The 40,674-nt window shown below is 50.1% G+C and carries 38 protein-coding genes and 1 tRNA gene; 35 read left to right on the top strand and 4 right to left on the bottom strand.

Annotated elements, in window-relative coordinates:
* Positions 1–23 precede the first annotated feature (23 nt).
* A tRNA-Leu gene (locus AB1756_00450) sits at positions 24–112 on the bottom strand.
* Positions 113–197: 85 nt separating this feature from the next.
* On the bottom strand, positions 198–2,888 hold the full coding sequence (locus AB1756_00445; GenBank protein ID MEW5805821.1) for a GAF domain-containing protein: 2,691 nt from the start codon (positions 2,886–2,888) through the stop codon (positions 198–200).
* A 258-nt stretch (positions 2,889–3,146) separates the two neighbouring features.
* On the opposite strand from AB1756_00445, the gene AB1756_00440 reads away from it, so the two are divergent.
* From AB1756_00440 to AB1756_00430, 3 genes are all read left to right on the top strand, one after another.
* Positions 3,147–3,707, top strand: coding sequence for a CarD family transcriptional regulator (locus AB1756_00440; GenBank protein ID MEW5805820.1), 561 nt, complete (start codon positions 3,147–3,149; stop codon positions 3,705–3,707).
* Between the two features lie 63 nt (positions 3,708–3,770).
* The gene (locus AB1756_00435; protein MEW5805819.1) at positions 3,771–5,051 is read left to right on the top strand and encodes a hemolysin family protein; all 1,281 of its coding nucleotides are present in this window, start codon (positions 3,771–3,773) and stop codon (positions 5,049–5,051) included.
* Entirely contained in the window at positions 5,044–6,780 is a 1,737-nt protein-coding gene (locus AB1756_00430) for an NFACT family protein (GenBank protein MEW5805818.1), read from the top strand. The genes AB1756_00435 and AB1756_00430 overlap by 8 nt, the downstream gene beginning before the upstream one ends.
* 23 nt (positions 6,781–6,803) lie before the next feature.
* On the opposite strand, the gene AB1756_00425 is transcribed toward AB1756_00430, so the two are convergent.
* Positions 6,804–7,940: a DUF4097 family beta strand repeat-containing protein gene (locus AB1756_00425; protein ID MEW5805817.1), complete on the bottom strand. Its 1,137-nt coding sequence runs from the start codon at positions 7,938–7,940 to the stop codon at positions 6,804–6,806.
* Between the two features lie 2 nt (positions 7,941–7,942).
* Positions 7,943–8,143, bottom strand: a complete 201-nt coding sequence (locus tag AB1756_00420) for a DUF5668 domain-containing protein (protein MEW5805816.1) — start codon at positions 8,141–8,143, stop codon at positions 7,943–7,945.
* Positions 8,144–8,404: 261 nt separating this feature from the next.
* Here AB1756_00420 and AB1756_00415 point away from each other — a divergent pair, with 261 nt between their 5' ends.
* The 32 genes from AB1756_00415 (at position 8,405) to tyrS (ending at position 40,582) form a co-directional block, all read left to right on the top strand.
* Complete coding sequence (locus AB1756_00415) at positions 8,405–9,439, top strand: lysylphosphatidylglycerol synthase transmembrane domain-containing protein (protein MEW5805815.1); 1,035 nt, start codon at positions 8,405–8,407, stop codon at positions 9,437–9,439.
* The gene (nrdR, locus tag AB1756_00410) at positions 9,436–9,894 is read left to right on the top strand and encodes a transcriptional regulator NrdR (protein MEW5805814.1); all 459 of its coding nucleotides are present in this window, start codon (positions 9,436–9,438) and stop codon (positions 9,892–9,894) included. Before AB1756_00415 ends, nrdR begins: the two co-directional genes overlap by 4 nt.
* 17 nt (positions 9,895–9,911) lie before the next feature.
* Positions 9,912–10,361 carry an Hsp20/alpha crystallin family protein gene (locus AB1756_00405; GenBank protein ID MEW5805813.1) on the top strand — a complete coding sequence of 150 codons (450 nt, stop codon included), beginning with the start codon at positions 9,912–9,914 and terminating at the stop codon, positions 10,359–10,361.
* A gap of 15 nt (positions 10,362–10,376) precedes the next feature.
* Complete coding sequence (gene lon, locus AB1756_00400; protein ID MEW5805812.1) at positions 10,377–12,806, top strand: endopeptidase La; 2,430 nt, start codon at positions 10,377–10,379, stop codon at positions 12,804–12,806.
* A 21-nt stretch (positions 12,807–12,827) separates the two neighbouring features.
* On the top strand, positions 12,828–13,928 hold the full coding sequence (thiL, locus tag AB1756_00395; protein ID MEW5805811.1) for a thiamine-phosphate kinase: 1,101 nt from the start codon (positions 12,828–12,830) through the stop codon (positions 13,926–13,928).
* A 100-nt stretch (positions 13,929–14,028) separates the two neighbouring features.
* Positions 14,029–14,613, top strand: coding sequence for an RNA polymerase sigma factor (locus tag AB1756_00390; protein ID MEW5805810.1), 585 nt, complete (start codon positions 14,029–14,031; stop codon positions 14,611–14,613).
* Positions 14,610–15,134, top strand: coding sequence for a hypothetical protein (locus AB1756_00385; protein ID MEW5805809.1), 525 nt, complete (start codon positions 14,610–14,612; stop codon positions 15,132–15,134). Before AB1756_00390 ends, AB1756_00385 begins: the two co-directional genes overlap by 4 nt.
* Positions 15,131–15,841, top strand: coding sequence for a hypothetical protein (locus AB1756_00380; GenBank protein MEW5805808.1), 711 nt, complete (start codon positions 15,131–15,133; stop codon positions 15,839–15,841). Before AB1756_00385 ends, AB1756_00380 begins: the two co-directional genes overlap by 4 nt.
* 17 nt (positions 15,842–15,858) lie before the next feature.
* Entirely contained in the window at positions 15,859–17,076 is a 1,218-nt protein-coding gene (locus AB1756_00375) for a type II secretion system F family protein (GenBank protein MEW5805807.1), read from the top strand.
* 12 nt (positions 17,077–17,088) lie between these two features.
* Entirely contained in the window at positions 17,089–18,771 is a 1,683-nt protein-coding gene (locus AB1756_00370; GenBank protein MEW5805806.1) for a GspE/PulE family protein, read from the top strand.
* A gap of 7 nt (positions 18,772–18,778) precedes the next feature.
* Entirely contained in the window at positions 18,779–19,786 is a 1,008-nt protein-coding gene (gene pilM / locus AB1756_00365) for a pilus assembly protein PilM (protein MEW5805805.1), read from the top strand.
* Positions 19,783–20,496, top strand: a complete 714-nt coding sequence (locus AB1756_00360; GenBank protein MEW5805804.1) for a hypothetical protein — start codon at positions 19,783–19,785, stop codon at positions 20,494–20,496. Before pilM ends, AB1756_00360 begins: the two co-directional genes overlap by 4 nt.
* Positions 20,497–21,129 (top strand): type 4a pilus biogenesis protein PilO, encoded by a 633-nt coding sequence (pilO, locus tag AB1756_00355; protein MEW5805803.1) that lies wholly within the window; start codon positions 20,497–20,499, stop codon positions 21,127–21,129.
* Between the two features lie 5 nt (positions 21,130–21,134).
* Positions 21,135–21,770 (top strand): hypothetical protein, encoded by a 636-nt coding sequence (locus AB1756_00350; protein ID MEW5805802.1) that lies wholly within the window; start codon positions 21,135–21,137, stop codon positions 21,768–21,770.
* Entirely contained in the window at positions 21,767–24,130 is a 2,364-nt protein-coding gene (locus AB1756_00345) for a secretin N-terminal domain-containing protein (protein MEW5805801.1), read from the top strand. The genes AB1756_00350 and AB1756_00345 overlap by 4 nt, the downstream gene beginning before the upstream one ends.
* Positions 24,131–24,210: 80 nt before the next feature.
* The gene (locus AB1756_00340) at positions 24,211–24,696 is read left to right on the top strand and encodes a type II secretion system protein (GenBank protein ID MEW5805800.1); all 486 of its coding nucleotides are present in this window, start codon (positions 24,211–24,213) and stop codon (positions 24,694–24,696) included.
* 25 nt (positions 24,697–24,721) lie between these two features.
* Positions 24,722–25,144 (top strand): type II secretion system protein, encoded by a 423-nt coding sequence (locus tag AB1756_00335; GenBank protein MEW5805799.1) that lies wholly within the window; start codon positions 24,722–24,724, stop codon positions 25,142–25,144.
* A gap of 27 nt (positions 25,145–25,171) precedes the next feature.
* A complete protein-coding gene (locus AB1756_00330; protein MEW5805798.1) occupies positions 25,172–25,915 on the top strand; it encodes a hypothetical protein in 744 nt (247 codons plus the stop codon).
* Between the two features lie 98 nt (positions 25,916–26,013).
* Positions 26,014–26,982, top strand: coding sequence for a PKD domain-containing protein (locus AB1756_00325; GenBank protein MEW5805797.1), 969 nt, complete (start codon positions 26,014–26,016; stop codon positions 26,980–26,982).
* Positions 26,983–27,051: 69 nt separating this feature from the next.
* Positions 27,052–27,687, top strand: coding sequence for a type II secretion system protein (locus AB1756_00320; protein MEW5805796.1), 636 nt, complete (start codon positions 27,052–27,054; stop codon positions 27,685–27,687).
* A 168-nt stretch (positions 27,688–27,855) separates the two neighbouring features.
* The gene (locus tag AB1756_00315) at positions 27,856–29,115 is read left to right on the top strand and encodes a pitrilysin family protein (GenBank protein MEW5805795.1); all 1,260 of its coding nucleotides are present in this window, start codon (positions 27,856–27,858) and stop codon (positions 29,113–29,115) included.
* A gap of 4 nt (positions 29,116–29,119) precedes the next feature.
* Positions 29,120–29,566, top strand: a complete 447-nt coding sequence (gene dut / locus AB1756_00310; GenBank protein ID MEW5805794.1) for a dUTP diphosphatase — start codon at positions 29,120–29,122, stop codon at positions 29,564–29,566.
* An 87-nt stretch (positions 29,567–29,653) separates the two neighbouring features.
* Entirely contained in the window at positions 29,654–30,433 is a 780-nt protein-coding gene (locus AB1756_00305) for an MBL fold metallo-hydrolase (GenBank protein ID MEW5805793.1), read from the top strand.
* A 9-nt stretch (positions 30,434–30,442) separates the two neighbouring features.
* Positions 30,443–31,738, top strand: a complete 1,296-nt coding sequence (gene purB / locus AB1756_00300; GenBank protein ID MEW5805792.1) for an adenylosuccinate lyase — start codon at positions 30,443–30,445, stop codon at positions 31,736–31,738.
* A 69-nt stretch (positions 31,739–31,807) separates the two neighbouring features.
* The gene (purS, locus tag AB1756_00295) at positions 31,808–32,062 is read left to right on the top strand and encodes a phosphoribosylformylglycinamidine synthase subunit PurS (protein MEW5805791.1); all 255 of its coding nucleotides are present in this window, start codon (positions 31,808–31,810) and stop codon (positions 32,060–32,062) included.
* Positions 32,059–32,766: a phosphoribosylformylglycinamidine synthase subunit PurQ gene (gene purQ, locus AB1756_00290; protein MEW5805790.1), complete on the top strand. Its 708-nt coding sequence runs from the start codon at positions 32,059–32,061 to the stop codon at positions 32,764–32,766. Before purS ends, purQ begins: the two co-directional genes overlap by 4 nt.
* Positions 32,767–32,873: 107 nt before the next feature.
* A complete protein-coding gene (gene purL, locus AB1756_00285; protein ID MEW5805789.1) occupies positions 32,874–35,135 on the top strand; it encodes a phosphoribosylformylglycinamidine synthase subunit PurL in 2,262 nt (753 codons plus the stop codon).
* A 52-nt stretch (positions 35,136–35,187) separates the two neighbouring features.
* On the top strand, positions 35,188–36,618 hold the full coding sequence (gene purF / locus AB1756_00280; GenBank protein ID MEW5805788.1) for an amidophosphoribosyltransferase: 1,431 nt from the start codon (positions 35,188–35,190) through the stop codon (positions 36,616–36,618).
* A 128-nt stretch (positions 36,619–36,746) separates the two neighbouring features.
* Entirely contained in the window at positions 36,747–37,769 is a 1,023-nt protein-coding gene (purM, locus tag AB1756_00275; protein ID MEW5805787.1) for a phosphoribosylformylglycinamidine cyclo-ligase, read from the top strand.
* Positions 37,770–37,838: 69 nt separating this feature from the next.
* Entirely contained in the window at positions 37,839–38,450 is a 612-nt protein-coding gene (gene purN / locus AB1756_00270; protein MEW5805786.1) for a phosphoribosylglycinamide formyltransferase, read from the top strand.
* A gap of 141 nt (positions 38,451–38,591) precedes the next feature.
* The gene (gene radC / locus AB1756_00265; GenBank protein MEW5805785.1) at positions 38,592–39,284 is read left to right on the top strand and encodes a DNA repair protein RadC; all 693 of its coding nucleotides are present in this window, start codon (positions 38,592–38,594) and stop codon (positions 39,282–39,284) included.
* 71 nt (positions 39,285–39,355) lie between these two features.
* Entirely contained in the window at positions 39,356–40,582 is a 1,227-nt protein-coding gene (gene tyrS / locus AB1756_00260) for a tyrosine--tRNA ligase (protein MEW5805784.1), read from the top strand.
* Positions 40,583–40,674: the final 92 nt, after the last annotated feature.

Genomic DNA, 40,674 nt, shown 5'->3' with positions numbered 1-40,674 from the left:
TTTCTCGTAGGTTATTGAAAAGATGGTGCCGGAGGTCGGAGTCGAACCGACATGGACTCGAAAGCCCGCGGGATTTTGAGTCCCGTGTGTCTACCAGTTTCACCACTCCGGCTTGCTCGTTAGTTTATTATATGGAAGAGTGGTTTTTCAAGAGAAGGGATTCCCTGAAGAAGGACTATGCCATGGAGAGCATATCTTTATGGTTTGCATAATGAGTGTGCGATGCTGAGAAGATTCTGAAAGTTGAATGGCTTGCTGATGTAAAGATTCCCGGTTTCCCTGAAGAAATCTCTTACATTCTGGGTTAGCGTGTCGCCGGTCGAGAAGACGATCCGGGATGCTGCATCCGGCTTTTCATTCTTGATCCAGCTATATATATCTTGCCCGCTAATCCCTGGCATCTTAAGATCGCAGATGATCACGTCATAATCTTTCCGGAGGATCTTTTCGATGGCCGTCTCCCCACTTGTTGCAGTTTCGACGTTGTAGCCATGATCCGAGAAGAATTCGAAGAGGAGATCAATAATCATCTGCTCGTCATCAATGACGAGGATATCCAGTTCACTTGCCGGTTGCTGTGCGGCCTTCCTCTCCTCAAGCGGCTTCTCCACGGCCTTTCTGTCTTCTATGATGGGTAGTTCGATGATAAAAGTTGCTCCCTGCCCTTCTCCGCTATCGGCGCGGATGGTCCCTCCATGCTCTCTCACAATCCCGTAACAGAGGCTCAGTCCCAGGCCGGTCCCCTTTCCCGGAGGCTTTGTCGTGAAGAAGGGGTCGAATACCTTCTTGATGTTCTCCTTGCTGATTCCAGGTCCAGTGTCTTTGAAGGTGATCCTTATGCTTCTTCCAGTCACTTCGGTCTTTATCGTGAGCGAGCCGCCTTGTTCGGTCATAGCCTGCTGGGCATTGTTAATGATGTTCAAAAAAACCTGCTGGAGCTGATTGTAATCGGCCATGGTCTTCGTGAGATTATCGTCGAGTTCCTTCACAATTGTGATGTTATCCACCTTCAACTGGTAGGATATCAGATCGAGAACGCTTTCGATGATTCCGTTGATGCCGACATGCCTCTTCTCAGGTTTTTGCTTTCTGGCGAAAGCCAGAAGGTTCTGGACAATCTTAGCGCAGCGCATGGCTTCGTCGCTAATCCTGATCAGTTTTGACTTAACCTTACTGTCGACTTTCTGACCCAGCAAAAGCTGAGAGAATCCAAGGACTGATGTCAGGGGGTTGTTTATCTCATGGGCTACACCAGCCACCATCTCCCCGATGGCGGAAAGCTTTTCTGTCTGGACCAGGCGGCTCTGGGTCTCCTTTAAATTCTCGAAGGCGAGTTTCAGTTCCCGATAGAGCCTTGCGTTCTCCAACGCGATAGCAGCGAAGTTGGCGAAAGAAAGGAGCAACGTAACATTCTTCCTGTCAAAGCCATTGAGCTCCGAGCTGTAAGCGGCAAGGACGCCGAAAGTCGTCCCCTTGGAGATGAGGGGAATCGATACATGGGAACGTATCCCTCTCTTCAACGCTTCCTCCTTCCAGGGTGCGAAGGTTGGATCTTTTTCGCAGTTGCTGATGACGGCGGGGAGTTTGCTGCGTGCCGCTCTTCCTCCTGGGCCTAGCCCCAGGGGAGATTCCGGATCATCGGTGAACTCGACGATAGAGGCATATCCTTCATCGTCGCCCGCGATGGCGACCGGTCTGAAATAATATCCCTCCTTGGTTGAGACGAAGGCAAACTTGGCATGGGAAAGTTGCTTGGCATAATTGGCGATGCTTCTCAGTACCTCCTGGTAGTCGAGGCGCGACGTCAGAGCTTGTCCAATGAGCTGGATGGCTTCTGCCTGTTCCCTTCGCTCCGTCGCCTCCTTGAAGAGCCTGGCGTTCTGAATGGCGACGGAAACATAGTTTGCGAAGTTCATGGCAAGCTCTATCTCCGAATGTGTGAAGCGCTTGGGAAACCTCGTCTCCTCGAAGAAGATGATGCCCAGGGGGTTCTCCATGAAGAAGAGAGGGACTGACAGCGAAGATTTAAATCCCAGCCTGTCCATGACCTCGCGGGGAGCTCTCTTCTCCCGTGAGAGATCGTTGATCTCGATGGGTTTCTTTTTCTTGATGGCTTCCTCCGCGGCAGGGAAGAGATTAATCGGGAGCGAGATGGATTTGATCACTTCGTCCGGCAAACCGCAAGCGATCTGCCCGGAGATCAGATCCCTTTCCGGGTCATAGAAGAAGATCGTACAGGAATCTGTTCCTACTAGCTTCGCTGCTTCCTCCACTATGTTCTTCAACATTTTCTCCAGGTCCAGCGAGGAGATCAGAAGGGCGCCTGTATGGAGCAGGGAAGCCATCTGAGCGCTCCTCTCGTGAGCTTCCCTTAGAAGCTTGTAGTTCTCGATGTTCATGGCGATCCGTTCGGCTATCAGGGACAGGAGGTGGCAGTCATGAGCGGAATAAGTTCTCTCCGATCGGCCGGCGATGTTGATGATCCCAATTATTTCGTTTTTCCTTAACATGGGAGTACTGATTATCCACTGGATCCCTTCCTTGACGGCGGCTTCTTTCAGGGGAATCTCTGGGTATTCAGATATCTTGAGAAAGATGGGAGCTTTTTTCGCCACGGAATATTGCGCAGCTCCTTCGTTTCGAGCCGTTGTCGTGATGGCCATGACGAACTCTTCAGAGAGTCCGCGGTGAATCTTGAGCTGGAATCTATTCGAGGCTTCATCCAGAAGGGCAATCGTTGCGATCTCGCAGTTGAGAAGCTCGACGATGAGGTCGATGACCCGATTGAGTATCTTGCCCAGCTCGAACGGCTGGCATGTCAGGCTCCCAATTGCATTGATTGCCTTGAGTTCGCGAATCTCTGATAGAAGTTCTTCTAAATCGGACATGTGCTCCTTTTGAGCTTTAATTAAATTATACAAGAAAATAAATTATAACCTTAAGTTATTTTTAAATTATCTGAAAAAGCAAAAAGTCAATGAGACTCTTCCAATAACCGAGGCGTTGCAGCAAAAATATCATGCATTTCATAATTTCGATGGTATATTTTAATATAGGGTCATTCTCCTGGTATAAAATTATCAGTCGATCTGATACAGTAAATATTTGACACTGAAATACTTAAAAGATACAATAATTTAAAGAAAATGACTAAGGTAACACCAACCAGAAGTTCTACGACAAAGAATCTCGGAAACGCCCTTCAATTTAAAATCGGTGACAAGGTTGTTTACCCAAATCATGGTGTAGGCATCATCGAAGATATTACTCGAAAGAACATCGCTGGCACTGAGAAGATGTTCTACTGCCTGAGAATCCAGTCTACCGATAGCACGGTGATGGTGCCCATCTCCAATATCGAGACAGTTGGGCTCAGGAAGGTCCTCAGCAAGAGGGAAATCAATCGTGTTCTTGAAGTGCTCAAAGAGCGCAAAGTCGACATTGTTGAAGATTGGAAGGGAAGGTATCAGATCAATTCGGATCTGATGCGAAGCGGGGAGATTGATAAGGTGGCCGAGGTTCTGAAGAGCCTCAGCTATCTCAGTCTTCAGAAGAGCCTATCATATCGGGAGAGGAAGATGCTCGATAAGGCAAAGTTCTTGATCGTCAGCGAACTGGTGGAGGCGACGCATCTGCCCGAAGAAAAAATCGAGGAACAGATAGATAAAGCTATATCTTTCTCGGTAAAAAGCAAACTTGATCATTAACGATATCTCAACCTTTTATTGATAAGGGCACGATTAAGTATCGTGCCTTTTTACTATACGACGATGCTCATCTTTATCCTCGAAACTATGGGCATTCTAGTCCTGCTCTCCTTCTCCGCTTTTTTTTCGGGATCCGAGACTGCCTTTTTCTCCTTGAGGAAATGGAGAGTGGAGAGATTGAGAGGGACGGGGATAAGGGGAGCAGCCGTTTCCGAGCTTCTATCAAATCCCAGAGGGCTCATTGCAACTATTCTCATAGGGAATGAGACTGTCAACATTGCTGCTTCCAATCTCGCTGCCATCCTCAGGAGGGATTATTTCTCTGCATTTGGCACAGCCGGGATCTTCGTTGCGCTGGTTGCCATGACCCTCATGCTCTTTCTTTTTGGAGAGGTCACTCCGAAAGTCGTTGCAATATACAACCAGGAACGATGGTGCCTTGGAGCAGCCATCCCGATGAGATTGGTTTGCAGAGTTCTCTCTCCATTGAGGAAAGCGGTCGAGAAGCTGATCGATAGGTGCGATGCCCTTTCCAACAAGATAGGAAGACAGATCGCTAAAGGGGTGAGCCTTGGCGAGTTGCGAACGATCGTTAGAGAAAGTGCCGGCGAGAGAGGACTATCCCTTGAAGAGGTAAAGATTATCGACTCCATTTTTGAGATCATGGATATGCCGGTGAAGACCGTGATGGTCCCGAGACCGCGAATAATCTGTCTTCGAGAGGACGCATCGCTCGATGACGCTTTAACGGTTGCGAGAAAAACGAAATTTTCGAGGTTCCCGGTTTACGGGAAGGATATGGATGATATCAAAGGTGTCGTCTATGCCAAGGATCTCCTTGCGGCTCAATATGGCTTGAGCCATGGGAGTATGCTCAGAGATTTCCTGAAGCCGATTATCTTTGTCCCTGAGACAAAAGCAGCCTTCGAACTTCTAAGAGATTTCCAGGTAAAGAAGCTTCATATCGCCGCCGTCCTCGATGAGTATGGAGGAACGGAAGGAATCGTCACCATCGATGATATCCTGAGAGAGATCGTTGGAGAGATGGGAGACAGATACCGGCCTTCAAAGTACAGGTTCAAGAAGGTATCCGAGAAAGCCTTTCTTCTGGATGGAGCAATCTCCATTCAAGAGTTCAGCGAACTCTCGGGGGAGCTCATCACCGACCCTGATGTGAAGACCATGGCGGGACACTTCATCAAGCTCCTGGGGCGCATCCCGGCGGAGGGCGATCGGGTCAGTGATGCTCTCTTCGATTACAGAGTCGTGAGGATGTCGGGGAGAAGGCTCGCCGTCCTTGAGGCAAAGAAATCCTTTTCCAATCCAGGGATGAACAATGGATAATCTCCTTCTGCATCTCATCTTCTTGGAGATGAAGAATGAGCTGGAAGGAAGAACTTTCTCTTCTATTCATCACCCCGAAGAAGATACGTTCCTGTTTTACTTCCACAACGAAAAAATGAAGAAGCTTCTGATATCGGCGAGGCCGGGGCATCCGAGGATTGTCCTGACGAGGCGTTATTTTTCGGAAGGGAAGCACGAACCGGACCCGTTCGGTTCTCTCCTGAAGAGGTCGCTGGAAGGGCTATTCCTGGGAACGTTGGAAAAGGAAGAGGAAGACAGAGTCATTCAACTGCATTTTTCTTCCAAGCGAAACAAGAGGGAACCGGATTTCATTCTGATGTTTGAGATGATAGGCAGATCATCGAATCTGATACTGACGGATGGAGAGCAAAAAGTTCTCGGCTTTGCGCGGAAGCTGAGATCGGAGTTCAGGCAGCCCATCGTGGGACATTCTTACCAGCCGCCAATACGCCCTCCTCACTCCATATTTCATGTTTTGAAAGATCCACGCCTGGATGAGAGTCTGTCAGGAAGCGAAGAAAAATTGCTTGGGTTTCTGAACGAGACCTTGATGGGAGCTCCCGGGGCTGTAATCCGGGAATTATTGTTAAGAGTCCGAAGAGAAGGACGTCTATCCAGCGTCCTGGACGATATCAAGAGCGATTGGGGGCAGATGAGAACCAGATCTTTCCTGTACGCACCTTCGCCGATCGAAGCCATTGGCGAGGATATTCGCTTGAACAGGGACAACTTTGTCCTAACTGCATTTGCGATGGAGACCGCGGGAGAGCTTGTGGAGAACGGGTTTGATTCGCTCCATGAAGCAGCCGATAATTATTACGCCACGATCATCAGAAATGAAAGGTTCACATCAAAGAAGAGTTTACTCCTGAGACTATTGAAGAAAGAGATCTCAAGGACGGAGGAGACCCTCGTCAAACTCCGGAAGGACGGGGAGAAATTTGAGGATCCGAAACGATTCAAAAGGTATGGCGAGCTACTTCTGGCTGGGATGAGATCGCTGAAGAAGGCCGAGGATTTCCTGGAAGTAGAGGATTATTACGAACAGCCGGGGACCAGGATCAGGATACCCATAAACCCGTCTCTCTCCATATCAAAGAATGCAGAAGCTTATTTTCAGAAATTCAAGAAGGCGGAAAGAGGGGTCGTCGTAATCGAAAAGCGCCGTAACTCTCTCCTTGCAAGAGGACTGGATCTTCGTGCACTAGAAGGTAAAGTGGCAACCTGCACGGATTCGGGTTCCCTTGATTCCGTCATGGAAAAGATGAGGACGCTTGGATTACCTGTTGGGATAGAAGATAAGGTGAAGAGAAGTGTCCTGTCAGAGGAACATCTCTCCGGGATAAGGATTTACAAGAGCTCCAATGGGCTTCAGATCCTCGTGGGGAAATCCGCCAAGGATAATATGAAACTGACCTTCAAGATTGCATCGCCCGAAGATTTCTGGCTACACGCAGCAGGTTTCGGGGGTGCCCATGTCGTAGTGAAAAATCCGTCGGGAATGAAAAGGCTGCCGGAAAAGACGCTGCATGAAGCCGCCAGGCTTGCGGCTTTCTTCAGCAGCGGTAAGGAGGAGGGCAAGGTCGAAGTCCATTACTCGAAGAAGAAATATGTCAGGAGAGGAAAGTACCTTCCGGTTGGCACCGTCCTCCTCAAGAAATATGAAATCATCCTGATCAAGGCTGAAAACCCCTTCGCCCAAAATTGAATCACCCTTCACAACAAGTATCATTAGTTATAGGAAATTTTCTGAAGATAAATGTCGTTGTAGCGTGTCCTGACCGTGTAAGTGGGACCTCCGCTGCCAATCCTGGCGATTAACCTGCTGGTCACCTTCTCATGAGAAGGCTTTAACTCCTCGAAGTCAGACTCGATGTCTCCATAATCGGCTGCCAGATCCACCGAAAAGTTCAAGCCGCCGGGGATTCGCAGGGTGACATCGCCATATTCTGCGATGATATCTGAGTTGGATACTGCCCTCTCTACTTGAACGTCGCAGTGTCTCGTGTCGATCCTCAGAGTGCCAGTAACCTCACTCAGTTCGACATCCTTGTAGCTGTTTTTGATCATGGCGTTGCCGTTGATATGGCTTCCCCCGATCTCTGTATGTTCGGAGTCGATCTCGATGTCTCCTCCGACATCGGTCAGCAAGAGTTCGGTGTGTCTCGACTTGATGGAGAGGTTTCTGGCGACATGGAGTATCTGGACGCTATCGTGCTCTGCCTGGAGTGCCAGAGTACCGATGATGTTGTTGAATTCCAATTTCCCGTGTCTAGAGTCTGCGATGATGTTCCCGGTGATGGAATCGAGAATCGCATCCCCGTGTTCCATATTGATTGTAACGTCACCTGAAACATTCTTCATCTCCAGGTCGGAATGCCGGGATTTCACCTCTGATGCCCCTTCCATGCCGTGGACCATGACATCGCCATGTGAACAGGTGATTGAACTTGCGGACTGTTTCGGTGCATGGATGGTCAGGTTCGTCTGGACGCTTATCGGTCTGAGATAAAGCTCATCGCGGTTGGTTGAGATGACAGCTTCTTTATCCCTCTTTTCGAGATTGAGGATTATCTGTTTTGAGATTTCCTCGGCCCTTTTTTCATCGTCGGCGTAGATGACTTTTTCAAGTTGCACATGCACCGTCTCTCTATCCCAGGGGCTCAGAGTGACGTTCCCATGAGAGTTCTTGACTTTCATGGCGCAGCCCATCGGAAAGTCTATCTCCTTTGTCTCGACGAATCTATTGGGCTTTCCCTTGATATCAAACATGATGGGGAACCCTTTTTCCTTGAGACTGATGACGCTCTGCATGCTCAGACCTGCGACGATGATAATGAGAATTAGAATAACGTCTCTTACTCTCATGACTATTCCCCTTTTTCACTTTTATGGAAATACCTTATGATGATGTTGATCCCGATAACGATGATCAACAGCGGCCACCATTTCCATATATTGGAAAGGATCCTGTATTCCGGATAAAAATTATGAACGAGAAACAGACCCCCGACGAAGACCCAGAATATTCCCCAGATGAGCGATTCCGTCTTGCAGCATTTCGTAGCCATTTTAGACCTCCTTTGCATCTTGCCAAGATAGACGAAATTTTACATCAAAAAGTTCCTGAAATGTTGACGATTTGGAATGTGGTACCGACTCTCAAGGCGAGCAGCGGGAGACGTAAAGGTTACACCTGTTCTTGAGAAATTTTAAGAAGTTTTTAAAAAAATAATAAAAAATCGTGAAAAGTTGACTCAAAGCCCGCGTTGATATAAGTTATCAGGGAAAAGTTGGTTTTTTCTGGCTGTTATTCTTTCAGGGTTTACGATTTGAAAAGATATAGAAACATACTCATAGGGGTTGCGATCTCTTTGTTTTTTCTCTGTGTATTCCTCAGGAAGGTCGATCCAGGAGAGGTCTGGGAGGGGATTAAAGGCTCAAGCCTTTCACTCATCTCACTTTCCATCCTGGTTGGCCTTAGCCAGAATGTCTTCCGATGCATCCGGTGGAGATATCTGTTGATGCCTATAAAGAACCGCATAGGATTCTACAACCTCATTTCAACGACGATCATAGGATACATGGTATCATGGATCATCCCCGGGAGAATCGGTGAGTTGGTCAGGCCGGTCCTGCTAGGGCAGCGAGAGGGGATAAGCAAGAGCTCTGCCGTTGCTACAATCGTCATAGAGAGGCTGATGGATGGAATGACCGTTGTATTTCTCTTCGGAATATCCCTTCTAGTCTTCCAGGGAACATTTTCTACCCAGAGCAAAGAACTTTTGAAAGCGGCCAGCTATGGAGGCATCCTGTTCACGCTCTTTTCCATAGCTTTGTTTCTCCTTCTCATTCTGCTGGTATGGAAAAAGGACAGAATAATGATATTCGTGGAAGAGAGGGAGAAACGCTCCAGCAATGTGATTTTGAATAAGATACTGATGATGATGCGCTCCTTCATCGAAGGGGCTTCCGTCCTTAAGGAGATCAGGATCATCTTCATCTCTCTTACGTACTCGTTCGTAATATGGTTGATCATCGGAGCAGGCATATGGCTCTCCCTAAAAGCAACGCACTTATCCATCCCGATCATCGGGATCTTTACTTTGCTACCGCTTCTCGTTCTGGGAATATCCATCCCCACCCCCGGGGGAGTTGGAACTTACCATGAAGCGATGCAGATTGGTCTGATGGGGTTTTTCGAGGTGTCCCGTGATGCAGCGACAAGTACCGCCATCGTAGTCCATGGGATCACCATCATCCCGGTCATCCTGCTAGGACTTGCCTTTCTTTGGATAGATGGATTGACGTTAAGATCTGTCAGCAGAATCGGATTATCGGACAATCAGGAAAGGAAGCCAGTATGAAATGTCCTTACTGTGGAGGAGGCAAAGATAAAGTTGTTGATTCCCGTGAAGGGAAGAACGGAGTTGTGATCAGGAGAAGAAGGGAATGCCTGGGCTGTCACCGCAGGTTTACGAGTTACGAGAGGATTGAGGAGATTCCCTACATGGTCATCAAGAAGGATGGGAGGAGGGAGATCTTCGACAGGAATAAGGTCCTCACGGGGATGCTGAAGGCGATTGAGAAGAGGCCGGTCAGCCGGGGTAGGCTGGAAGAGATTGCCGATGAAGTCGAAGCCATAGTCCAGGATAACACGGACCGCGAGATCGAGACGAAAGCGATCGGGAATCTAATCATGGAGAGGCTTAAGGAACTCGACAAAGTGGCCTACGTCCGTTTTGCCTCCGTGTACAGGCAATTCGAGGATATTGACGAGTTTATGGCAGAGTTGAAAGGACTCATCGAAACAAGAAAGTAAATGAGAGGAGAAGAAACATGGTCAAAGGATACGGTCCGATCCTTGAGATTGCAAGGATCCAAAATGAGATTAACCGCCTCTTTGAGAACCTGTTCGATCTGAAATCGGGGAGAGGGATGGCCGATGTGGCATGGCTTCCGAGCACGGACGTCTGCGAATGCGACGAGCACATGATGGTGAAAGTGGAAGTGCCCGGCGTTGTGCTGAAGGATCTGAAACTCTTCATCAACGGCAGCAATATCATCATCGAAGGAGAGAAGAAGAAATCCCCGGATGGTGGAGGCAAGAAGAAGTTCAGACAACTCGAGCGCAGCTATGGAAAGTTTCGCAGGGTGATAAACATCAACGAAGCGGTTAATACTCATAAAGCGGATGCTGTCCTTAAAGATGGACTCTTGAAGATCCGGTTTCCCAAGGTCTCCAACAAGAGAGGGGAACAGGTTGAAATTGCCATCAGAGAAGAATAGGAGGAGGTGAGACAGATGGAGAAAAAGGAAAAAACGGAAGAGCAACTCAAGATCCCGAAGATTCTGCCTATTCTTCCGCTAAGGGATGTCGTTGTCTATCCCTTCATCATTCATCCTCTTTCTGTTGCGAGGGAAATGTCCATAAAAGCCATCGACTACTCCCTTTCTGAAAACAGGATGATCCTCCTCCTCTCACAGAAGGATAAATCAGATGATGAACCTAATCTGGATGACCTCTTCAAAGTGGGGACTGTTGCCGTCATCATGAGGATGTTGAAGCTCCCGGATAACAGAATCAGGGTTCTTGTGCAGGGTGTTGCACGGGCTCTCGTCGAAGAGTTCATCACAGGAGGCCCTTTCTTGAAGGCCAGGATCGCTATCCCCCAGGAAAGTATCACAGAGGAGAGACCCCTGGAGAAAGAAGCCCTTATGAGGAATGTCAAACATGCCCTCGAGAGGTCAGCATCGCTCGGAAAGAACATCCCATCTGAAGTAATGGTAGTCGCTAACAACCTCGAGGATCCAGGAAGGCTGGCCGACCTCGTTTCTTCCAACTTGGATTTAAGGATCGAGGAGGCTCAGGAGATCCTCGAAATCTTAAACCCTATTTCACGATTGAGGAAGGTCAACGATTTCATCAAAAGGGAACTCGACCTTCTGACCATGCAGAGAGAAATTGATTCTCACACCATGGATGAGATTGACCGTTCCAAGAAGGAGTACTATCTAAGGCAGCAATTGAAGGCAATCCAGACCGAGCTCGGCGAGGGGAATGAACTCGCTGAAGAGATTGAGAATCTGAGAGAGAAGGCGAAATCGAGGAACCCATCCATCTACGTCATGGACGAGGTCGAAAAACAGTTGAAAAAGCTGGAGAGCATGCATCCTGACTCTGCGGAAGCGGCCATGGTGAGAAATTACCTCGACTGGCTGACAGGGCTTCCTTGGGGCATAGAAACGAAGGACAGAATCGATCTCAAGAAGGCAAGACAGATCCTTGATGAGGACCATTATGGATTGGAGAAGGTCAAAGAGAGGATCATCGAGTATCTGAGCGTGAGGAAGCTGACAAAGAAGATGAAAGGGCCGATCCTCTGCTTCGTCGGCCCCCCCGGAGTGGGAAAGACCTCCCTGGGGAAATCCATAGCAAGAGCGCTCGGGAGAAATTTTGTCCGGATCTCCCTCGGAGGGATAAAGGACGAGGCAGAGATCAGAGGGCATCGGAGGACTTACGTTGGAGCCATGCCGGGAAGAATCGTGCAGGGAATCTTCCAGGCAGGCTCAAACAACCCTCTCTTCATGATGGACGAAGTGGACAAGATCGGCGCCGATTACAGAGGAGATCCATCCTCGGCCCTTCTCGAAGTCCTTGATCCCGAACAGAACAGTACCTTTCGAGATCACTATCTTGACATACCATTCGACCTCTCCAACGTCATGTTCATAACAACAGCCAATCTTCTCGACCCGATCCAGCCTGCCTTCCGGGACAGGATGGAGACCATCCACCTTTCCGGTTACACGGAGGAGGAAAAGCTGGTCATTGCAAAGAAACATCTGATTCCCAAGCAGATCGAGGAGCACGGATTGATGCCCAGGAAGATATCTTTCAGCGACAATGCCATCGCCACTATCATTAACAAGTACACGCGAGAAGCTGGATTAAGAAACCTGGAAAGGGAGATCGCCTCTATCTGCAGAAAGGTGGCAAAGAGGGTTGCCGAGGGGAAGAGTGGCACAACAAGGATCATTTCGAGTAGTCTGGAGACTTACCTGGGACCTCCCAAGATATTTCCGGAAGAATCTCTGACGAAAGATCAGGTTGGCGTATCCACAGGCCTGGCATGGACGGAATCGGGAGGAGATATCCTCTTCGTCGAAGCGACGGCCATGAGGGGGAGGGGAAGCCTCATCCTGACCGGGCACCTTGGTGAGGTGATGAAGGAATCGGCTCATGCAGCGCTTTCCTATGCAAGATCTAAATCCAGAGAGTTCGGGATCCCCGAAAACTATTTTTCCAATGTTGATATACATGTCCATGTCCCGGAAGGGGCGATCCCGAAGGATGGGCCCTCTGCAGGCGTGACAATGGCGACGGCGATGCTCTCCGCTTTCATCAACAGGCCGATCAGGAGGGATGTCGCCATGACGGGCGAGGTTACTCTCAGAGGGAATGTCCTTCCGGTAGGAGGGATCAAAGAGAAGATCCTGGCGGCACGAAGGGCCAATATTGCGAAAATAATCCTTCCTGCTCCCAACAGGAAAAACCTGGTGGATATCCCTAAGCATCTGACCAAGAATATGAGGTTCTTCTTTGTCACCGACATCCGTGAGGTCTTCGAAGTTGCTCTGAGTTCAAGGAAAAGGGAAAGGAAGCCTGTCGTCAACATGGGAGAAAGGGAAGCCGGAAAAGAAAACGCATACGCCGCTAAAAAGAAAGTTTGAAACTTACGTCAAAGGTATGATGTGAGACTGAGCGAATTCGGGGAGATGCGCCTCATAGAGCGCATCGAGAGATCCTACTCTGGCATCCAGCACAGCAAGAAGGATATCGCCATCGGAGATGACTGTGCCGTTATACGGTCTCTGCTGGGAAGGGAGATCCTCATCACCACGGATGCCCTCATCGAAGATATCCATTTCTCCTTTCGCTTCTCCTCTCCAGAATGGATAGGAGAGAAAGCCGTCTACGTCAATTTGAGCGACATCGCTTCCATGGGAGGAAAACCGGAATTCATCTTACTCACCATGGGGCTTCCCCCTGAAATGAAGAAGAAAACAGCATTGAGGTTAGTTTCTGGAATAGACAGTGGATGCCGGAGCTTCGGAGTGAGCCTGCTGGGAGGAGACACATGCTCGAGCCCCGGGAAGGTATTCATCAGCATCACGGCAGTGGGGAGCATGGGCAAAGGGAAAGCTATCCTGAGGAGCGGGGCCAGACCATCAGACATCCTGTTCCTTTCCGGATCCGTCGGAGGAAGCTCGCTCGGGCTCAGGCTCCTCCGGAAAGGGATGGAATACCATTCGGGCTACTGGAAAGAAAGAGAAAAGAAAGAGAAAAAAGAGAGAGGAGAGAAAGGAGAAAGAAGCAGGGAAAGCTATGGATGGGATCGGTTTTATGCAAGGAGAGCCATGAATTGCTACTTAAGACCTCGCCCTCACATTGAAGAGGGAAGATTTTTAGCAGAAACCGGATTAGCCACCGCCATGATCGATCTGAGCGACGGATTGTCCAGTGACCTGCACAACCTTTGCAGAGCAAGCGGAGTCGGAGCGGTCATCCGCGAATCTGATATTCCGGTCGACGCTTCTCTTACTCACTTTCTCAAGTCCTGGAAAGCGATACTGGATGCCGCCCTCTCGGGTGGGGAAGACTATTGCCTTCTCGTGGCCGTTTCCGAGGGTAAGGCGGACAAACTCGAAAGACTCTTCCAGAGGAAATTTTCGAGACCTCTTTACAGGATCGGGGAGATCATCCCTGCCAGCAGGGGAATCGGCATCGTTTCCAGGACAGGCCTCCTGAGACGTCTTCCTAAGACAGGATACGAGCATTTCAAGAGTAGATAATTCCCCCAAGAGCGCCTTAGAGCGAAAAAGTCATAGACGGAATTGCATTTTGTTTCGTAATAGAAGGTGAGCAGCTTTTTGCGAGCCTTCTTCTGAACAGATGAAGGACGAGAAAGAATTAATAAGAAGAGCTGCCGAAGGGAATCTGGAAGCTTTCGAAGAGATAGTTCGCGATAAGCGAGAGAAGGTCTTCTGGATTTCCTACCATATTACGGGCAATGAAGAGGATTCAAGAGACATTTCACAGCTAGTTTTCATCAGGCTCTGGAGGATCCTCAAGCGGTTCCGGCTCGAGAAGAACTTCGATGCCTGGCTTTACAGGATAGCGGTTAATATGAGCATCGACTACATGAGGACATCAAGTGGAAGAAGAGATATCATCCCGCTCGAGGATCTCCCGGAAAAGCTGTTATTCCCTGCCGCGCCTCTCTTTCAACAGGAGCGATCGGTCGTCCTGAACGAAATCCGCAATATTTACAATATCCTCTCCAGACGACTGACGCCGACACAGAGAGCGATATTTGCCCTCAAGGAGATCGATGGTTTCGACACAAAAGAGATCTCAAAAATCATGAAGATCGGCCATTCCACTGTAAGGAACCATCTCTTTCAGGCGAGGCAGATCATGAAAGAAGGACTCCGAAGGAATTATCCGGAATATTTCATGGATCGCTGTAAGAAATGAAGGAATGCGACACTATAAAAAACCTGTTCGCGAAATATCTGAGGGACGACCTGGGATGCGATGATGCGGTCTCGTTGAGAGCTCATCTCCTGGAGTGTCACTCATGCCTGGATGAAGCTGTACTGAAAGACCCTCTGATCCTCTTTTCGCTCCTGTCGCTTCAAGAAAAGGAAGAAACATTCTGGGAAGGATACTGGAGCAGGATCAGTGAGAAGATTACGGCTCACAGAGGCTGGCCCTGGAGCCTGGAACTATTCAGACCTATTCCAGCGGCAGCCGCCATAGCCATAATTCTTATCGTCACTGTCGTCTCCATTGTTTCCATTTTCACGCTGAATCCTCTGAAGCGACCCGACGGATGGGGGCCCGTTACGATGGATTACACATCTGATGAGAAACCTCCTGTCCTCCTGCCGGAGCCGCTCGTTGACAACGTTCTGCAACCGACGGCTAAAGTGATAACGATGCATGTAGGCGATACCGATGTCATCATGATTTTTGATGAGAACATGGATATATGATGAGGAGATTCCTTCTTAAGATCCTGACACTCTCCCTGGTGCTTGTGGTTCCTGCTGTTTCATTCAGCCAGATATACGCTCTATCCGAGAAGGAGATCATGGTGAAGGTATTTCAGATTAAATTTAAAGATATCGACGATGCCGCGGCTCTCGTGACACCGCTGCTCAGCGATTTCGGGACGCTGACGATTCAGCCGAAACTCAAGACGATCACGGTGCAGGATTTCGAGGGGAACCTGAAAAAGATAGAGGAGGCCATCAGGGGGTATGACCTGCCTCCAAAGAACGTCGAGATCATAATTAACCTGATCATGGCAACCGAGAAGGAGGGGGGAGGAACTGAAAGCATCTCCAGGGAGATAAGAGGTGTCAGCGAGGCCCTGAGCGATTTCACCAGATGGACAAATTACAGCAGGATAGGAAGTGTCATCATGACCAGCATGGAAGGGAGCGAGGCGGCTTCCTCCATCGGTGAACAGTACCATGTCAGCTTCCTGGTCGAATATGCCAGTGAAGAGAGAGGGATTATAAAATTCAGCAGATTCTCGCTGGAAAAACTTACCGGGAAAGGGAATGAGAGAAAGTTAGAACCGTTATGGAACACGGCACTTAGCCTGTTAAATGGGAAACTCCTCGTAGTGGGAGCGGCAAAGCAACCGGGAAGCAAACGCGCCCTCTTTCTGACCATACAGGCTAATATAAAATGAGTGAGCCGGAGTTTAGTATGCCGGAGTTTCAGTGCAAAGTCGTGAACGTTTCGGGAGAGATCCTCGAGAGGAGCTATTCATACGATAGCGAAGCGTCCCTCAGGAAAGACCTGGAGAAGAAAGATTATCTCATCCTCTCCGTGAAGAAGAGGAATCCTTTCATAGAAATGCTGAAGTCCTTCTTCGTCCTGAGAAGGAGGATCAAAATCAAGGAATTCCTCTTCTTCAACCAGGAGTTAGCGGCACTCATCAAGGCCGGTCTTCCCATAATCACCGGTCTCGATATCCTTATCGAGCGAAGAAGGAATCAAACGTTTAAAAAGGCTCTTATCGATATAAGGAACAGGGTGAAGAGTGGTTCGGCTCTATCCGAGGCCTTCGACGCGCAGGGGGACCTCTTTCCGAAGATCTACTCTTCTTCTCTGGCGTCCGGGGAGAGAAGCGGCGAGATATCAACCGTTCTGAAGAGGTACATCAGTTATACAAAGATCCTCATCGCCCTGAGGAAGAGAGTCATCTCCGCCATGATCTATCCGGCGGTTATCTTCTCTCTCTCAATCGGTCTGATTTTCCTGCTCATCTATTATATTCTTCCCAAGTTCAACGAGTTTTACGCTTCCTTCGAAGCAGATCTCCCATTAATAACAAGGACGTTGATCCTACTGGCCCTCTTCGTGCGTGAATGGATCTTTCTTGGAGTGGCAATCATCGTCATCGGAATCTTTTCCATCAATATCTGGAACAGGACAAGTGCGGGAAGACTTAGATTAGATGCCTTGAAATTGAAGATTCCTCTCATCGGTAATATCATTCATCATTACGCCATATCGCGGTTTGCAAGGACACTCTCCACTCTCGTGGCAGGTGGAATCCCACTGGTGACATCCCTCGAGATAGCCGGAAACGCCATCGGAAATTCCCTCTTCACGCGAGAGATAATGAGTGTTGCCAGGAAGGTGAAGGAAGGAGAGGCCATGTGGGAATCCCTCGAAAAAACTGGACTCATGAGTGACATGGCGATCGAGATGATCAAGGTTGGCGAGTCGACCGGTTCTCTCGAGGAGATGCTGGGGAATGTCTCTGATTTTACGGATGAGGAGATAGAGCAGAAGGTCAATACGCTCCTCTCCCTGCTCGAGCCCATGCTTCTCATTTTCATGGCCTTCGTTGTGGGTGGTATGCTTCTCGCCATCTACCTGCCACTTCTGAAGGTCTATGGGCGCAGCCAATTCTAAAGGGGTCTCAGGATGGCAAATAAAGTGAAGAAGACAGCGGAAAAAGAGAGCACACTCCAGTCTCTCAAGGACCTGCTCCCGGAGAGCGGTGAATATGCGGGAGGCCAGGAGGAGGTCCTCTCCGAGGAATATCAGGCGCAGAAGTTGGCGGAAAGACTGGGAATCGAATATGTGGACCTGCACAATTTCCAGTTTGATTCAGAGCTCTTCCGGATGATCCCCGTGGATCTCATGTTCCGGTACAACTTTGTACCTTACAGAAGGGAGAACAACCACCTCGTCATCATCGTGTCCGATCCAACGGACGTCCTGATGATTGACGAGCTGGAGCTCCTCCTTGGAATGGACATCGAGGTGACAGTCGGGACGCAATCTGCCATACAAGACATCCTGAAAAAGAGCGAGAGCTCGCAGCGGGTCCTCGATGAAGCCACAGAGGAATTCAAGCTCCAGATCCTCCAGGACGAAGAGGAAGGCGAGGAGACGCTCACCATCGACAAGCTAACCAGCGATCAGAGTCCAATCATCAAGCTTGTTGATTCTACCATCTTCAATGCACTCCAGAGGCGGGCCAGCGACATCCATGTCGAAACGAGGGAGCGGGAAGTCGTAATAAAGTACAGGATCGATGGGGTCCTCTACCAGGCGATGGAACCGATTGATAAGAAGTTCCACTCGACAATCATCTCACGCATCAAGGTCATGTCCGAGCTAGACATCTCGGAGAAGAGGATCCCGCAGGACGGGCGCTTCAAATTGAGGGTGAAAGGGAAGGCGATTGACTTCCGTGTCTCCATCATGCCCTCGATTCATGGGGAAGATGCCGTTATCCGTATCCTCGATAAGGAATCGGCCAACGAGCAATTCGCCCAGCTGAATCTCAGCGTCCTCGGCTTCAGCGAGAAAGAGCTAAAGCGATTGAGGAGGTTCATCACGGAACCTTACGGTATGGTCCTTGTGACGGGGCCGACAGGTAGCGGAAAGACGACGACCCTCTATGCAGCCATCTCTGAAATCAAGAACGAAGAGGACAAGATCATCACGATCGAGGATCCGGTGGAATATCAGATTCCCGGGATCACGCAAATACCGGTCAACGAGAAGAAAGGATTGACTTTTGCGAGGGGCTTGAGGTCGATCCTGAGACACGACCCTGACAAGATCCTGGTCGGAGAGATCCGCGACGAAGAGACTGCGCAGATCGCCATACAGTCCGCGCTTACCGGACACCTCGTCTTCACGACAGTCCATGCCAACAACGTTGTCGACGTGCTTGGCAGATTCCTTAACATGAAGGTGGAACCATACAACTTCGTCTCCGCTCTGAACTGCGTCCTGGCGCAGAGGCTCGTTAGGCTCATCTGCCCATCCTGCAAGCAGAAGTCGAATATCATGGCAGAGATGCTCGAGGAATCCGGGTTGGATCCAAAGATCTATATTAACTACAGCTTCTATGAGGGACGAGGATGCATCGAGTGTGGCGGAACGGGATACCGGGGGAGAACGGCCATTGCCGAGCTTCTCGACATGTCGGACAGGATCAGAGAGATGATAATCGAAAAGAGGCCGGCTGCAGACATAAAGAGAGCAGCCAAAGAAGAGGGGATGACCTTCCTGAGAGAATCAGCAGTCGAGAAGGTCCTCGAGGGGCAGACGACCCTGAGAGAGATCAACAAAGTGACATTTGTGGAGTGAGGAGCATTTGAAATTCGAATTTAAAAAACCGCATTTGAGTCTGGATTTTCTGGACAGAATATCGCCGTTCAAGCCGAGCTACCCGGTGTTCGCGGCTGAAGTGAGCAGGAAGTACCTGGTTCTGGTCCGGATGCGAAAAGAGAAGGATGGATGGCATCTGGGGAACTACATCATCAAAGCGCTTCCCGAGGATGCTGTCGGTCAGTCCATCTTCCATCCGGAGATACATGACAGGGAGGCTCTTATGAAGGTCATCAAGGATGCCCTCTTCCAGATCGGCTTCAAGACACCCAGGCTCTCCCTCGTTATCCCGGACAACATCGTCCGTGTCTCGCTTCTCAATTTCCAGGAGATCCCCTCTAACAGGAGGCAGCTCATGGAGATGATTAAGTGGAAATTGAAGAGATCCATTCCCTTCAAGCTGGAAGATGCTAACATCTCCTACCAGGTGCTGGGTAACACAGCGAATGATCGCGAGAGGGTCATCCTTGTCTCGCTCATGCTCAAGAGTATCCTCAGGCAGTACGAAGAGCTGTTTCAGGAGATGGACATGAGAGCAGGATTGATCGACATCGCCACCTTCGGGATCCACAATCTGTATCGTCGAGCCATGGAGGAGATGACAGACATTGCGCTCCTCAATTTTTCCTGCAACTACTTCACCTTCCTGATCTTCCGCCAGGGGAACATGATGTTCTTCCGCTGCAAGAACTACCAGGCCCACGAAGGCATGGATGAGGATGAGGTGATGCGATCTCTGAAACGGGAGCTGACGACGTCCCTGTCCTACTATTCCGAAAAACTGTCCGGCAAGGGTCTAGAAAAGGTTTATATCCGATCAGCCAGTTACCCGGCAGAGAGGATCGTAAGCCTGGTAGGAGAGATCGGTCTGGAGGAATATGAGATCATCGATCCTTCGGCCATCGTCCACTTTGACGGGTTCCCGAACTGCGATCACGAGTCGAAACAGAAGCTGACACCCGCCATAGGTGCCATAGTTGGGAGAATCGAATGAACCGGTTAGAAATCAACCTTGCGAGCAATCCTTTCAGGAACAACATGATGTTCTGTCTCTTCCACGGGATGCTGATCTTCTTGCTTCTCGTGATAACGACGCTTAACATATACTTCTTCATGCATTTTAGAACCCTCCGCGGGGAGATCACCGGCGTTCTTTCCACAAGCCAGGATGAGGTGAACAATCTGGAGAAAAGAGCCCAGAGGATCAAAGACATCATCTCAAAGAAGGATACCAGGGAAATCACCGAGGAGGCGATCTTCGCAAACGATATCATCCTGATGCGGAAGTTCTTCTGGACCGACCTCTTCAATAAACTGGAAGAAGTGATGCCCTACTCCATCAGGATGCAGTCCATCAGGCCGATTTTCAAGGAGAGAGGGATTGAGGTGAGAGTCGATGGCCTGGCAAAGGATCTGAAGAGCTTCTTTGAATTCGAAAAAAACCTTCAGGCAAGTCCCAGCTTCAGCAGAGTTCGCCCCGAAAGCTACCGATCTGTGGAAGGTTCCGATCTGACGTTTTCTCTGGCCTTTGAGTACAATCAGGTAGGGAAAGATATGGAAGACATCTTCAAAGAGAAAGAGGCTTTTTATAGTGCATCTGGTGAGAGCTCCTTCAGGGAAGCTTCTATTCCGGAAGGTGAGGAATCAACGTCCAGTATGACTGGCGAAGAGGCCATGAAAACTGGCCGGGTCGAAGGAGAATAAATGGCAGCACCAGAAACGACCAGAAAAACAAACGGTTTCGACATAAGGAGGGAAAGCGGGACGATCATCGTAATTCTGTTGGCCGCTTTTGTTCTGAACATCCTCTTCTTCATCTTCTTCACAAGGCTGGCCATATCTGGCTATCGCTCTCTGAATGCCGATAGCAATCCCACGATGCAGGCCCTCGACAAGAAAAAGGCGATGGTTCTTGAACTGGAGCAAAGACTGGCACGAATAGAAGAAACTGAGAGGTCAATTAAGCAATTCTACGAGAAGATTCTTTCCACAAAAGATCAGAAGATGATTGATATCCAGCTTGAGATCGTATCCATCGCCAATGAGTTTGGCATCAATCCGGAGAGCGTCTCTTACGATAACGAAGAGATGCCCAAGGAGGGGGTGGAGCGCTTCTCCATTTCTCTGCCGATGACGGGGACATACGGTAATCTGAGGCAGTTCATCAACAAGATAGAGAATTCCACGAATTTCATGATCATCGACAGGGTATTTCTGAGGACTGCCAAGGAGGGAGGAGTGATCCTCCAGCTCAACATCCAGCTCTCCACTTTCTTCAACGCTCCATATCTCTCTGAAATGCGAAATGAGATGCGAAAGATGAGGAGAAGAATCTAACGGTGATGAAAAAGGTCACTTTCAAACAGATCCTTCTGGTAATCGTTGCAGTTACCTTCTTCGTTGTCCTCTACTTCCAGGTTAGCCAGTATTCCCTTTTCGGTGGCAAGCCGAAGGCCGTCGCTAAGTCCGTGGAAAGGGGGCTCATGAAAGAGAACCCAATCAGGTACGATGTTCCCGCTCTGAGGATTGACTTGCTGGCTCACAACAGCGCGGTCTATGATCCTGCGGGGAGAAACCTCTTTAACTATGACAAGCCGAAGCCGACTCCGCAGGAGCTGGAGGAGATCAGGAAGCTGCAGGAGGAAGCGCAGAGGAGAGCTGAAGAAGAGAGAAAGAGGAGGGAGGCGGAAGAAAAGATAAGGGTGGAAGAAGAACGTAAGGAGGCCGAACGGAGAGCCCTCCTTCCTCCTCCTCCACCTCCCGCCCCGCCTATCAACTTCAAGTTCATAGGGTATCTTGGAAAACCTGAGGATAAGATCGCAGTCCTGGAAGAAGGTAAGGATCTCTATTTCGGAAAAGAGGGGGAAACCGTCAAAGACCAGTTCATGATCATCAAGATCGATTTCGATTCTCTCGTCATGGGATACGTAAGAGATGAGTGGCGGGATCAGAAGAAGGTCCTGCCCTTTGGAAAATGAAACGTAAATTTGATCATTCAAGGGGTGTCATCGTGAATATGAAGCAAATCTTCAAGTTTGCCACACTGCTTTTAGTGGTGCTCTTCCTTGCATCCTGCGCAGCGCAGAACGCTTACAGGAAGGCCGAGAAGAATGCCAAGAGGGAGGATTGGGATAAAGCGGTCATCGGATACTCCAAGGCGCTGGCCATGGATCCCGGCAACACGAGATACAGCGTGGCTCTGGCGAGGGCCAAGATCAAAGCCTCGGCCATCCACTTCGAGAAGGGGAAAAAATATCTCGACTCGGGGCAGATCGAGCTCGCCATCGCGGAGCTTCAACAGACCGTCGCCCTGGACCCTTCCAACCAGTATGCTTTCAACGAACTCGAGAAGGCAATGAAGTTACTGGAGAAGAAGGCGGTACCGGTGTCTGAGATCGAGGAGATGAAGGCGCGCGCGAAAAGAGAAGCACTGGCTCCTCCAAAGCTAAACCCCCGCTCCCAGGAACCTATCGCCATGAAATTCAAAGAGGAAACCGTAGGGAAGATTTACGACATCCTATCGAAGGTCTCCGGGATCAATTTCATCTACGACGACAAGGTGGACCTCCAAAGGAAGATAGACATAGATCTTGCCAACATCTCCTTCGAGAAAGCGATGGACATCCTCATGATGACCAACAAGCACTTCTATAAGGTAATCGATGAAAACACTCTGCTCATCGCGCCGGACAACAAACAGAAGAGGCAGGAGTACGAAGACAACGTCATCCGGACCTTCTATCTTTCGAATGCCGATCCGAAGCAGGTTTCCGCTCTGGTCCGCACACTGCTCAACACCAGACAGATTGCTGACAACAGCATGCTTAATTCAATCACAATCAAGGACACGCCAGAAAAGGTTGAGATTGCGGAAAAGATCATCGAGGCAAACGACAAGTCCAAGGCGGAGATCATCATCGACGTGGAGCTTTTAGAAATAAATAGAAAAATCATCCAGAACCTCGGCCTCGACCTGACGGCCAAGACAATCGGTGTGACCTACGGCGCAGAGGATGCAATTCCGATGAATAACCTGAGGCTTCTGAAGCAACAGTCGGCATGGCTCGTCGGTCCCATCCCAGGTATCATGCTTGACTTTCTGAAATCCGATTCTGATACGAAAACGATCTCCAAGCCACAACTGAGAGTGGCGGAAGGGGAGAAGGCGGAGATCCACATCGGGGACAGGGTGCCGATACCGACGACTACGTTCAGCACTGCCCAGACCATTGGTGGGAATATCGTGCCCCTGACCTCCTTCACCTATCAGAATGTAGGCATCGAGCTGAACATCGAACCAAGGGTCCATCACAATAAGGAGATCACGCTGAAGGTGCAGGTGAAGGTTAGCTCCCTTACAGGTCAGGTAACGGGGTCCTATGGTGTCAGCCAGCCGATCATCGGCGAGAGGGACATTAAGACGGTGATCAGGCTCAAGGATGGCGAAACGAACATGCTGGCAGGACTCATAAAGAAGGATGACATCAATTCGCTTAGCGGAGTTCCGGGCGTCAGCGACCTTCCATTCCTGGGAAGGATATTTGGAAAGAATTCCATTGAAAATTCTGAGATGGATATCGTGCTCACGCTCACGCCACACATCATCAGGATTCCTGACATCAGGGAAGACGATCTCATGGCCCTGTGGGTAGGAACAGATGAGAACATGCGCCTGCGTGGGAGCACGAGGAACGCCGCCGGTGAGACTCCGTTCAGTGGACCTGAGGAGACTCCAATAGTAACCATTCAACAACGGCCGGCCGCTCCTGGCGCAGTAGCAAGACCGCGAGAAAGGAGAATACCTGAGGAAGCTCCGCCTCCAAAAGTCGAAGAGGAGGCTCTGAAACAACCGGAGGCAGAGGAGCCTGAATCGCCCGAGCCGCTGGCAGAGGAGCCTGAAAAACTGACAGGCATGGCACGGGTCTCCATCGTTCCATCGAAGCCCACGTACAGCATCGGTGATACGATCAGTCTCAGCATCGTTATAGAAGGGGCATCCAACGTCGGCTCGGTTCCCTTCCATCTGAGATTCAATCCTCAGGTCCTGGAGTTCGTGCCTCCCGGCATTGAGGGGAATTTCCTTAACGCGGATGGTACAAGCACAGTCTTCATTGCATCGGAATCGGCCAGCGGAGGAGAGATCATCGTCGGGATCTCCAGAATTGGAAGCCAGACGGGCGCGTCTGGGAGCGGAACGCTGTGCGTGCTGCAGTTTCTTGCCGTGAGCGACGGTCCATGCTCTTTTGAGTTCAGCGGACAGAGCGTGAAGGACCCGAAGGCACAGAACTTGAGGGCTACCTTCTCGTCGGTGAACCTCGTCATTCAACCCGGGAAGTGACTCATGCATATGAATCAATTTCGAGGTATCTTTCTTATTGACGCAAGACGACCCGGATCGATTAATTCCTGAGGTAACTAATGCTCTGGAAGGTGAAATTAAGCGGGCGATGCGGGGTTACGATCATCGAACTCATCTGCGTCGTCGCCATCATGCTCATAATCGCCTCCGTCGCCATGCCCGTCGGAAGGAACATCATCAAGAAGCAGAAGGAGATCGAATTGAGAAGGGCACTGAGGGAGATAAGGATGGCGATCGATGAGTTTCATGAGCTTGCATCAAGGTTTCCCGGCGTCAGACAGCAGCTCGATGCAGACAATGAAGATCTTTACCCTCCGGATCTGGAGACTCTCGTCGAGGGGATTGATCTGGGGCTGGCAGTCGAGAGAAAGGCCAAATTCCTGAGACGAATACCGGTTGACCCCATGACCGGCACCACTGAATGGGGATTTCGATCGAGCCGGGACGAACCGGACTCAGAGTTCTGGGGCGGCGAGAACATCTTCGATATTTACACGAAGAGCAACGACACGGCACTCGACGGAACGAAGTATAAAGATTGGTAATAAAAGAGGGAAGTTTTTGACTCATATGAAACCAGAGTTTCGATTCCTTACAGGGACAAAAGGAATGAAGGAAAAGGGATTCACGCTCATCGAGCTTCTCATCGTTGTGGCGCTCATCGGGATTATCGTGACGGTTGCCGCAGTTCAGTACAAGAACGCCATCCAGAAGGCGAAGGAGGCCGTCCTGAAAGAGGATCTCTACATACTGAGGGATTGCATCGATCAGTATTACGCGGACAAGGGGAAATATCCTACGGACCTTCAGGTTCTCGTCGAGGAAAAATATATCCGGGTGATTCCCACCGACCCGATGACGAAATCGGCAGACACATGGCAATTCGAATACTCTGAAATCACCGATGACCCGATGGGTGAACAGGGGATCATAGATGTCAGAAGCGGAGCCGAAGGAGTCGGTCTCGATGGAGTTCCATATTCGGAATGGTAAGAAAGATAGAAAGGTTGCAAGACCAACATGAGAAAAGGAATCTTTATCTTATTCGTCATGATCCTGCTTCCGGTTCTCTCCTGTGAAGAAGGCAATGTATCGGATACTGGAGATCTTCTCATCTACGTCAATGCGGAACCCGATTTCATTCTGGCCGGGAACGGAAGTAACCTCCCCGGCGCCGAATATGGAGCAACGACCGTGACGGCCCGTGTCGTCAATTCCTCCTTCGTCCCCATGCAGGGGATTGGAGTTCTCTTCACGGCAAACCCGGTCGGAACGGAAGGAGGATTTCAATCCGATGGGCATCCGATCAAGACTGATTCGGAAGGAAGGGCGACTGATATCCTGATCAACGACAGGAGCACGACGATCACGGTTCAATCCGGAAGCGCAACGGCAACGCTCACAATCCCTTATGTTTTGGAGAATGAACCTCCCACGGCAAGGATCATCACCGAACCCAACCCCGTTGAGGTCAACAGAAATGCTGTCTTCGATGGAACTACATCGGGTGATGTAGATGGCACAATCACGAACTATAAATGGGAATTCTGGTACGATCATCAATGTGATATCGGGGTGATTCCCGACAGACCCGATCCGATGCTCGATCCACCGTCGGAAACGCTTGAGGGAAGTGATATTTCCATGTTCGTGAAGAGCTTCGATCATGCACAAACCATGATCGTATTCCTCACCGTGACTGATAATAATCTGGCAACGGATGATGCAGGCCACTGTCAGGAAGTGGTGAGCAGTGTGCCTTGAGCGCTTGGGAAATAGGGATAGGATGGACGATGACATCCTGTCATGAAAAGAGATAGATACTTTAAGAATAACATGAAAGCAACATAAGGAGATTAAACATGAGAAAGGCAGGCATTATTGCTCTCTTTGCTCTGGCTATGCTGCCGCTCTGGACCTGTGAAAAGAGCGACCCGACGGCTCCTGATGAATCGACGATCCTTCTCTCTGCCAATCCCGATACGATTCGTCCCGATACAAGCGGATTCGGAACGTCGGTCATCACTGCACAGGTCCTTGACGGATCCTTCAACGCCGTGAAGGGTGTCGGGGTTAGATTCTCCGCTTCACCGACGGGAAGCCTTACATCGAATGGCGATGCGGTTATGACCGATTCCAACGGAATAGCCAGGGATACATTGAAGACTAATGCAACGACGAAGGTGACCGCAAGGTCTGGAAGTGCCACCGCGGAGATCCAGGTCGCCGTGGGAAGCGGGAATAAGGCGCCAACCGTTCTTCTTACAGCCGAACCGAATCCCGTCAAGACCGGCAGGAACGTAACGTTCGATGGCAGTGGATCGGTGGACTCCGATGGGAGTATCATTGGATACAAATGGGAACTGTATCCGGATATCGATCCGCCGGAGAAGGTCCCCCCCGATCCTACTCCATATGATCCAGCCGTTCCCTCACTGCTCAGGGAATACAATCAGGAACAGAACGTCATCGTGAAGCTTACCGTCTATGATAACAGTGGCGCCTATGATCAGGATTACATCATTGAAAACGTCGTTGATAACCTTCCTCCAACGGCTGATGCGGGTGCCGATCAGAGGACAAAGCTCCCGTCGTCGGGGAACGTTACCGTCAAACTGGATGGAAGCGGGTCTTACGATGAAGACGGGTCGATCGTCCATTACTTCTGGCTGTGCGGCAATGGTACAACTTATCCCACTGGAACACAGCAGAATCCAAACTCCTTGGGGATCTGCTCGTATAACATGACCGGCCAGTACTTCGTGACACTTACCGTCACGGACGATGGAGGAAAAGAGAGCAGCGACATTTGCAAAGTAACCATTGAATGAATTCAAATGCGTTGCTTGACCTGATAAATCTTCGTCTAATCGGTCAGACGAACCGACTTGAGTCTGAAAATGAAATGTCATCACCCAATACATAGAATACTGGATTCAGAGAGAGGACATCTGCTACTAACCCTCGTCATAGCGGTAGCCGTTTCCATGATTCTGCTCACCGTTGCTGCCCAGTCGTGGAGTACAGTCCTCCAGAGAGAAAAGGAGGAAGAGCTGATTTTCCGGGGCTGGGAATACGCGATCGCGCTCAAGAATTTCAGGAAAGACCGTGGGAGGCTCCCCACGGATCTCAAGGAGCTTACAGAGAGGGGACAAAGGCATCAGCGGTACTTGAGAAAGCTTTATAGAGATCCACTGTCCCCGGATGGAGAATGGAATCTTCTCTACCTTTCTCCAGATGGAAAAGGGTTGATCAATCCCAACGCTCCACCCATTGAGGGGCAATTGCCAGCAGGACTCCAGGAGAGGGGTATGCCGCTGCAACGCATGCCGCAGGGCCTCCAAACGAGTGGTGGAAAGATTGCTGGTCTGCAGATAGCAGGCGTTGTTTCCAAGAGCGCGGAGAAGGCGTTCAAGCAGTATCGCAAGAAAGAGTACTACAATGAGTGGCTGTTTTCCATATTTGACCTCCTGGAGTATCAGCAACAGCAGGAGAAGGACCAGAAGAACGTGGGTGGGCGGCCGCGCCATTGGTAGCGCTCATCTGCTCCTGGCAAGTGTCGCTCAGGGGCCAAGATTTCCATAAAAAATAGGCAGCTTCAAAAGGATTAAAGAGATTTTCAAAATGGGTGGGGTATGATATACTTTGCCCTCAAGATAGATTCCCGCTGATCGAAATTTTCCGATGAACAAAGATCTAACTATATGATAAAAAAGGAAATACTATCGAATGGCTTGACGGTCATAACCGAAAAAATGCCCGATGTGAGATCGATCACTCTCGGTGTCTGGCTAAAAAAGGGGTCCAGACACGAAAGACCGGAGGAAAACGGGATTTCGCATTTCATAGAACATCTCCTCTTCAAGGGAACTGAAAGCAAATCAGGCAAGAAGATCGCACTCATCATCGATTCCATCGGTGGTCAGATCGACGCCTTCACTTCAAAGGAGTATACCTGCTTTTATGCCAAAATCCTGGATGAGCATCTTCCAGTCGCTCTCGAGTTGCTATCGGATATCGTCCTTCATCCCAGATTAGATCATGAGGATATCGAAAAAGAGCGAAAGGTAATCTACGAGGAGATCAAGATGGTGGAGGATACGCCCGATGAGCTCGTCTATGATATCTTCATGGAAAACTTCTGGAAGGGACATCCCCTGGGGAATCCGATCCAGGGAACGGTCGAGAAGATAGCTAAAATCACCGATCAGAGGTTAATGGGCTATTTCAGAAAAAGGTATTCTCCCGGGAACATCCTCATTGCCGCGGCAGGGAATCTCAATCACAGGAAGATCCTTTCCATGGTCGAAGAAAGTTTCGGCTCGCTATCCGGCCAGGATAGCCAAACAGAGTTAAAGGCGCCAAAGCCCCACTTCGCCATCGTGAAGAGGAAGAAGAACGAACTGGAGCAACTCCACCTTTGTCTCGGAATGGATGCCTTCCCGAGAAGCTTTGAAGAGAGATATCAGCTTCTCGTCCTGAATACCCTTCTGGGGGGGGCCATGAGCTCCAGGCTCTTTCAGAACATCAGAGAGAAACGGGGGCTTGCCTATTCTATCTTCTCCGGCGTCAACACGTTCGTGGACTCGGGATTCTTGATGGTCTATGCTGCAACGAACCCCGGGTCAGCCAAAGAAGTCCTGAGGCTCATCATCCAGGAATTAGTCAACCTGAAGAAGAGGCTTATCTCTACCAACGAATTGAAAGTTGCCAAGGAACATCTTAAAGGGAGTCTCATGCTCTCCCTCGAAAGTACTTCGAGCAGGATGTCGAACATCGCAAGAAATGAGCTCTATTTTGGCAGACAGTTTTCCCTGAGCGAAGTTCTCAAGGGTGTCGATTCCGTGAAGGCGAAAGACATACAGGAGCTTGGCTTCAGGATATTCAACAACAGTCATCTGACTCTGGCTGCTCTGGGAAAATTCTCGAAGTTCAGGATAAGAAAGGAAGAACTCGAATTCTGATTATATGAAGAAGGTTAAGGTTCTTGTAAAACGGTGCCAGGGAAACGATGACCTTCCCATCCCATCGTTTGCCACCGATGGGAGTTCCGGTTTCGATCTTGCAGCCTGCATCGAAGATGAAGTTATGATCAAACCGGGGGAGAGGGTTGTAATCCCGACAGGATTTGCCATAGCGCTTCCGGAAGGCTTCGAGGCGCAGGTGAGACCAAGGAGCGGAACGGCGCTGAAGTTTGGTCTGACCATGGTCAATTCACCAGGGACCATCGATTCAGATTACAGAGGGGAGATCAAAGTCATTGCCATCAACCTGGGGAGGGAACCGATCAAGCTGAAGAGGGGAGAGCGAATAGCTCAGATGGTCGTCTCTGAAGTGCCGAAGGTCGAACTTATCCAGGTCGATGATCTCCCATCTACAAAAAGGGGTTCAGGCGGCTTTGGACATACTGGATGATGGATGATTGCAAATACCGGCTTTTTGTATCTGCCAGCGACATCTTGAAAGAGAAAGGACGATAAGTTTTCAGGCTTCAAGCGGGGGTTGAAACTGAAAGTAAGGATACTGGGGAGCGGGAGTTCGGGGAACAGTACCTTCCTGCAGTCCGGAAGGACGAGGATCTTAATCGATGCCGGTTTCGGCGCCAGAGGGCTGGAGAGGAGGCTCCTGCAGGCCGGGATAGCCCCTCCGTCCCTGGCTGGAGTCATCGTCACACACGAGCACAGCGATCATATCAGAGGTTTGAGACTCTTCTCAAAGAAGTATCGCATGAACCTTTACTCTTCAGAGAAATCTTTTGAAGATTCGGGAATCATCGAGGATGACCTATCTTCCTTCCACTGTATCGAAGCAGGGATTCCCTTTGAGATAGGGGAGATAAAGATCCATCCCTTCTCTCTTCCTCACGATGCGGAATCGACTTTTGGTTTTATCATAAAAGCAAACAGGTTGAAGCTTTCCTACGCTACCGATTTCGGCTATCCTTCGAAGCTGGTTGTCGAGAGGATGAAGGATTCCGATGGGATCATCCTCGAAGCGAATCATGACACTGAAATGCTTCTGAACGGCCCCTACCCATGGTTTCTGAAAGAGAGGCTCATTGGGAGGCTCGGACATCTCTCCAACGAATCGATGGCAGAACTGGTTGAACAGATCGTCGATGCCGACACGAGATTTCTCATGCTTGCCCATCTGAGCGAGGTGAACAACTCTCCCGGGCAGGCAGTGCAAATGGCAAGAAAGGCAGCGCACAGGAGAGGGGCGAAAAACTTGAGAATCATGGCTTCATATCAGGATCAACTATCCGAAATGATAGAACTCTGAGGTTAGAAGATGATAGATAGGTATTCAAGACCGGAGATGGCTTCCATCTGGAGCAACGAGAGCAAGTTCAGGAAATGGCTTGATGTCGAGATCGCCGTATGCGAGATCCTCAATGAAGAGGGAAAGATTCCTGATGCCGACTTGAAGAACATAAAGAGGAAGGCTTCCTTCGATTTGACGAGGATCAAAGAGATAGAAAAAGAAGTCAAACATGACGTCATCGCCTTCATGACGAGCATTGCCGAGAAGGTTGGCAAGTCCTCACGTTTCATCCATCAAGGATTGACATCCTATGACGTGGTCGACACCGCCAATGCCCTCCTGCTGAGAGAAGCCTGTAACATCCTTCTCGACGATACCCGGGCCCTTTTGAAAGCAATCAAGGAGAAGAGCCTCGAATACAAAGATGTGCCTATGATGGGTAGGACTCACGGGGTTCATGCCGAGCCGATCACATTCGGGTTGAAACTGGCGCTATGGTATGAGGAAATGAAGAGGAACATCCAGAGGCTTGAAGCTGCAAGAGAGGGGCTGATGGTCGGGAAGATATCCGGTGCCGTAGGGGCTTTTGCACATCTTTCTCCTGAGGTAGAGGAGAAAGTTTGCAGAAAGCTGGGACTCAAGGCGGCGCCGGTCTCCAGTCAGATCATCCAGAGGGATCGGTACGCTTTCCTTCTGGCTGTCCTTGCCATAATGTCCTCATCGCTCGATAAGTTTGCCATTGAGATCAGGAATCTTCAGAGGACGGAGATCAGAGAGGTAGAAGAGTACTTCTTGGAAGGACAGAAGGGCTCCTCTGCCATGCCTCATAAGAGGAACCCCATCTCATGCGAGCAGATCTCCGGGCTCGCGCGTGTAATCAGGGGGAACGCCTTCGCAGCGCTCGAGAACATCCCGCTCTGGCACGAGAGGGATATTTCAAACTCCTCCGTGGAGAGGATTATCCTTCCAGATAGCACTATCCTCATGGATTACATGCTCGCGAAATTTACTGAGATAGTGAAGAATCTTATAGTCTATCCCGAAAGAATGCTGCAAAACATCGGCGTAACAAGAGGGCTCATCTTCTCGCAGGCGCTCCTCCTTGCGCTCACACGAAAAGGGGCGAGCAGGGAGAAGGCCTATCGCTGGGTCCAGAGAAACACCGTGAAGGTCTGGAAGGAAGATCTAGATTTCAAAACCCTGATCAAGAAGGACAGTGACATCAGAAAGATGCTGACCCCGGATGAGATCGACCGGATCTTTGATCTAAGAATCTTCTTGAAAAATATCGATAAAATCTTCAAACGAGTCTATGGAAAGTAAATTGACAAGATTTGGTTGCACGAGAAGATGCACAATACGATTCTCTGCCCCAGGGAGGGAAATACTGAGATGAGAGCAAGAGTTTACGTGACTCTGAAGAACGGGGTTCTGGACCCGCAGGGAAAGGCTGTTTGCAACTCGCTTCATTCCCTTGGTTACCAGGAAGTGGAGGATGTAAGGCTGGGAAAGTACATGGTCGTCAGGCTCGGGAATATCCGGGTCGAGGAGGCGAAGAAGAGGCTCGACGAGATGTGCAGGCGCCTTCTTGCCAATACAGTAATCGAGGACTACCGGTTCGAGCTGGATGAGGATAAGCAGATATGAAGTTTGGTATCGTCGTTTTCCCGGGAAGCAACTGCGATCATGATACTTACCATGTCCTCAAGCATGAACTCCATGTCGATGTTGAATTCCTCTGGCACAAGGATGTCGATCTCTCCCCTTATAGCTGCATCATACTTCCCGGTGGATTCTCCTACGGAGATTATCTCCGGTGCGGAGCCATCGCCAAATTTTCCCCTGTGATGCGGGAAGTGATGGAATTCGCTAAAAAAGGTGGTCCAGTCATCGGCATCTGCAACGGGTTCCAGATACTCCTTGAGGCGGGACTTCTACCCGGAGCCATGCTTCGGAATAGGAATCTCCAGTTCATATGCCGGGACGTTTACCTGCGAGTCGAAAACAAACAGACACCATTTACCGGTCTCTTCAATGTAGGGGACAGATTCAGGATTCCGATTGCGCATATGGAAGGGAACTACTTTGCAGATGATGAGACGTTAAGGATGTTGAACGGGGAAGGACGCGTGATATTCCGTTACTGCGACCGTGATGGAAACGCCAAGGACGAGGCAAATTACAATGGTGCCATCGAGGCCATCGCCGGAATATGCAACGAGAAGAGGAACATCCTGGGGATGATGCCTCATCCCGAAAGATGTTCGGAAGCAATTCTCGGCAACATTGATGGACGTCTGATCTTCCAGTCAATCGTCAACCATCTCGAAGGTATTCAACAATCTTCATAATAGGATTGGAGAAAATTGTGAGGAGTTTGCTCAGTTGCTCTCGGCAAGTGTCGGGCAATGACTAAGGGTTCCAAATTGATGGGAAATCATAAAGCGAGGGATAAGGGATGAAGGAGGAACCGGAAGTAACGAAAACACTATCTGATCAGCACGGGATCACAGATCAGGAATACGTGAAGATGCTGGAGATCTGCGGCAGGAATCCCTCCTATACGGAGCTCGGCATCTTTTGCGTCATGTGGTCCGAGCACTGCTCTTACAAGAGCTCGAGAGTGCACCTGAAGAAGTTCCCGACGAAGGCTCCGCATGTTCTCCAGGGTCCTGGGGAGAATGCCGGGATAGTTGATATCGGAGAGGGCCTGACGGCTGTCTTCAAGATGGAAAGCCACAACCATCCCTCATTCATCGAGCCCTATCAGGGAGCGGCGACCGGGGTCGGCGGCATCCTTAGGGATATCTTTACCATGGGAGCGAGGCCAATAGCCTCGATGAACTCCCTGCGATTCGGCTCATTCTCGCATCCCAGGACGAGATATCTCCTGTCGGGTGTCATCGCAGGGATCGGAGGATATGGCAACTGCATCGGCGTTCCAACCGTAGGGGGAGAAATCTCATTCAATGACTGTTATAACGGCAACATTCTCGTCAACGTCTTCAACCTGGGAATCGCAAGGAAAGATAGGATCTTCTTTGGCAGGGCATCCGGGGCAGGAAACCCTGTCATCTATGTCGGCTCAAAGACTGGAAGGGATGGGATACACGGAGCATCACTGCTTGCTTCGGCGGAATTCGGAGAAGAGGCAGAAAAGAAGAGGCCGACTGTGCAGGTCGGTGACCCCTTTACCGAAAAGCTACTTCTCGAGGCCTGCCTTGAATTGATGAAGACGGACTGCATTGTCGGAATCCAGGACATGGGTGCGGCAGGACTGACTTGCTCTACCTTCGAGATGGCAAGCCGCGGAAGAAGCGGCATCCTCATAGATCTCGATAAAGTTCCGAGGAGAGAGGAAGGGATGATCCCATATGAGATCATGCTCTCTGAATCCCAGGAGAGGATGCTGCTTGTCGCCAGGAAGGGAAAGGAAGACAATGTCCTGGAAATATTCAGGAAGTGGGATCTCGATGCGGAAATCGTAGGGGAAGTCACTTCCGACGGGATGGTCACAGTCATGCATGAGGGGAAAAGAGTAGTCTCTCTTCCCGCGAAGCCGCTGGCTGAAGAATCCCCTGTGTACAACAGGCCGATGAAAAAGCCGGCATACCTGGTGGAAGTGAAAAAATTCAATCTTTCAAAGATTCCTGTACCGGATGATCTTAATGAGACGATGAGGGAGATCATCTCATCACCGAACATAGCATCGAAAGAATGGGCCTATCATCAGTATGACTATTCGGTCCGAACGAATACGGTCGTCACTCCTGGTTCCGATGCCGCAGTCATCAGAGTGAAGGGGACGAAGCTGGGGATAACCATTACGACCGATTGCAATCCCCTGTACTGCTATCTGAACCCTTACGAAGGGGCGAAACTTGCCGTTGCCGAAGCGGCTAGAAACCTTTCCTGTGCTGGCTCGCGCCCCCTCGGGATCACCGACTGTCTGAACTTCGGAAACCCGGAAAAACCGGAGATCATGTGGCAGTTCTCGGAAGCTGTGATCGGGATTGCCGATGCCTGCAGGTTCCTTGATATTCCAGTGATCAGCGGGAACGTCAGCTTCTACAACGAGACGGAGGGGAAAGCTATCTTCCCGACGCCGACAATTGGGATGGCAGGCCTCTTGGATGAAGTGAGGCTGCACCTGACCCAGTGGTTCAAGAGGGAAGGAGATCTCATCATGCTCCTTGGTTATAACAGGGATGAATTCGGTGGAAGCGAGTATCTTCGGCTAATCCACAACATTCAGGCAGGACCAGTTCCCTCGCTCGATATTGTGTTTGAAAAGAGAGTTCAAGATTGCGTGAGGCAGGCAGCCTCGATGGGAATCCTTAATTCTGCTCACGATTGCTCCGACGGCGGCTTTGCCGTTGCGCTTGCCGAGTGCTGTTTCTCAGATGAAATGGTCTTCGGCGCTGAAGTTAACCTGTCTTCAACCGCCGCAACGGATTCCTCTGCCATCAGACCCGATTCTCTCCTCTTTGGAGAAACACAGTCGCGGATCATCGTTTCCCTGCCAGAGAGAAATCTGCGTACCTTTGAAGGAATAGCGGCAAAGGTGGAGATTCCATACTGGATCATTGGGAAGGTCGGGGGAGAGGACTTCACTATTTACTCCGATGGAGAGAAGCTGATAGACATCAAATCGAAATTGCTGTATGACCTCTGGAAGAATGCCCTGGCGAAAAAGATTGCCGAAAGAATGCCCGTTTAGTATCATATTTTATACAAGGCGGCTCTTCCGGCCGCCTTTCTGAATTTAAGATATGCAGTTCGATTACTTATCTGACTTATCCCGGGACAAATTCAAGGAAGAGTGCGGAGTTTTCGGGATTTTCGGGCACAGGGAGGCCGCCAACATAACCTACCTGGGGCTCTATGGTCTCCAGCACCGGGGGCAAGAATCTGCCGGCATCGTCTCATCGGATGCCCTCAAACTGCACCGCGAAGTCGGCATGGGATACGTGGCGGAGGTCTTCCAGAAGGCCAACCTCAAAAGGTTGCGAGGCGAGGCAGCAATCGGCCATGTCAGGTACTCAACCGCAGGTGAAAGCAAGATAACCAATGCCCAGCCTATAAAGATAAGTTGTAATAAGGGAGAAATCGCCCTCAGCCATAACGGAAACCTGGTCAACGGTGGAGTCATAAAGAGCGAGTTGGAACGGGACGGCTCAATTTTCCAATCGACATCCGATACCGAGGTTATCCTTCATCTTATAGCCAGATCCAAAGAAAAAGATCTGGTGGATGCCATCGTTGATGCCCTGAACCAGTTGACTGGAGCCTTTTCCCTTGCCTTCCTCACGAAAGATAAGATGATAGCCGTCAGGGATCCAAGGGGTTTCAGGCCTCTATCGATCGGAAAGCTCGATGGCTCTTACGTTGTCGCCTCCGAGAGCTGCGCATTCGACCTGATCGGCGCGCAGTTCCAGAGAGATATTGAACCCGGGGAAATCGTCGTTTTTAACAGCAATGGAATGAAATCGTACAGGCTGCCTCATCGTCTGGAGGCGACCCAGTGCATCTTCGAGTACATCTATTTCGCCAGGCCGGACAGCTTTCTATTCGGGAGGACGGTCAACATAGTGAGAAAGAGGCTGGGTGTCGAAATGGCGAGAGAGACCGAGGTTGATGCGGACCTTATCGTTCCGGTTCCAGATTCGGGCGTTTGCGCGGCCAGCGGATTCTCAGAGCATTCCGGGATCCCCATGGAATTCGCCCTCATCAGGAACCATTACGTGGGGAGGACATTCATCGAACCCAAGCAGGCGATCCGGCACTTCGGGGTCAAGGTGAAGCTCAACCCCGTCCGGGAGCTTCTTAAGGGGAAGAGAGTCATCCTGATCGATGATTCCATAGTCCGGGGGACAACCAGCAGGAAGATCGTCTCAATGGTGAGGGAGGCGGGAGCCAAAGAGGTCCATCTGAGAATCTCCTGCGCTCCGACTAAATCACCTTGCTATTATGGTATCGACACTCCTTTAAGATCTGAACTCATCGCTTCCTCGCATACGATCCCTGAGATTTGCAGGTACGTGCGTGCCGATTCTCTCGGTTATCTCAGCCTCGATGGAATGTTCCGCGCCGTGGAGAATGGGAAAAACGAATTCTGCACAGCCTGCTATACTTGCAAGTATCCCGTAGATTTCCCCCAGGAGGATGTTTCCCAGCTTCTCCTCTTTGAAAAACCGAGGTGAAAAGGTGAGGGTTCATGTCGCACGAAATTGACAATAACATAGCGGTGTGTGATAATGGCTGTCGATTATTGGAAGCCAATTTAAAGCCATTCAATTAACACCTTTATTTGCATATGAAAAAGAAGAAGTTGAGCTATAAAGATGCTGGCGTGGACATAGATGCCCAGGCGGAAGTCCTGAACCGCATAAGGGGGCTTCTCAAGAGTACGTATTCGAAATCGGTCCTGGCGGAGCTCGGGACTTTTGGGGCACTCTTTTCGCTGGATAAGAAGAAGTTCAAAAAGCCGATCCTCGTTTCTAGTGTTGATGGCGTGGGGACGAAGCTGAAGGTCGCTTTCATGACAGGCATTCATGACACGATAGGACTGGACCTTGTCAACCACTGCGTCAATGACATCTTCGTTCAAGGGGCTACCCCGCTCTTCTTCCTCGACTATATCGCCTCTGGTAAGCTCAACCCGGCTGTACTCGAAAAGATTGTCAAAGGGATCGCTCGAGGGTGTAAAGAAACAGGATGCTCCCTAATTGGCGGAGAAACGGCCGAGATGCCTGATTTCTACAGGGAAGGAGAGTATGATGTGGCGGGTTTCATCTGTGGCGTTGTTGAGAAAGACAGTATCATAGATGGAAGCACCATCGTCGAAGATGACCTGATAATCGGACTTCCCTCTTCGGGTCTTCACACCAATGGTTACTCTCTTGCAAGGAAAGTGATCTTTGAGGTTGCCGGACTGAAGTGTGACTCCTATGTGGAAGAGTTCGGGAGAACGGTAGGCGAGGAACTCCTCCAGCCGCATCGATGCTACTACAATCAGTTGAAGCATGCCGTCTCAAAAGGCCTGGTCAAGGGGATGGCGCATATCACCGGCGGCGGCTTGTATGACAATATCCCCAGGATCATTCCGAATGGGGTTGTCGCAAGAATAAGAAAAGGGGGATGGTATATCCCGCCGATATTCTCTTACCTGCAGGCGGTCGGGAACATAGCAGACCGAGAGATGTACCGGACGTTCAATATGGGAATCGGGATGGCTCTAGTGATAGCGCAAGATTCTTACGATGCATTCGAACATGAGATGAAACAGGTTCAGGAGAAGTTCTGCCTGATCGGTGAGATAGACAAAGGCGAAAAGAGAATTACCATCCGATAGAACCCGCACCCTTGATGATTGAATTGTAACAGGGAAAACGGCAAGAGGGACAACTGTATAAGTTGAGGCATGGCTAAAGGCAGGATAGGGATTCTGATTTCTGGCAGGGGAAGCAACATGGTTTCAATCATCGAAGCCTGTAAAGCCGGGAAAACCAATGCTGAAGTCTCTCTCGTCATCAGCAATGAAAAAGATGCGCCAGGGCTGGAGAAGGCTAGGAGCTTCGGCGTGGAAACCATTGTCATAGACCACCGTGAGAGCAAGACGAGAGAAGAGCATGACGCAAAGATGGTTCGGGAGCTGAAGAGTAGGAATGTCGATCTAGTCTGCCTTGCGGGTTACATGAGAATTTTGAGCCCTTGCTTCGTGCAGGAGTTTCAGGGGAGGATCATGAATATCCACCCGGCACTTCTTCCGGCCTTCCCCGGCCTGGACGTCCAGCAGAAAGCCATTGATTGGGGTGTCAAGTTCTCTGGTTGCACCGTCCATTTCGTGGATGAGAAGGTCGATCATGGACCGATTATCCTTCAAGCCATTGTCCCCGTCCTGGATTATGATACGGCGGAAACTCTTGCCGCCAGGATCCTTGAAGAAGAACACAGGATATATCCGGAAGCGGTGAGACTCTTCTTCGACGGAAAATTGAAGATCGATGGAAGAAGAGTCATGATTTCCCAATAGCCTCCTCGAGTTTTTGCCTCCCCTGAAAAATTTATCTTCCTCCTCCAAAACATGCTTTTTGATAACAAGGCTCTAATGACTCTCCCCTTGTGGGAAGGGGAGTGATGCGGAGCCAGAATTGGCGGAGTGGAGGATTTCGATATGCAGAACAATCTTGAGAAAACGAAGATCAAGGAGCTCCCCAGGTCGCTGCAGCCGAGGGAGAGGCTAATCAGCTATGGCGTTTCCTCTCTGAGCAACCCGGAACTGATGGCCATTCTGCTCGGCACAGGAACCAGGAAGGAGAACGTCCTCAGGATCGCCGATAAAATCCTGAAGAAGTATAGGCTGACGACTCTTCCCGAAGTCGATGTGAATGAGTGGAGAAAGAATTCAGGTGTGGGGAAGGTGCAGGCATGCCGTCTGATAGCATCCTTCGAGCTGGGAAGGAGGATCTTCAGCATTAAAGAAGATGACATCAGCAGGATCACCAAGCCACAGGATGTTTACAGGGAGTTCAAGGATTTGAGGAAAGCCAGGAAAGAGCACCTCTGTGCCCTTTACCTGAATGCTCAGAATCAGATTATCAGGAAGGAAACGATCTCGGTCGGAAGCCTGAACACGACGAGAACACATCCGCGGGAGATCCTCCAGCCTGCCATCAGCAATCTGGCGCTGGGATTCATCCTTGTCCATAACCATCCTGGAGGCTCGCTCCAGGCAAGCAACGACGACATCGAGTTCACGAAAACCGTCAAGCAGGCATCCGATATCATGGGAATCGAACTATACGACCATGTCATCATTGCCGATGGCGGCTTCCTGAGCCTTAAGGAGAACGGTTTCATTCTTTGAAAGTGATTGCTGTATATAAGTTCAAAATGTATAATTCAGCGAAACCTCTGGGAAAGAGGAGGAGTGAGGATTTGAAGTTCAAGCCGGTTTATGAGCAACTTGCCTACCTGAAGAAGGGGATCGTCGATCTCGTCCGGGAGGACGAGCTCAAAGAGAAGATTGCCAATTCCTTCAAGACGGGGGAGCCGCTAAAGGTAAAGGTTGGCTTCGACCCGAGCGCACCAGACATTCACCTGGGACACACCGTCCTCATGAGGAAGATGAGGCACTTCCAGGAGATGGGGCACAGCGTCATCTTTCTCATCGGTGATTTTACCGGAATGATCGGAGACCCGACAGGGAGATCGAAGACAAGGCCGCAGCTCTCGCGGCAGGAGATCCTCGCCAACGCGGAGACATACAAGAAGCAGGCTTTCAAGATCCTGCATCCCGAGAAGACAATAATCGATTTCAACAGCCGCTGGCTCGGTGCTCTGGGAAGCGAGGGGTTAATCAGGCTCGCCGGGAAGTACACAGTCGCCAGAATGCTCGAGAGGGATGATTTCGCGAAGAGGTATGCAAGTGGCCATCCCATCAGCATCCATGAATTTCTCTATCCGCTAGCCCAGGGATATGATTCCGTCGCTCTGAAGGCGGATGTCGAGCTCGGGGGAACCGACCAGTTTTTCAACCTCCTCGTGGGAAGGGAGATCATGAAGGAGTATGGGCTCGATCCCCAGGTCGTCATCACGACCCCGCTCCTCGAGGGGACCGATGGCATCGAGAAGATGTCCAAATCTCTCGGTAACTACATCGGCGTGGACGAGCCCCCGAAAGAAATCTACGGGAAGATCATGTCGATCTCGGATGAACTGATGTGGAGATATTACGAGCTTCTGAGTGATCTTACCCTTGACGAAATAAAGAAGATGAAGAGTGACGTGACGCACAAGAAGCTACACCCAAAGAAGGCAAAGTCGGACCTTGCGAAGAAGATCATCGAAGAGTTTTACAGTCGCGATGCTGCCGAGAAGGCGGAGCGGGAGTTTGAGAAGGTCTTTGCGAAAAAAGAAACGCCAGAAGAAATGGATGAGCTCGTCAGGAAGTGCGGCAAGGAGAACATCTGGCTGGCAAAACTGATGGTGGAAGCCGGCATCTCGAAATCGACGAGCGAGTCGATCAGGCTGATCAAGCAGGGGGGAGTCTCTCTTGATGGTCTCAAGATCAGCGATGAGAATACCGAGTTGAAAGCCGGGAAGCCCGCCGAATACCTCCTGAAAGTTGGTAAACGCCGCTTCCTTAAGATTATCTTTAGATAGAGAGGATTGCTATTGACTCTTGCGTTGCATCGAACAAAACTTCCGAACATCTTCACCGATAAATTCATTTGATAATCGCCTGGTTTTGACAT

The organism is Acidobacteriota bacterium, from assembly GCA_040752675.1.
GTDB lineage: Bacteria > Acidobacteriota > Polarisedimenticolia > JBFMGF01 > JBFMGF01 > JBFMGF01.
This window is presented reverse-complemented; position numbering and strand designations above follow the sequence as displayed.

Bases quoted from the DNA above. Each gene is read 5' to 3' on its own strand.
- AB1756_00445 (MEW5805821.1), bottom strand. From the start codon at position 2,888: ATGTCCGATTTAGAAGAACTTCTATCAGAGATTCGCGAACTCAAGGCA.
- AB1756_00440 (MEW5805820.1), top strand. From the start codon at position 3,147: ATGACTAAGGTAACACCAACCAGAAGTTCTACGACAAAGAATCTCGGA.
- AB1756_00435 (MEW5805819.1), top strand. From the start codon at position 3,771: ATGCTCATCTTTATCCTCGAAACTATGGGCATTCTAGTCCTGCTCTCC.
- AB1756_00430 (MEW5805818.1), top strand. From the start codon at position 5,044: ATGGATAATCTCCTTCTGCATCTCATCTTCTTGGAGATGAAGAATGAG.
- AB1756_00425 (MEW5805817.1), bottom strand. From the start codon at position 7,940: ATGAGAGTAAGAGACGTTATTCTAATTCTCATTATCATCGTCGCAGGT.
- AB1756_00420 (MEW5805816.1), bottom strand. From the start codon at position 8,143: ATGGCTACGAAATGCTGCAAGACGGAATCGCTCATCTGGGGAATATTC.
- nrdR (MEW5805814.1), top strand. From the start codon at position 9,436: ATGAAATGTCCTTACTGTGGAGGAGGCAAAGATAAAGTTGTTGATTCC.
- AB1756_00405 (MEW5805813.1), top strand. From the start codon at position 9,912: ATGGTCAAAGGATACGGTCCGATCCTTGAGATTGCAAGGATCCAAAAT.
- lon (MEW5805812.1), top strand. From the start codon at position 10,377: ATGGAGAAAAAGGAAAAAACGGAAGAGCAACTCAAGATCCCGAAGATT.
- AB1756_00390 (MEW5805810.1), top strand. From the start codon at position 14,029: ATGAAGGACGAGAAAGAATTAATAAGAAGAGCTGCCGAAGGGAATCTG.
- AB1756_00385 (MEW5805809.1), top strand. From the start codon at position 14,610: ATGAAGGAATGCGACACTATAAAAAACCTGTTCGCGAAATATCTGAGG.
- AB1756_00380 (MEW5805808.1), top strand. From the start codon at position 15,131: ATGATGAGGAGATTCCTTCTTAAGATCCTGACACTCTCCCTGGTGCTT.
- AB1756_00375 (MEW5805807.1), top strand. From the start codon at position 15,859: ATGCCGGAGTTTCAGTGCAAAGTCGTGAACGTTTCGGGAGAGATCCTC.
- AB1756_00370 (MEW5805806.1), top strand. From the start codon at position 17,089: ATGGCAAATAAAGTGAAGAAGACAGCGGAAAAAGAGAGCACACTCCAG.
- AB1756_00360 (MEW5805804.1), top strand. From the start codon at position 19,783: ATGAACCGGTTAGAAATCAACCTTGCGAGCAATCCTTTCAGGAACAAC.
- pilO (MEW5805803.1), top strand. From the start codon at position 20,497: ATGGCAGCACCAGAAACGACCAGAAAAACAAACGGTTTCGACATAAGG.
- AB1756_00350 (MEW5805802.1), top strand. From the start codon at position 21,135: ATGAAAAAGGTCACTTTCAAACAGATCCTTCTGGTAATCGTTGCAGTT.
- AB1756_00345 (MEW5805801.1), top strand. From the start codon at position 21,767: ATGAAACGTAAATTTGATCATTCAAGGGGTGTCATCGTGAATATGAAG.
- AB1756_00340 (MEW5805800.1), top strand. From the start codon at position 24,211: ATGCTCTGGAAGGTGAAATTAAGCGGGCGATGCGGGGTTACGATCATC.
- AB1756_00335 (MEW5805799.1), top strand. From the start codon at position 24,722: ATGAAACCAGAGTTTCGATTCCTTACAGGGACAAAAGGAATGAAGGAA.
- AB1756_00330 (MEW5805798.1), top strand. From the start codon at position 25,172: ATGAGAAAAGGAATCTTTATCTTATTCGTCATGATCCTGCTTCCGGTT.
- AB1756_00325 (MEW5805797.1), top strand. From the start codon at position 26,014: ATGAGAAAGGCAGGCATTATTGCTCTCTTTGCTCTGGCTATGCTGCCG.
- AB1756_00320 (MEW5805796.1), top strand. From the start codon at position 27,052: ATGAAATGTCATCACCCAATACATAGAATACTGGATTCAGAGAGAGGA.
- AB1756_00315 (MEW5805795.1), top strand. From the start codon at position 27,856: ATGATAAAAAAGGAAATACTATCGAATGGCTTGACGGTCATAACCGAA.
- dut (MEW5805794.1), top strand. From the start codon at position 29,120: ATGAAGAAGGTTAAGGTTCTTGTAAAACGGTGCCAGGGAAACGATGAC.
- purB (MEW5805792.1), top strand. From the start codon at position 30,443: ATGATAGATAGGTATTCAAGACCGGAGATGGCTTCCATCTGGAGCAAC.
- purS (MEW5805791.1), top strand. From the start codon at position 31,808: ATGAGAGCAAGAGTTTACGTGACTCTGAAGAACGGGGTTCTGGACCCG.
- purQ (MEW5805790.1), top strand. From the start codon at position 32,059: ATGAAGTTTGGTATCGTCGTTTTCCCGGGAAGCAACTGCGATCATGAT.
- purL (MEW5805789.1), top strand. From the start codon at position 32,874: ATGAAGGAGGAACCGGAAGTAACGAAAACACTATCTGATCAGCACGGG.
- purF (MEW5805788.1), top strand. From the start codon at position 35,188: ATGCAGTTCGATTACTTATCTGACTTATCCCGGGACAAATTCAAGGAA.
- purN (MEW5805786.1), top strand. From the start codon at position 37,839: ATGGCTAAAGGCAGGATAGGGATTCTGATTTCTGGCAGGGGAAGCAAC.
- radC (MEW5805785.1), top strand. From the start codon at position 38,592: ATGCAGAACAATCTTGAGAAAACGAAGATCAAGGAGCTCCCCAGGTCG.